Source organism: Streptomyces sp. CC224B, assembly GCF_030010595.1.
In the GTDB taxonomy this organism is placed as follows: Bacteria; Actinomycetota; Actinomycetes; order Streptomycetales; family Streptomycetaceae; genus Streptomyces; species Streptomyces longispororuber.
In genome coordinates this window covers 1-57,671 of the sequence record NZ_JASCXL010000008.1, presented here as the reverse complement: position 1 = coordinate 57,671, position 57,671 = coordinate 1, and the positions used below count along the sequence as shown (strand labels likewise).

Below are 57,671 nucleotides of genomic sequence, written 5' to 3'. Positions count from 1 at the left end.
CCACCCGCGACCAGGCCCTCGGCGGCGACCTCCTGGACGCCGGGGCCCCGGCGTCGCAGCCGCCGGCGGCGACCGGGGACCTGTCCACGCTGTGGCAGGCCCTCGTGGCGCCGTACTGGGAGCGGATCGTCACCTACCTGGAGGCCGAGTGCGAGGCACGCGGCCGGGTCGTCATGGCGGGCGGTGTCGAGCTGCTCCTCGCCACGCTGCACTCGAAGATGACGTGGAAGGCGCCGGTCCTGGAGATCCACGACGGGCCCGACGAGGACATCCACCTCAACGGCCGCGGCCTGGTGCTCACCCCCTCCCTCTTCCTCAACCACCGCGCCGGCCGGGTCACCCGGCGCCTCGCCGAGGACGGCCCGGTCGTCCTCGCCTTCGCCACACCCCCGGACGTGCACCAGGCGGCGGCCCTGTGGGGCGAGCCGGAGGCCGAGCAGAGCGCGGAGAGCGCGCAGTCCCTGGGCGCCCTGGTCGGGCAGACCCGCGCCGCCGCCCTGCAGGTGCTGCGGGCCAGTTGCACGACCAGCCAGCTCGCGGACCGGCTCGGCATCTCCGCGGCCGGGGCCAGCCAGCACACGGCGGTGCTCCGCCAGACCGGCCTGATCACCACCCGCCGCATCCGCAACACCGTCCTGCACACCCTCACTCCGCTCGGCGTCGCCCTGCTCAAGGGCATGGCCGGGCACCCCGCGCCCGCGCCCGCGCAGCACGGCGGGCGCCGCCGCGGTCAGACCACGCGCCGCCTGCGCGTCCTGGACGGCATACCCGCCCAGCCCGTCGCCTCGTAACACCCGCCGCGCGCACCGCGCACGCCAAGGCCCCGGCACACACACCGTGCCGGGGCCCTCGTCGTCGCCGGGCCCTACTCCCGGACGCCCACCGCCTCGACCGGGCGGTTCCGCAGCACGGTCACGGCGGAGACCAGCGTCGTGGCCAGGGTGAGGGCGAAGGCCGCGCCGACCACCGTGACGAAGATCCACGGGGAGCCCTCGGGGGTCGCGGTGCCGAGGACGCTCATGCTCAGCGGCACCAGCGTCAGGGCCGCCACCAGCGAGCCGAGGACGATGCCCGCCACGGACACCAGGGCCGCCTCCATCGCCATCATCTGCATCACCTGGCGGCGGGTCGCGCCGATGAGGCGTTGCAGCATGAACTCGCGGCGGCGCTCGGTGGTGGCGAGGGCCTGCGTGTTCACCAGGGCGATGATCGCGTAGCCGACGACGACACCGAGGACCAGGTACGCCATCCACGCCTGGGTGTCGTCCTGTTCGGCCTGGGCGGCGGCGAGGGTGTCCCGGCTGGTCACCCGCAGACCGGGCTGCCGCTCGGACAGGGCGGTGAGCGTGGCCGCCAACTGCGCCCGGTCGACGCCCGGTTCCGCCGTCACCATGATGCTCGGGACCAGGCCCGAGTCGGTGTGCCGGGCGAGCAGCGCGGCGGGCAGCAGCGCGGTCTCGTAGCCCCGCTCGCCCTTGACGGTGGCGACCAGCTCCAGGCTGACGCGGCTGCCGTCGCCGAGCCGCATCGGCACCTTGTCGCCGATCTTGTGGCCGTCGGTGTAGCGGGTGGGCAGCGCGACCGTCTCGCCGCTCAGCGCGTCCAGGCTGCCCTGGGTGGCGCGGAACGCCGTGGTCCGGCCGATGCCCTCGGGGGTGACGCCGGCGAGCGCCATCTCGGGCGGGTCGGCGGCGCCCTCACCGCCCTCGGCGCCCGGGTCCACGCCTCCCGCGGGCTCGACGTACCCCCTGCTGGAGACCTGCGCCGAGGCGGCGGCGACGCCCGGCTGTCGCTTGACCGTGTCCACCATGCCCAGCGGCAGGCCGCCCGCGTCGGAGGTGACGGCCAGGTCCGCGCGCAGGCTGTCGTCGAACGCCCGCTCCGCGCCCCGGGAGTTGGTGGTCTGCATGTAGATCAGGGCGATGGCGAGGCCCGTGGCCAGCATGACGGGCATGACCGCGCCCGCGAACCGGGCGGTGCGGGCCTTCGCGTTGAGCGTCGCGAGGCGTCCCGCGAGCCCGGAGAGCGCGCCCATCGGCCGGGACAGGCCCGCCGTGATGCCGCGTGCCAGGACCGGCCCGAGCAGGCCGAAGCCGGCCGTCCACACCATCGCCGCGGGGGTCGCCGCCCCGGCCGCCTTCGGGCCGTCCATGCCCGCCGTGACCACCGCGAGCGCGGTGCCGCCGCCCAGGCACACCAGCGCGAGCACCAGCCGCGGCCAACTGAACCAGCGCCGCTCGACGGCCGCCTCGGCCAGCGCCTCCGTGGGGCGGGTGCGCGCCGGGCCGCGGGCCGCGATGAGCGCCGCCCCGACCGCGGTGACCACGGCCGTGGCCGCGCCCGCGACGAGCGGCAGGCTGCCGGCGCTGAACTCCATGGTGTCCGGTACGACCCCGGCGGAGGCGAAACCGTCGAGCAGCCAGCGGCCGAACAGCGGCCCGCAGGCGCACGCCAGGGCCGTGGCGAGGAGGGTCAGCAGCACCGTCTCGCCCAGGATCAGGCGGCGCAACTGCCCGGGCGTGGTGCCGATGGCGCGCAGCAGCGCCATCTCGCGCTGCCGCTGCTGGATGGCGAGGCCCAGCGTGCTGGCCACCACGAAGACGGTGACCATGGCGGCGAGGCCGCCGAACGCCGCGGCGAGCGAGACCAGGTCGTCGCCGCCGGAGACGATCTCCGGGTCCTCGGCGCGGCCGCGCTCGGCGCCGGTCAGGACCGTCACGGACGGGGTGCCGACGGCCTTCTCGACGGCCGCGGCGACCTGACCGGGGTCGGTGCCGGGCCGCGGGAACACGCCGATCACATCCGCCTTGCCGGGGCGCCCGGTGAGCTCGGCCGCCTCGGTGTCGGTGAGGAACACACTGCCGGAGCCGCCGTCGGCGGCCGCGAGGCCCGTGACCCGGAACTCCTGCGTACCGCCGCGCACCAGGAGCCGGGTCCGGTCGCCGGGGGCGAGACCGGCCCGGCGGGCGAGCCGCTCGTCCAGGACGAGCTGGCCGGGCCCGGCGGGCGCGGCCCCCTTCGTGATCCTGTACGGCGTGAGCGCGGCGGACGACCAGCCGTGCCCGGTGACCCGGGCTCCGGCCCGCTTGCCGCCGTCGGTGGCGAGCGCGGCCGGGAAGGACACGTCGGTGACCGTGGAGCGCACGCCGGGCAGGGACTTCAGGCGGGTGGCCAGCGCGGCGTCGAGCGGGACCCGTTCGACGAACGGCTCCTCGCTCCGCGTGCCCAGGTAGCGCTGGTCGGCGCTGACCACGATCGGCGCGGCGGCGAGCCGCTGCGGCTGCGCCTCGCTCTTCAGGGCGCTCTGCAGCAGCCCGCCGCAGCCGACCACGATCGCGGCGCCGAAGAACAGCGCGACGAAGGAGGCGAGGAACCCCGCCTTGTGATGGCGCAGCGTGCGCAGCGCGATCCGGATCATCGCAGTCCCTCCCAGGCGAGGGTCCCGGTGGAGCCGGCCGCCGTGGCGGGGGCCACGCGCTGGGCGGTCCCGGGGGAGGGCGCGCCGCCGGTGCCCGCCGTGGCGGAGCCCTCGGCGCCCCACGCCCCGAGGTGCGTCATGCGCTCGGCGACCTGGTCGGGCGTGGGGGCCTCCAGGGAGCTGACGAGCCGGCCGTCGGCGAGGAACAGGACGCGGTCGGCGTGCGCGGCGGCCACGGGGTCGTGCGTGACCATCACGATGGTCTGCCCCGCCCACTGCACGGCCTCGCGCAGCAGGGTGAGCACCTCGCGGGCGGTGTGCGTGTCCAGGGCGCCGGTGGGCTCGTCGCCGAAGAGGACGGCGGGCTGGGTGATCAGCGCCCGGGCGATGGCCACGCGCTGCTGCTGGCCCCCGGAGAGCTCGCCGGGCCTGCGGTGCTGCTTGCCGCCGAGCCCCACCCGCCGCAGGACCTCCTCCACGGTGTCCTTGGCGGGCTTCTTGCCCGCGAGCCGCAGCGGCAGCGTCACGTTGTCGAGCACGCTGAGCGCGGGCAGCAGGTTGAAGGCCTGGAAGACGAAGCCGATGCGCTCGCGGCGCAGCTTGGTCAGCGCGCGCTCCTTGAGGGTGGACAGCTCCACGCCGTCGAGCCGTACGGACCCGGAGGTGGGCCGGTCGAGCCCGGCGGCGCAGTGCAGGAAGGTGCTCTTGCCCGAGCCGGAGGGGCCCATCACCGCGGTGAAGGTGCCGCGTTCCAGGCCGATGCTCACGCCGTCGAGCGCGGTCACCTGGTTCTTCGACCCGCCGTAGACCTTGCGCACGGCGTCGAGTCGTACGACGTGCCGGTTGTCGGGGCTTGTGGTCCCGCTCATGGGTTGCGTCCTTCGTAGGGAGGGGCCCGGTGGCCGGGCGGCGAGGTGCTGTCGGCCTCAGGTCCTGGACCAGGAGCGGAACTGCCTGAGGCCGTACAGCAGCGGTTCCTGTCGGTGGCGTTGGGTGATCCGGCGGGTCTCGCCGAAGACGGTGACGTGGTCGCCCATGCGCTGGGTCAGGACCACGTCGCAGTCGGCGACGGTGTGCGCGTCCCGGACCAGATGGGGGCCGGCGCTCTCGGGCGCCCGCTCCCAGGGGGTCCGGAGGAAGCGGTCGGGGTCGCCGGAGGCGAACAGCTCGGCCACGTCCTGGGCGCCCTCGTGCAGCAGGTTCACCGCGAAGGCGCCGGAGGCGAGGACGGCGTCGAGGGTGGGGCTCGCGGCCCGTAGGCACACGAGGAGGGTCGGCGGGTCGATGGAGACGCTGCACACGGCGGAGCAGGTCATGCCGCGCGGCTGCCCGTCGGCGTCCACGGCGGTGATCACGCAGACGCCGGTCGGGAACCGGCTCATCATGGTCCGGAACCCGTCGGGCGTGGCGTGGTCGGCCACTTGTGTGGCGGGGTCGCTCATGGGAGGAGGCCTTCCTGGCTGAAAGGGGCGTACCTGACTGGGCGGGGAGCTGGTGGCACCCGGCCGCCGGGGGAGCGCGGCCGGGCGCCGGTCGGGGGGCCCGCGGGACCGCCCCGGGCAGGGGGGCGGCCCGGCGCGGGCGGGGCGGCCCCTAGCCGAGCTGGGAGAAGTAGTCGTACGCCTTCGGCAGCACCGACGTGAGGTGCTTGGTCTTCTCCTTGATGGCCTCGAACTCGCGTTGCGCGGCGGTCGGTTCGGACAGCAGGACCGCGGGGGACGGCTTCATGTCGATGCCGCCCATGCCGAGCATGACGCACATGTACGAGTAGGGCGGCAGACCGTGGTAGTAGGGGAAGACCGTCTCGCTGTCCGGGAGCTGCACCTTCCACTTCTCGATGCGCTCGGCCAGGGAGTCGGGGATGGCCCGGGTCTTGGTGTCGCGCCAGTACTGCGTGTCGTTGCGCTTGGCGGCGACGTAGTGCAGGACGAGGAACTCCCGGACGCCGTCCATGACGTGGGCGACCGCGCTGTTGTAGAGGTCGCGCCGGACGGGGCTCCAGTCCTCGTCGGGGAAGTTCTTGGCGAGCTGCTCGATGGCGTGGTGGATGAAGAAGATGCCGGTGGACTCCAGCGGCTCGACGAAGCCGCTGGACAGGCCGATGGCGACGCAGTTCTTCACCCAGGAGTTCTCGCTGCGGCCGATGCGCATCTTGATGTGGTTGGCGGGCACGTCCGCGGCGGCGGGGCCGACGAACTCGCGCAGCGTCCGCTCGGCGTCCTCGGGGGAGAGGTAGTCCTTCGCGTACACATAGCCCGTGCCGACGCGGCCGAGGAGCGGGATCGTCCAGATCCAGCCGGCGTCCTGCGCGGTGGCCGTGGTGCACGGCAGGATGCCGCGCTTCTCCATGTCCATCGGCACCTGGAGGGCGACGGCGCTGTCGTTGGGCAGCGTGTCCTGGTACGAGACGAAGGGGGTCTCCAGGGCCTGGTTGAGCAGCAGGCCGCGGAAGCCGGTGCAGTCGATGTACAGATCGCCGGTGATGTCGCCGTGGTCGGCGGTGGTGACGCCGGAGATCCAGCCGCGCTCGTCCAGGTTGACCCGGCGCACGTCGTCGACGATGTGCTGGACGCCGCGCTCCACGGAGTACTTCGTCAGGTACTTGGCGAGGAGGGCGGCCTCGAACTGGTACGCGTACGGGAACTGGGTCTTGCCCTGGTGCTCGGACATCGTCAGGCCGTGCATCTCGTCGGCGCCCTCGTCGAAGGGCTGGTCGATGAGGGTGCCGTCCTGGTGGCGGGGGCTGAGCCCGGCGTCGATGACCGAGGCCATCACGAAGCAGTCCTTGTCGAACCGGTCCGTCGGGCCCTGGTGCAGCCACCAGTCCGTCAGCGGCAGGCCGTTGACCGACCGCATCTGCTCGAAGGGGTGGTAGAAGTAGTGGCCCTTCTCCCGCCAGTCCTCGAAGCGGACGGCGAGTTTGTACGTGGCGTTGCACGCCGGCATCCAGTCCTTCTCCTTGAGTCCGAGGAACTCGAAGAAGTGGCGGATATCGCTGAAGGTCGCCTCTCCCACGCCGACCGTGCCGACGTTTCCTGATTCAACGAGCGTTATGTCTATGCGGTCGCCGAACGCGGCCTTGAAGTACGAGGCCGTCATCCATCCTGCGGTACCGCCGCCAACAATCACAACTCGGTTGAGCATGGTGGGACTCTCCCGTCGGGTGGCTTCACGATGGAAAAGAGCCTAGGAGTCCGCCCGGCACGGAAACAGGTCCTTAAGCATCGGCCGAAACTTGCAGGTGAGAGCGGGGACAGGCGGCGGATCGCGGGAATGCAGAGGCTTCCGAAGGCCCCTTCGGGCGATGCCTGTCAGCGACCTGTCAGAGCAATGCCGACATCCTAGGGTCGGGCCGCTGTGTGCCGAGAGCGCGCCGAGCCTTTCCGGTGTGCCCGGCGGGTCCTTTCCGTCGCGCCGACGGACGTTTTCGGCCTCCCGTGACGGCTCCCCACAACTGCAGAGAGAGCGGCCCGCCGAGGCCTTTCCGCAACCGGTCCCCTAAGGGGAAACGACGGATCCCCTAAGGGAGAACCCTGATATGGGCGCCGTACGGAAACGGTGCGGAGGGGCGGATTCAGCCATAGCCGGAGGCACTGTTGACGCTTCTTCCCGGCACCTGTAATCCTCGACTTACACCTGAAGGACCGGGCTGACGGCCGTCGTGCCGACGGTCATCGTGAGCGTGAGGAGCTGGCCCCCGTGAAGAAGCAGCCAACCGTCCTGAGGGCGGCGCACTGGAGCGCGTTACACCCCGGCCGGGCGATCGCAGGATGGTTCGTGTTCGTCGCCCTGTGCCTGGCCGCCGGCCTCGCCCTCGGCAACCAGCGGGCGGGCGACGACGACTTCCAGGTCGGCGAGTCCGGCCGCGCCTTCGCCCTGGCCATCGAGGCGAAGGTGCAGGACCGCCCGGCCGAGCACGTGATGATCCACACCGAGTCCGGCCCCCTGGACCGCGAGGCCGCCGACGCCGCGGCACGGGACGTCACCGCCCGCATGGAGAAGCTGCCCGAGGTCACCGGCGTCGCCGACCCGGTCCTCTCCGACAACGGCAGGATGCTCCGCGTCGAGGTGTCCATGAAGGGCACCAAGCGCGAGGCCAAGGACTACGTCGAGCCGCTCCTGGAGCAGACCGCCGAGGTGCAGGAGGCCCACCCCGGCCTGGTCGTCGAGCAGAACGGCGACGCGTCCGTCACGTACGGCCTGGAGAAGCAGCGCGGCAAGGACCTCACCAAGTCCGAGCTCATCACCTTGCCGGTGACCCTGGTGACCCTGCTCGTCGTCTTCGGCTCCCTGGTGATGATCAGCGTGCCGCTGCTGCTCGCGGTCACGTCCATCCTGGGCGCCGTGGGCCTGTCGATGGTCGTCTCGCACGTCGTGCCCGACTCCGGCCTCGGGATGAACATGATCCTGCTCATCGGCATGGCCGTCGGCGTCGACTACACGCTCTTCTACCTCAAGCGCGAACGCGAGGAACGGGAACTCGCGGGCGGCCGCCTGTTACCGGAGGCCCTGGTGGGGATCGCCGCGGCCACCTCGGGACGCGCGGTCGTCGTCTCCGCCCTCGCCGTCATCGTCTCCACCGCCACCCTCTTCCTCGCCGACGACGTCATCTTCTCCACCCTGGCCACCGGCACCATCATCGTGGTGTTCGTCGCCATGATCAGCTCCGTCACGGTGCTGCCCGCGCTCCTCGTCACCATCGGCCGGCGCATGGACCGCAAGGCGCGGCGCGCCACCGAGCGCGGCAAGAAGCTCAGGCGCCGCACCCCGGAGAAGAACGGCCGCGTCTGGGCCGCCCTGCTCAAGCCCGCCCAGCGGCGCCCCGCCGCCACGCTGATCCTGTCGGTCCTGGTCATGCTCGGCCTCGCCGCCCCCGCGCTCGGCATGGACCTGCGCGTCCTGAACAAGGACACGCACTCCCGCCAGATCCCCGAGATGCGCGCCTACGACCGCCTCAACGACGCCTTCCCCCACCTGCGGGCCGAGCACTGGGTCGTCGTACGCGCCGAGGCCGGGCAGGAGCGGCAGGTCGCGGCGGCGCTCGACGCCCTCGCCGACAAGGCGGGCCGCGACCCGGCGTTCGCCAGGACCCCGCGGGAGCTGCGCACCTCCGCGGACGGCCGGACCAGCCTGCTCACCCTGCGCGTGCCGTACAAGCTCAGCTCGCCGCAGGCCAAGGCCTCCCTGGACCACCTGCGCGACGACTACCTGCCCGCCACCCTCGGCACGGTCGAGGGCGCCGAGTACGGCGTCGACGGGCCCATCGCCGTGGACCGCGACTACCTGGACAACCAGAACGAGAAGCTGCCGCTGATCCTCGCGGTCCTGCTCCTGGTGACGTTCGTGATGACCGTCCTGGTCTTCGGGTCCGTGGTGCTCGGCCTGATCGGCGTGCTGCTCAACCTGCTCTCCGTGGCCGCCGCCTTCGGTGTCCTCGTCGTCTTCTTCCAGTGGGGCCTCGCCTCCACCCTCTTCGGCTTCGAGCACGGGGCCACCAGCGAGATCGGCTCCCGCGTCCCGCTGTTCCTGTTCGTGATCCTCTTCGGCCTGTCGATGGACTACCAGGTCTTCGTCGTCAGCCGCATCCGGGAGGCCGCGCTCACCGGTATGCCCACGCGCGAGGCCGTGATGGACGGGCTCGCCAAGTCCGCGAAGGTCGTCACCAGCGCGGCCGTCGTCATGGTGACGGTGTTCTCCACCTTCGTCTTCCTGCACCTCGCGGAGATGAAGCAGATCGGCTTCAGCCTCGCCGTGGCCGTCCTGCTCGACGCGTTCGTCATCCGCATCCTCATCCTGCCCTCCGCCATGGTCCTGCTCGGCAGGGCCAGTTGGTGGCCGTCCACGAAGCTGCGCCGGGCGGCGGCCGAGCGGAAGGCGACCGCGCAGGCGCCGACGCCCACCGGCACCCCGGCGGCCCCCGCGACCCCGGCAGCCCCCGGCACCCCGGAGGTCACCGCGACCCCGGCGGCCCCCGTGGCCACGAGCCTCGCGGCGGACACCGCCCCCCATCCCACCGGCCACGCGGAGACCCCCGCCGCCACGGCCCGTACGCGGTAGCCGCGGCCGCCCCGAGCGCGGGCGCCGGACCGGACATCCCCCGCCGGTCCGGCGTCCGCACCACCGTGTCACGGGTCGGGCCATACCACCTCCGCGTCCCCGGGCCCGCCGGATGGTATTTCCCGGGGCCGGGCGCACCGGGGCACGATGAGAGTCACCAGTAGACGGACGACGACGGGGGTCCGGCACCGTGGAGATTCAAATCCTTGGCTCAGTTTTCCTGACGCACGAGAGCAAGCAGTACGCGATGGCGTCGAAGCGGGTGAGCGCCGTACTCACCGTGCTGGCCCTGACGCCGCGCGAGCCCATTGCGTCGGACCAGCTCGTCGACGAACTCTGGGGAGAGCGCCGGATGGCGAATGCGCGGAACGCGCTGCACGCCAATGTGGGCCGGCTGCGCAAATACCTGGAATCCATCACCGGAATCAAGGGCGGCGACCTCATCCGCACCGTCGGCAGCGGATATCTCCTCGACGTGCCGCCGGAGACGGTGGACGCCCACCGCTTCCTCAAGCTCGCGGACGCGGGCGCCGACCTGGTCCACCGCGACCCGGCCGCCGCCATCGAGCGCCTGGAGCAGGCGCTCGCCCTGTGGCGCGGCCCCGCCCTGATGGACGCCTGCGAGGGCCTGCGCTGCCGGATCAGCGCCGCCCAGCTCGAGGAGCGCAGGATCACCGCGTACGAGGACCTGACCGCGGCCAAGCTGGCCGTGGAGGCGCACCGGGTCTCGGTGACCGAGCTGCGCCAGCTCGCCACCGAGCACGCCGGGCGCGAGCGGCTCAGCGAACTCCTGATGCTGGCCCTCTACCGTGACGGGCGGCAGGCCGAGGCGCTCGAGGTCTTCCACGGCGCCCGCCGCCGCCTCGCCAGCGACCTCGGTCTGGAGCCCGGACGCGCCCTGCACCGCGTCTACCAGGCGATCCTCCAGCAGGACGAGGAGCTCGGGGAGCCCCGGCAGACACTTGCTTATCTCGCGCCGACATCCTGATGAATGACCCTCAAAGGCAATTCGGTGGACATCTCCCGATGGCCGCCACGTTCCTTACGCCGTACGCCTGTTAAGGGACAGTCCTGTGGACAGTACGGGCCTGCCTGGTTAAGGTTCTTGGGCGTCTCGCATGCGGTGGTTTCAGTTCACGTGTACGTCTTCAACAACTTCCGTGAGGCGTTCGGGGGATTTGCCTTCAGGGGGTTACGGGGACTTGGACATAGAGCTGCGCCACGCGCGGATCGTGGCCACGATCGACATGGCCGGAAGTATTTCCAAAGGGGCCGGTGAGCTCAATCTGCCGCAGCCCAGTCTCACCGCACAGTTACGCAGGATCGAAAGGGCCGTGGGCGGTGACCTGTTCGTCCGCTCCCGTGCCGGCGTCACCCGTACGGCACTTGGGGAACGGCTCATTCCGATGCTGGCCGACCTGGTCAAGCGCGCCGACGACGTGATGGCCGCCGCGGCCGCGCCCACCTCGGGTCCGCTCCGCTTCGGCAACATGGAGTGGACCCCTCCGACCCTGCGCGAAGCCCTGCAGTCCGCGCTGCCCGCCGTGGAGCTGCAGACCATCACGATGACCCCGGCGACCGCCGTCGAGGGCGTACGGAGCGGCACCCTCACCGCCGCCCTGGTGCCGAGCAGCACCGTCGCCGAGGCCGCCGAGGGGCCCGAGCCCGCCCTCGGCAAGATGCTGATCGTGCGCGAACCGGTGTGGCTGGCCCTGCCGTTGCAGCACCCGCTGGCCGGGCGGCACCGCCTGGACCCCGCCGACCTCGCCACGCTCGGCTGGGTCCGCTACTCCCAGGACCACTGGTTCCACGCCATCGAGAAGCGCCTGTTCAGCGCCTTCGACCAGCAGCAGGACGTGGAGGTCCTGCACCGCGTCGACGGCCACCGCGAGGCCATGAACTGGGTCCGCGACCTCGGCGTCGCCGCGCTCACCCCGCCCACCGGCGCCACCTCCGACGTGCGGCTGGTGCCGCTGGTGGGGCCCGAGCGGGTCGAGATGCTGCTGGTGTGGCGCAGCGGCGCCGTGCCGCGCGAGACGCTGCGCAAGCTCGTCGACACCGTACGGCAGTACTACGGCGAGTACGCCCGCACGGTGCCCGGCTACTGGCACTGGATCGTGGAACATCCGCGTGACTTCCTGGAGTTGAACGGCTTCACCCCGCCCGCCGTGCCGTCCGCCTGACGGCCGGCCCCACCGGCGGCACCCGCGGCAGTCCCTGGACCGGAGCACCCGTCCAGGGACTCCCGCCTGTCCGGGGCTCGTACGACGGCGCCCCGCACGCCCCGCGCGCGACCGGCAGGTCCCGTACGGCAGGCGGGCGATTCCCGTACGGCAGGCGGTCAAGTCCCGTACGGGAAGCGGCCCGTGCCGTGTGGCCTCGTACCGCCCGGACCGCCTCGCGGACACCCCCCGTCAGACGGAAATCAGCCACCTGTCAGCGGCCGCCCGCCAGCATCGACGGCATGACCACAGCCCATGAGACCGCGGCCGCCGACCGCGCGAAGATCAAGACCATCGTCTGCGACATCCTGGAGATCGAGCCGGACGACCTGACCGACACGGCCCTCTTCAAAGAGGACCACGACGCGGACTCGATGGCCGCCATCGAGATCCTCTCCCAGCTCGAGCGGGCCTTCCGCACCGACATCGACCAGGCCGACCTGCCCCGCATGGTCAACCTCGACGGCATCGTCGCGGTCGTCTCCGAGTCCCTGGCCGCCCGGGCCGCCCGCGCCAACTAGCCCCAATCCACGGGAGGTCACGGTGCGTGACAGCCAGCAGCGACCACGCCGCGTGGTGATCACCGGCCTCGGCACGGTCACCAGCATCGGGCTCGGGGTGCCCGCCTTTCTCGACGGACTCCGCTCGGGCCGCTCCGGCGTCAAGCCCCTCACCGGCTTCGACACCACGGGCTTCGCCCACGCCAACGGCTGCGAGGTCGACGACTTCGAGCCGTCGCGGTGGATCCGCCACGCCGACCCCGAAGGGCTCGGCCGCGCCACCCAGTTCGCCGTCGCGGCGGCCGTCATGGCCGTCGCCGACGCCGGGCTGAGCGAGACCGAGCTCCGGTCCCGCCGGGCCCTCGTCTCCGTCGGCACGACCGACGCCGAGACGCGCGACCTGGACGCGCTCACCGAGCAGCAGCTCGCCGAGGGGCCCGAACACCTCGACCCGGTGCTCGCCCGGCGGGCCCAGGCGGGCCGGCTCTCCACCGGTGTCGTCCGGGAGCTCGGCCTCACCGACGTCGAGGCGCTCACCATCCCCACCGCCTGCGCGGCCGGGAACTACGCCATCGGCAACGGCTTCGACGCCCTGCGCGACGGCGACGTCGACGTCGCCCTGTGCGGCGGCGCCGACGCGGTGTGCCGCAAGAACTTCGTCGGCTTCTACCGGCTCGGCACCGTCGCCCCCGAGGTGTGCCAGCCCTTCGACAAGGACCGCAAGGGCATCCTCACCGGCGAGGGCGCCGGCATCCTCCTCATGGAGAGCCTGGACTCCGCCCTGGCCCGCGGCGCCCGGATCTACGCCGAGGTCCTCGGCTACGGCCTCAACTGCGACGCCCACCACCCGGTCGCCCCCGACCGGGACTCCCTGGCCCGGTGCATGGAGGTCGCGCACCGCAACGCCGGGGTGAAACCGGAGGACGTCGACTTCATCTCCGCGCACGGCACCGGCACCCGCGCCAACGACGTCACCGAGACCGGCGCCATCCGGCAGGTCTTCGCCGACCCGCCGCCCACCGTCTCCATCAAGTCGATGATCGGCCACTCCATGGGGGCGGCCAGCGCGCTCGCCTCCGCCGCCTGCGCCCTCGCCCTCACCGAGGGCTTCATCCCGCCCACCGTCAACCACGGTGAGACCGACCCCGAGTGCGGCCTGGACTGCGTCCCCAACGAGGCGCGGCCCGCCCGGCTCGACGTGGTGCAGAACAACGCGCTCGCCTTCGCGGGCAACAACGCCGTGCTGATCCTCGGCCGCTACCAGGAGGCCGCGTGATGACCCGGCTCGCCCTCACCGCCTGGTCGGCGGTCACCCCCTACGGCGTCGGCAGCGAGCCGTTCCGCGCCGGCGTCACCGCGGGCCGCACCGCGCTCACCGCCCTCGACCGCGCCACCCACCCGGGCCCCTTCACGCACGGCGCCGTCATCCCCGACTTCAGCGCCGCCACGTACGTCGGCAAGAAGGGCACCCGCACCATGGACCGGGAGACGGCGATCGCCGTCACCGCCGTGGGCCGCCTGATCGCACAGTGCGGCACCGGCCTCACCGACCGGCCCGAGGACGTCGGCCTGGTCCTCGGCACCGGCTCCGGCAGCGTCCAGAGCATCATGGACTTCACCCGCGACTCCCTGACCGGCGAACGCCCCTACCACGTCGACCCCGCCCGTTTCCCCGGCACCGTCATGAACCGCGCCACCGGGCAGAGCGCCATCCGGCACGGCATCAAGGGCCCCAACACCACCGTCGCCGGGGGCGCCCTGACCGGCCTGCTCGCCCTCGCCTACGCCGGCCGCCTGTACCGCGGCGGGCACTGCGCGCGGGTCCTGTGCGGCGCCGCCGAGGAGTACTCCACCCAGCGCGCCTGGCTGGAGTGGCACGGCCGCGGCGAGGACGGGGGGACCACCCCCCTCGGCGAGGGCGGCGCCGTCTTCCTCGCCGAGCCCCCCGACGCCGCGCGCGCCGCGGGACGCGCCCCGCTCGCCCACGTCCTCGCCACCCGCTTCCGCGCCTGCGCCACCCCCGACGGGGTCCGGCAGGCGGTCGCCGACTGCGTCCGCGACGCCTTCAAGTCCGCCGACGTGACCCCGGCCGCCGTCCGCGTCGTCGCCCCCCTCGGCACCGGCGGCGCGCTCGCCGAACAGGAGCGGTTCGCCCTCGGCGACGTGCTCGGCACCGCCCAGCCCGAGTGGGTCCGCGTCAGCGCCCTGCTCGGCGACACCTCGGCCGCCGCCACCGGCCTGCAGCTCGCCGCCGTGCTCGCGGCGGCCGGACCCCAGGGCCTCGGCCCCGGCGAGGCGGCCCTGGTCACCGGCGTCGACCGGGACGGCACCGTCGGCTGCGCCCTGCTCGGCGGCTGACCGCCCGCACCGCACCGCCCCCGGGGCCGGTCCCACCGCCGACCGCGCCGGAGCACCCCCGCCGGACCGGCCCCACCGCCGACCGACCCAAGGAGACGCCCATGCCCGAAGCCGCCGGACCCACCGGACACCGCCGCCGCGTGGCCCTCGTGACCGGGGGCTCCCGGGGCATAGGCCGCCACGTCGTCCTGCGCCTGGCCCAGGACGGCTACGACGTCGCCTTCTGCTACCAGGCGAACAAGGAGGCCGCCGACGCCGTCGCCGAGGAGGCGGCGGCCACCGGGGCGCGCGTGCACACCGCGCGCGCCGACGTCTCCGACCACGACGCGGTACGCGACTTCGTCCGCGGCACCGAACGGGACCTCGGGCCGCTGGACACCGTCGTGTCCTGCGCGGGCATCGTCCGTGACAACCCGCTGGTCCTGATGCCGCCGGAGGAGTGGGAGGAGGTCGTCCGCGTCAACCTCGACGGCACCTACCACCTGTGCAAGGCCGCCGTGTTCGCCATGATGAAGCGCCGCGCCGGCTCGGTGGTCACCCTGTCGTCCGTCGCCGGCGTGTACGGCAACGCCACGCAGACCAACTACTCGGCCACCAAGGCCGGGATCATCGGCTTCACCAAGGCCCTCGCCAAGGAGTCGGGCCGCTACGGCATCCGCGCCAACGCCGTCGCGCCCGGCTTCATCGTCACCGACATGCTGTCCGGGCTCGCCGACGACTACGTACGCGACATGACCGCGCGCATCCCCCTCGGCCGCTTCGGCCGGCCCCAGGAGGTCGCCGACCTCGTGTCCTTCCTCGCCTCCGACCGGGCCTCGTACATCACCGGCCAGGTCTTCGGCGTGGACGGCGGACTCGTCGTCTGAGGACGGGGACACCGTGCCGTCCGCGTCAGCAACTCCTGCGCCGTCCGGGCTCGCAGCCCCTGCGCCGTCCGGGCTCGCAGCCCCTGCGCCGTCCGGGCCCGCAGCCCCCGCGCCGTCCGCGCCCGCAGCCCCTGCGCCGTCCGGGCCCGCGACCCCCGCGCCCGCGACCCCCGCGCTGTCCGCGCCCGCGACCCCTGCGCCGTCCCCGCCGACAACCCCTGCGCCGTCCCCGTCCGCAATCCCCGCGCCGTCCCCGTCCGCCGCCTCCGCGCCATCCGCGCCCGCAGCCCCCGTACGAACCCTGCCCCGCTGCTACTTCTCCTTCCGCAGCCCCTTCTCCTGGCTCGCCTGGCAGGAGACCGCGGCCCGCCACCCGGAGCTGGCCGCGCGCATGGAGTGGGTGCCGTTCTTCGACCCCGACCCGCTCACCGCCCGGCTCGTCGCCGACCGGGGCGGCTGGTTCCCCTTCCCGGACCGGCCCCCCGGCGACGACCGGGTCTGGGAGGTCCCGCACCTCGCCTACCTCGCCGCCGCCCGCCTCGGCCGCGGCCCCGACTTCCTCCAGGCCGCCTTCCGCGCCACCTTCACCCGCGGACTCGACCTGTGCGACCGCGCCGTCGTCGCCCGCGTCGGCCGCGAACTCGGCCTCGACCCCGCCCCGCTGGCGGACGCCGCCGACGCCCCGGCGCCGCGCGCCGACGGCATCCAAGCCCTCCTCGACGCCTGCGCCGACGGGGTGTTCAGCGTGCCCTTCTTCGTCCACGACCACCTGCGCTGCTTCGGCCTCGACCGGCTCGACGCCTTCGCCGCGCTCCTGCCCACGCCACCGCCGGCCCCCCTGTCAGACCGGCATCAGCCCGCTGTCAGCGGCCGTCTCCGACGATCGACGGCGTGACATCAGTGACCTTCGCAAGGGGATTGCTATGACCCAGAATTCGACGGACCACATACCGACGCCGCCCGCCGGCCTCCCGCTCACGGACGGGCAGAAGGACATCTGGTTCGACGAGCAGCTCTCCGGCGGCGGCGCCCTCTACAACACCGCCGCCTACTGGGACATACGCGGACCCCTGGACCACGGCCTGTTCCGCACGGCCCTGGAACGGCTCGTCACGGAAGCCGAGTGCCTGCGCACCCGCTTCACCGACGCCGGGCCCGACGGGGCGCCACGGCAGTACGTGGAGCCGCTGCCGCACCTGCCGCTGACCGTCACCGACGTCCGCACCGGAAAAGACCCCGGGGCCGCCGCCCGCGCCGCGATCCAGCGGGACCTGCGCACCGCCTTCGACATCGCCGCCGCCCCCCGCGTCCCGCTGTTCCGCGCGGCCCTGTACACGCTCGGCACCGACCGGGCCTTCTTCAGCCTCGTCAGCCACCACCTGGTCGCCGACGGCTACAGCGTCACCCTGCTGTGGCGGCGCCTCGCCGACATCCACGACGCGCTGCTCGCCGGCACCCCCCTCGACGACGGGGCCTTCCCCCCGCTGCGCGCCCTCCTCGACGCCGAGGCCGCCTACACCGGCTCACCGCGCGCCGCCCGCGACCGCGCCTACTGGGAGCGGCAGACCGCGGGCGCCCCCGAGCCGCTCACCCTCGCCGCGCACGACGCGCCGCCCGCGCAGACCTTCCTGCGCGAGACCGCCGTCCTGCCCGACGCCACCGCGGCACGGCTGCGCACGCTCGCCTGGGAGGCCCGCGTCACCTGGCAGACCGTGTTCACCGCCGCGCTCGGCGCCTACACCGGCCGGATGGCCGCCACCGACGACGTCCTGCTGTCCCTGCCGGTCACCGCCCGCGCGGGCGGCGCCACGCGCAACGTCCCCGGCGTCGCCGTCAGCATCCTGCCGCTGCGCCTGCCCGTGCGCCCCGACGCCACCCGCGCCGACCTCCTCGCCGACGCCTACCGGGCGCTGTCGCAGGGCCTCAGGCACCAGCGCCACCGCACCAGCAGCATCCGCCGCGCCATGGGCCTCACCAGCGACGACCGCAGGCCGTTCGGGCCGTACGTGAACTTCCTGCCGCTCGCCGACGACCTCACCATCGGCACCGCGTCCGCCACCCTCCACACCCCGTCCCCGGGCCTGGTCGACGACCTGGAGTTCACCGTCGTCGACAGGGGCGGCGCGGGCATCGCCGTCGACGTCAGCGGCAACGAGGCCCGCTACACGGCCGCCGAGGTCCGCGGCCACCTCGACCGCTTCACCGGCTTCCTCGACCGCTTCCTCACCACCGCCCCCGACACCCCCGCCGCCGCCCTGGACGTCGCCGCGCCCGGCGAGAGCGACGCCGACCTGACCGGCGCCGACCGCCCCACGCCCTACCGGGGCGTCGTCGAGCGCGTCCGCGACCGCGCCGCCGAGACCCCCGGCGCGGTGGCCGTCACCGACAGCGGCGGCAGCCTCGACTACGCCGGGCTCGTCGGCCGCGCCAGCGCCCTGTCCCGCCGCCTTGCGGGCGGCAGCGGCCCGGTGGCGATCCTCACCGAACCCGGCCGCGACTTCGTCACCGCCGAACTCGCCGCGCTCGGCGCCGGCCGCGCCTTCATCCCCCTCGACCCCGGCGCCCCGCTGCCCCGCCTGGCCGCCCTCCTCGCCGACAGCGGCGCGGGCTGCGTCCTCACCCAGCCGCGCCACCACGCCCTCGCCGAGCGCGCCGCCGCCCACGCCGCGGCGGACCCGGCCGCCGCGCCGCCGCCCGTGCACGTCCTCGACGGCGCGTGCGACGCCCCCGACGCCCTCGCCCCCGTCCTCGGCGGCCCCCTCGACCTGGCGTACGTCATCTACACCTCCGGCTCCACCGGCCGCCCCAAGGGCGCCATGGTGCAGCGCGGCGGCATGGTCAACCACCTGCTCGCCAAGGTCGAGGAGTTCGCCGTCACGCGCGCGGACACGCTCGTCCACAACGCGCCCGTCACCTTCGACGTCACCGTCTGGCAGACCCTCACCACGCGCCTGGTCGGCGGCCGGGTCCGGGCCGTCGACCGCCTCGACATCGCCGACCCCGACGTGCTGTTCCGCGTCATCGGCGAGGAGCGGCTCACCCTCCTCGAAGTCGTACCGTCCCTGATGCGCGCCGCACTCGACCTGTGGGACGCGGCCGGCACCGCGCCCGCACTGCCCGCCCTGCGCTGGATGATCTCCAACGGGGAGGCGCTCCCCGCCGACCTGTGCCGCCGCTGGTTCGCCCGCCACCCCGGCATCCCGCTGGCCAACCTCTACGGCCCCACCGAGTGCTCCGACGACGTCACGCACGCCTACGCCGCCACCCCCGAAGACCTCGACGCCCCCGTCGTCCCCATCGGCCGCCCGCTGCGCAACACCCGCCTGTACGTCCTCGGCGACGACCTCAGGCCGGTGCCGCGCGGCGTCCCCGGGGAGCTGTACATCGCCGGGCGGGGCGTGGGCCGCGGCTACCTGGGCGACGCCGGGCGCACCGCCACCACGTTCGTGCCCGACCCGGCCGCCGCCGACGGCTCGCGCATGTACCGCACCGGCGACCAGGTCGTGCTGCGCCCCGACGGGCAGCTCGCCTTCGTGGGCCGCCGCGACCACCAGGTCAAGATCCGCGGCCAGCGCATCGAGCTGGGCGAGGTCGAGACGGCGCTGCGGGCGGCCCCCGGCGTCACGGACGCGGTCGCCGCGGCCGCCACCGACCCCTCCGGCCAGCAGCGGCTCGTGGCGTACGTCGTCGCAGACCCGGCAGCCCCGGGGGGCCCGGCGAGCCCGGTAGACCCGGGGGCGGTCACAGGAGCCGCGGCGGCCGTCACGGCCGGGACCCCGGCCCTGGACACCACCGCCCTGCGCGCCCACCTGGCCGCGCGGCTGCCCGCCGCCCTCGTGCCGTCCGTGTTCCTGCCCCTGGAGAGGCTGCCCCTCACCGCCCACGGCAAGGTCGACCGCAAGGCGCTGCCCGCGCCCGCCTGGGACACCGGCACCGGCACGCCCGGCGCCCCGGGCCCGGTGGCGCGCACCGAGGAGGAGCGCGTCCTGTGCGGCGTCCTCGCCGAGGTCCTCGGCCTGCCCGGCGTGGCCCCCGACGACAACTTCTTCGCCCTCGGCGGCGACAGCATCAGCTCCCTCCAGGTCGTCGGCAAGGCCCGCCGCGCCGGGCTCGTCCTCACCGCCCGCGACGTCTTCAAGCACCGCACCCCCGCCGGGCTCGCCACCGTCGCCCGGCGCGCCGCGACCGCGCACACCCCGGCGGACGACGGCGTCGGCGAGGTCGAACTCACGCCCATCGCGGACCAGTTCCGCGAAGAGGTCTTCCACCTGCCCGCCGCCGCCCGCGAGTTCAGCCAGTACGCCACCGTGACCGTGCCCGCCGACGTGGACCCCGGCCTCCTGACCCGCGCCGTCCAGGCCGTGCTCGACCGGCACGACGCGCTGCGCCTGCGCCTCACCGAACCCGTCGCGGGCCTGTGGTCCCCGCGGACCCTGCCCCCGGGCGCCGTACACGCCGCCGACGTGGTCACCGAGGCCGCCGACGCCCCCCTGGACGAGCTGGTCGCCTCCGCCCGCGCCCGGCTGCGCCCCGAGGACGGCCTCATGGTCCAGGCGGTGCTCCACGGCGCCCCGGGCGTGCGCGAGCTGCTGCTCGTCCTGCACCACCTCGTCGTCGACGGCGTCTCCTGGCGCATCCTGCTGCCCGACCTCCAGGCCGCGTACGAGGCGCTCGCCGCGGGCCGCGAGCCGCGCCTCGACCCCGTCGCCACCTCCTACCGCACCTGGGCCACGATGCTGTCCGCCCAGGCCCGCACCGCCCACCGCGTCCGCGAACTCCCGCTGTGGCAGCGCCAGACCGCCTCCTGCGGCATGCCCGGCGCCGACACGGCCGCGCTCGGCGACCGCCCCGTCGACCCGGCCCGCGACACCTACGCCACCGCCCGCACCCTCCGCCTCGAACTCCCCGCCGACCGCACCCGGGCCCTGCTCACCCGCCTCCCCGACGCCTTCCGCGCCGAAGTCAACGACGTGCTCCTGACCGGCCTCGCGCTCGCCCTCGCCGACCGCGACCGGCACCACGGCGGCACCGCCCGCCGAGCCGTCGTCGAACTGGAGGGCCACGGCCGCGAACAGCTCACCGACCCGGCCGGGGGTGCCACCGAGGCCGCCGACCTGTCCCGCACCGTCGGCTGGTTCACCAGCGTCTACCCCGTCGGCCTCGACCTGAGCGCCCTCGACGGCACCGCCCGTGCCGACGTCCACGCCGCGGGACCCGCCTGCGCCGCCGTCCTCAAACACGTCAAGGAGACCCTGCGCGCCCTGCCCGACCACGGCCTCGGCCACGGCCTGCTGCGCCACCTCAACCCCCAGACCGCCACCGCCCTCGCCCGCACCCCCGTGCCCCGCCTCGGCTTCAACTACCTGGGCCGCTTCACCGTCGGCGACCACGGCGACTGGCACATGCGCGCGGGCACCTTCGGCCAGAGCGCCGCCCCCGACACCCCGCTGCGGCACGCCGTGGAACTCGCCTCCCTCACCGAGGACCGCCCCGAAGGACCCGTCCTCGTCGCCCAGTGGACCTGGGCCGGCGACCTGCTCACCGAGGACGACGTACGGAACCTCGCCGAGGGCTGGTTCCGCGCCCTCGACGCCCTCGCCGCGCACGCGGAACGGCCCGGCGCGGGCGGCCGCACCCCCTCGGAGTTCCCCCTCGTCACCATCGGTCAGGCCGAGATCGAAGCCTATGAGGCCGAGTTCGCCCGCGCGGACGGCGGCACCCTCGGCACCCTCGATGACGTTCTGCCGCTGTCACCGCTCCAGCGCGGCCTGCTGTTCCAGGCCGAGTTCGACCGCCACGGCATGGACGCCTACACCCTCCAGGTCGTCCTCGACGTGGACGGCCCCCTCGACCCGGCCGCGCTGCGCGCCGCCGCCACCGCGCTCGTCAACCGCCACCCGGCGCTGCGCGCCCGCTTCCGCGACCGCGACACGGGCGACCCCGTCCAGCTCGTCCCCGGCGCCGTCCAGGTGCCGTGGGAGGAGGTCGACCTCACCCACCTCGACCCCGGCCGCGTCGACGCCGAACTGGCCCGCCGCACCGACGAGGAGTGGCTGCGCCGCTTCGACGTCACCCGGGGGCCGCTGACCCGCTTCACCGTCCACCGCGCCCCCGGCGGCCGGCACCGCGTCGTCTGGACCACCCACCACCTCCTCGTCGACGGCTGGTCCCTGTCCGCCGTCCTCGCCGGTGAGCTGGTCACCCTCTGGGGCAACGGCGCCGACACCTCCGCCCTGCCCGCCGTCGCCCCCGTCCGCACCTACCTGGAGTGGGCCGCCGCCCAGGACGAGGACGCCGCCCGCGAGGCCTGGCAGAAGGACCTCGCGGGCCTCGACGAACCCACCCGCCTCGGCCCCGCCGACCGCCCCCGCGTGTCCGTGCTGCCCGAGACCCTCACCGCCGACCTGCCCGAGAAGCTCACCGCCGCCGTCTCCGCGTGGGCCCACCAGCGCGGCCTGACCCTGAACACCGTCATGCAGGGCTGCTGGGCCGTCGCCCTCGGCCGGCTCACCGGACGGCGCGACGTCACCTTCGGCGCGGTGGCGTCCGGGCGCCCCGCCGACCTGCCCGACGCCGAGCGCATCGTCGGCGCCTTCATGCACACCCTGCCGGTGCGCGTCACCCTCGACCCGTCCCTGCCCTTCGAGGCGATGCTCACCGACCTCCAGGACCGCCAGCTCACCCTCGCCCCGCACCAGCACCTCGGCCTCGCCGAGGTGCAGCAGGGCGCGGGCGTCGGCGAGCTCTTCGACACCGTGGTCAGCTTCCACAACTACCCCTCCGGCGCCCTCGACACCCTCGGCAACCACGTCCCCGGCCTGGCCACCCGCGCCTGGACCGCCCGCGTCGTCGCCGAGTACCCGCTGGCGCTCGGCGTGTTCCCCACCGACGGCCACCGGATGCGCCTGGAGGCCCAGTACCGGCCGGACATCTTCACCGCCGACGAGACCGCCGCCTTCGTCCGCCGCTTCACCCGCGTCCTCGAACAGCTCGCCGCCGCCCCCGGCACCACCCTCGGCCGCCTCGACGCCCTCGGCGAGGACGAGCTGCGCCAGGTCCTCGCCGACTGGTCCGGCAGCACCGGCACCCGGCCCGCGCGCCCCGGCCTGGCCGGCGACGTCTTCCAGGCACGGGCCGCCGAGACCCCCGCCAAGGCCGCCGTCGTCCTCGGCGACCAGGAAGTCACGTACGCCGACCTCAACGCCCGCGCCAACCGGCTGGCCCGGCTCCTCGCCGATCACGGCGTCGGCCCCGAGCAGGCCGTCGCCGTGATGCTGCCGCGCACCCCGGACATCGTCGTCGCCGCCCTCGCCGCCCTCAAGGCCGGTGCCTCCTACCTGCCGGTCGACACCGAGTACCCCGCCGACCGGGTCGCGTACATGCTCCAGGACGCGCGCCCCGCCGTCCTCGTCACCGACACCGCGACCGCCGCCCGCCCCCAGGGCCTGCCCGACCCCGGCGACGCCCACGTCCTCCTCCTCGACACCCCCGAGACCACCGGCCGCCTCACCGCGCTGCCCGCCACCGACCTCACCGACACCGACCGCACGGCCCCGCTGCTGCCCCGGCACCCGGCGTACGTCATCTACACCTCCGGCTCCACCGGCCGCCCCAAGGGCGTCGTCGTGGCCCACGACGGGCTCCTGGACATGGTCGGCAGCCTCAGCGACCGCTTCGAACTCGACGCCGACACCCGCGTCCTGCAGTTCGCGTCGTTCAGCTTCGACGCGTCCGTCTTCGGCATCATGCTGGCGCTGCTGCCCGGCGGCACCCTCGTCATCGCCGACGAGGAGTGCCGCACCCCCGGACGGCCCCTCGTCGACCTGATCAACAACCGGCGCGTCAACCTCGTCGCGCTGCCGCCCGTCGTCCTCGGCGCCCTGCCCGAGGACGCCACCCTCCCCGCCGACCTGCGCCTCGTCGGCACCGGCGAGGCCGTACCCGCCGAAGTCGTCGAGCGCTGGGCCGGATCCGTCAGGATGTACAACGGCTACGGCCCCACCGAGGCCGTCGTCGGCTGCACCGTCAGCGGCCCCCTCACCCCCTCCGGCCGCCCGCCCATCGGCCGCCCCACCAACGCCCACCGCGTGTACGTCCTGGACCGCGACCTGCGCCCCACACCCCCCGGCGTCCCCGGCGAGCTGTACGTCGGCGGCGGCCTCGCCCGCGGCTACCTCGCCCGGCCCGCCCTGACCGCCGAACGCTTCGTCGCCGACCCCTACGGGCCCGCGGGCGAGCGCATGTACCGCACCGGCGACCTGGTCCGCTGGCTGCCCAGCGGCGAACTCGACTACCTCGACCGCGTCGACGACCAGGTCCAGCTCCGCGGCATCCGCGTCGAACTCGGCGAGATCTCCTCCGCGCTGCTCGCCGCGCCCGGCGTCGACCAGGCCGTCACCGTCGTCCGCCAGGACGAGGCCGGGGAGCGCAGGCTGGTGTCGTACGTCGTGGCGACGCCCCCCACGAACACCGGCACCGGCACCGGTACGGACACTGGTACTGGCACGGGTACGGGTGCCGACAAGGGCACCGGCACCGTCCTCGACGCGGCGGCCACCGCCGTCCTGCGCGACCGGCTCGCCCGGACCCTGCCCGAGTACATGGTCCCCTCCGCCGTCGTCGCCCTCGACGCCCTGCCCACCACCCCCCAGGGCAAGCTCGACCGGGCCGCCCTGCCCGACCCCGAGTGGGGGACCGCCACCCGCGGCCGCGCCCCGCGCACCCTCACCGAGGACATCCTGTGCGGCCTCTTCGCCGACATCCTCGGCCGCGAACACGTCTCCGTCGACGACGACTTCTTCGAGATCGGCGGCCACTCCCTGCTCGCCACCCGCCTCGTCGGCCGGGCCCGCTCGGCCCTCGGCGTGGAACTGCCCATCCGCGCCCTGTTCGACGCCCGCACCGTCGCCGCCCTCGCCGGACACGTCGAAGCCGCCGCCCAGGCCCGCCCGCCGCTCACCCCCGCGCCCCAGGGCACCGCGCCCACCCTGTCGGCCGGCCAGCGCAGGCAGTGGTTCCTCAACCGCCGCCAGGGCCGCGACGACGGCTCGTACAACACGCTCCTCGCCTTCCGCGTCACCGGACGCCTCGACACCGCCGCCCTGCAGGCCGCCCTCACCGACGTCGCCGAGCGGCACGAGGTGCTGCGCACCCTCATCCCCGAGACCGACGGCGTCCCCACCCCCACCCTCCTGGACGCCGCGGCCGGCGGCCCGCACCTGAAGGCCGTCCCCGTCCCCGAGAACAACCTCGCCGCCGCCCTCGCCGCCGAGGGCGACCGGGGCTTCGACCTCACCACCGAACTCCCCGTGCGCGCCCGGCTCTTCCCCGCCGGGGCGGACACCTGCGTCCTGCTGCTCGTCCTGCACCACATCGTCTTCGACGGCTGGTCCATCGACCCCCTCCAGAACGACCTCGCCACCGCCTACCGCGCCCGCGCCGCCGGCCACGCCCCGCGCTGGACCCCGCTGCCGGTCTCCTACGCCGACTACGCCGCGTGGCAGCGCGACCTGCTCGGCGACGAGGCCGACGAGGACAGCCTCGCCGCCCGGCAGCTCGCCTTCTGGCGGGACGCCCTCGCGGGCCTGCCCGAGGAGCTCGACCTGCCCACGGACCACCCGCGCCCCGACGTCAGCGCCTCCCGCGGCGACGTCGTCCTCTTCGACATCGAACCCGCCCTCGCCGACCGGCTCACCGAACTCGCCCGCACCACCGGCACCACCGACTTCATCGTCCACCAGGCCGCCCTGTCCGCGCTGCTCACCCGGCTCGGCGCGGGCACCGACATCCCCCTCGGCATCTCCGTCGCCGGCCGCGCCGACGAGGCCCTCAACGACCTGGTCGGCATGTTCATCAACTCCCTGGTGCTGCGCGGCGACACCAGCGGCGACCCCACCTTCCGCGAACTCCTCGACCGGCTCCGCGAGACCGACCTCGCCGCCTACGCCCACCAGGACGTGGCCTTCGACCAGGTCGTCGACGCCCTCAAGCCGACCCGCAGCCTCAGCCGCAACCCGCTGTTCCAGATCGGCCTCGGCGTCCGCACCGAAGGCGTCACCGCACTGCGCCTGCCGGGCCTGACGGTCACCCCCGAGTACGTCGGCTCCGACCACGCCAAGCTCGACCTGCTCCTCGAAGTCGTCGCCTGGCCCGGACACGAGGGCCTGCGCGGACTGCTCACCTTCAGCACCGACCTGTACGAGCGGCACACCGCCGAGCGCATGGTCCGCCAGTTCCGGCAGATCCTGCGCGCCGTCGCCGCCGACCCCGACATCCGCCTCAGCGGCCTGGCCCTGCTCAGCGACGAGGAGCGCGCCCGGGCCCTGCGCGCCGCCGCGGGCCCCGAGCACCCGCTGCCCGCGGACACCCTCCCCGCCCTCCTCGCGGCCGCCCCCGGCACCGGCCTGCCCGACGGCCTCGACGCCCGCGCCAACCGGCTGGCGCGCCGCCTCGTCGCCGCGGGCGCCGGACCCGAGCAGGTCGTCGCCCTCGCCGTGCCCCGGCCCGCCGACCGGGCCGTCGCCACCCTCGCCGTGCTCAGGGCGGGCGCGGCCTGCCTGCCCGTCGCCGCCGACGAGCCCACGGCCCGCGTCAAAGCGCTGTTCGCCGCGGCGCGCCCACTGTGCGTGCTGACCACCGCCGGACTCGCCGGCAGGCTCCGCGCCACCGGCGTCGACACGCTGGTGTGGGACGCCCCGGACGTGGCCGCCCACCCGGCGGCCCCCCTCACGGACGCCGACCGGACCGCACCCCTGCGCGGCGCGCACGCCGCGTACCTGATCCGCACCGAGGACGCCACCGGCCGCCCCGGCGCCGTCGTCGTCCCCCACGCCTCGGCGGCCAACCACACCGCCCAGGCCCTCGCGGCGCAGGCCTTCGCGGCGGAGGGGGCCACGACCGCAGCGGACAGCGCCGGGGCCCTGTTCCTGCCCCCGGAGACCTACCGGCCGGACGCCACCGCCTGGAACACCCGCCACCACGTCCTCGACGACTGGCTGCACCCCGTGCCCCCGGGCGGCACCGGCGAGCTGTACGTCGCCGGGGCCGCGGTCGCCCGCGGCTTCGCGGCCCGGCCCGGCGCGAGCGCCGCCCACTTCGTCGCCGACCCCCACGGGCCCGCCGGGGCGCGGATGGTCCGCACCGGGCGGCGCGTCCGGCGCGACGCCGACGGCACCCTGCGGGACGCGGACGCGCCCCCCGCCGAGGCCGCACCGGCCCCGGCGCCCGAGACACCCGCCCCGGCCGCCCCCGCCACCTCCGCCGTCCACGACCCGGCCGAGCGGACCCTGTGCGGCATCGTCGCCCAGCTCCTCGGCGTGGACGGCTTCGACGCCGAGGACAACTTCTTCGAGGCGCCGTCCGGCATGGACAGCATGAAGTCGCTGCGGCTCGTCAGCCAGGCCCGCAAGGCCGGGCTCGACCTCAGCATCGCCGACGTCTTCGCCCACCAGACGGTGCGGGCCCTGGCGGCCACCCTCAAGCCCGAGCCCGAGCCCGAGCCGGAGCCCGAGCCGGAGCGCGCCCAGGCGGCCGCCCACGGCCGTACGCGCATCGTCGCCGAGGCCATCGACCACCTGGACACCCGGCGCGCGCCCGCCCCCACCAAGGCCACCGCCACCACCGCCGCATCCGACGCCTCCGACACCGACCCCTTCGCGACCGTCCTGCCGCTGCGCGCCACCGGCTCCAGGCCCCCCGTGTTCTGCCTGCACAGCGGCGTCGGCCTCGCCCTGTCGTACCTGCCCCTCACCCGGTACATCGGCCCCGACCACCCCGTCTACGGCATCCAGGCCCCCGCCGTCGTCGCCGGAGCGGAGCTGCCGATGAGCATCGAGGACATCGGCGCCGCCTACGTCCGGCTCATCAAGGGCGTCCGCCCCCACGGCCCCTACCACCTGTTCGGCTGGTCCTTCGGCGGACTCATCGCGTACGAGATCGCCGTACAACTCCGGGCGGCGGGCGACGAGGTGGGCCTCGTGGCCAACCTCGACGCGTACCCCCGCGTCGGCGTCGCCGACACCCGCGGCGGCGAACAGAACATGCTCGCCTGGTTCCTGGAAGGCATCGGACACGACCCCGCCGCCGTCGGCGACCGGGACCTCACCCCCGGCGACGTCATCGACGCCCTCCGGCGCGACGGCAACCCCCTCGCCCGGCTCGGCGAGGACCGCATGGGCCGCATGCTCCAGCTCATGGCCCGCCACCAGGCGATCATCCCCGACTACACCCCGGGCGGCTTCGACGGCCGGATGCAGCTCTTCCTCGCCGAACACTCACCCTGGGGCGACGTCACCGACAAGGAACGCCTCTGGGAGCCGTACCGCACCGGCGAGATCACGGTGCACCGCGTCGCCTGCGCCCACGACGACATGCTCGACCCGGGCCCGCTCGCCGAGATCGGCCCGCTCGTCGCGGCCGAACTCGACCGCCACGACGCCCGGTACGGCACCCGCGACGGGCGGCCCGCTTCATGACCGCCACCTACGCGGACCCCGGCCGCACCCACCGCGCCGACGGCCCCGGCGGACACGCCGGGGCCCCCGCCCCCGGCACCCCGGGAGCGGCCGGCACCGCCCGGGCGGTCCTCACCGAGGTCCTCGCCGTCGCCGGCCGCCGCCTGCGCCGCCTGCGCCGGGCACCCGGCCGCGCCATCGGCATCGTCCTCAACCCGCTGGTCTCCCTGGTGCTGCTCGGCTTCCTGTTCCGCGACGCCATCACCCTGCCCGCCGGAGGCGAGTACACCGAGTACGTGTTCGCGGGCGGCGCCGTCCAGGTCGGCCTCGCCTGCGTCGGACCGACCGCCGTGTCGATCGCCATGGACCTCCAGGGCGGCCTCGTCGACCGGTTCCGCTCCCTGCCCATCAGCAGATCCGCCGTACCGGTCGGCTACACCGTCGCCGACCTCCTCGTCGGCCTCGTCGCCCTCGCCGTCACCGCGGGCGCGGGCCTCGCCCTCGGCTGGCGCTCGCACACCGGCCTCTGGCCCACCCTCGCCGGATTCGGCCTCGTCGCCCTGTTCCTCTACGCGATGCTGTGGCTGGGCGTCCTGCTCGCCATGACCCTGCGCAGCGTGGAGACCATCAGCGTCGTCGCCCCGTTCATCGTCATCGTGCTGCCGTTCCTGTCCAGCGCGTTCCTCGCGCCGCAGTCCATGCCCGCCGCCGTCCGGCCCGTCGCCGAGTGGAACCCCGTCAGCGCCGTCATCGCCTCCTGCCGCGACCTGTGGGGCAACCCCGCCACCACCGGCGGCGGCTTCCCCGGGCAGCACCCCCTGGCCGTCGTCGCCGTGACCCTGGGCGTCCTCCTCGCCACCTGCACCGCGGTGAGCCTGCGCCGGTTCCGCACGGCGGGCTCCTGACACACCCCGGCGCCGTACGGCGGCCCCGCGGCCGGGCGGCTGCCGTACGGCGGCCCCCCGCCCGCACCGGGCCCCCGCTCGCACCGGCCCCCGGCCCGCACCGGCCCCGCACGGCGGCTCCCGAAAGGAAACCCACCCCATGACCACCGAAGCCCTCCTGGCGCCGCCCGACCCGCGCGCCGTCGACCTCACCGACCCCCGCACCTTCCACGACGTGGACCCCCACGCCCTGTGGCGCGCCTTCCGCGAGCAGAGCCCCGTCCACTGGCACCCGCCCACCGGCGGCACCCCCGGCTTCTGGGTCGTCTCCCGCTACGAGGACGCCGTCGCCGTCTACCGCGACAACAAGCGGTTCACCTCGGAGAAGGGCAACGTCCTCGCCACCCTCCTCCAGGGCGGCGACTCCGCCGCGGGCAAGATGCTCGCCGTCACCGACGGGCCCCGCCACCGCGCGATCCGCAACCTCATGCTCAAGTCGTTCGCGCCCCGCGTCCTGCAGCCCGTCGTCGACGGCGTCCACCGCCACACCCGCGACCTCGTCGCCCGCGCCCTGCGCGCGGGCGACGTCGACTTCGCCGCCGACGTCGCCGACCACGTCCCCATCCACACCATGGGCGACCTCATGGCCATCCCCGAGGCCGACCGCCCCCAGCTCGTCGAGTGGAACACCCGCACCCTGTCCCGCCACGACAGCGACGACAGCGAACTCGAATCCCTCATGGCCCGCAACGAGATCCTCATGTACCTCAGCGAACTCGCCGCGCAGCGCCGGAAGAACCCCGGCGACGACGTCATCAGCGTCCTGGCCACCGCCACCGTCGACGGCGCGCCCCTCACCGAGGACGAGATCGTCTTCAACTGCTACAGCCTCATCCTCGGCGGCGACGAGTCCACCCGCATGTCCCTCGTCGGCGGCCTCATCGCCCTCGCCGAGAACCCCGAGCAGTGGCGGCGCCTCAAGGCCGGCGAGGTCACCGTCGACAGCGCCACCGAGGAGATCCTGCGCTGGACCACCCCCGCCATGCACTTCGGCCGCCGCGCCCTGACCGACGTGCCCCTGCGCGGCCAGGTCATCAGAGCGGGCGACGTCGTCACCCTGTGGAACACCTCCGCCAACTTCGACGAAGCCGTCTTCACCGACCCGCACACCTTCGACGTGGGCCGCAGCCCCAACAAACACGTCGTCTTCGGCCACGGGCCGCACTTCTGCCTCGGCGCGTTCCTCGGCCGCGTCCATGTCGGCGCGATGGTCGAGGCCCTGCGCGACCAGGTCGCCGCCGTCGCGCTGCGCGGCCCCGCCCAGCGCCTCTACTCCAACTTCGTCCACGGCTACAGCGGCCTGCCCGTCGCCCTCACGGCCGAGCCGGCCCCCGAGGAGGCATCCCACCATGCGTGACGAACGCCGTACCACCGGCGGCACCACCCTCGCCGTCCTGCACACCGACGGCGCCCCCTCCGACGCCGTCCGAGCCCGCGCCGACGACCTCGTCGACGCCTGCGGCGCCGTCCTCGTCCGCGGCCTCGGCATCGACGGCGCCGACGCCTTCCACCGCGCCGTCGCCCGCTTCGGCGCCTCCCTCATCGACAGCTACCGCGGCGGCAACACCCCGCGCGCCACCGTCTCCGACGGCGTCTTCACCTCCACCGAGTACCCGGCCCGCTACGACATCTCCCTGCACAACGAGATGAGCTACGCCCACCGCTGGCCCACCCGCCTCTACTTCTGCTGCCTCGACGCCCCCGACACCGGCGGCGCCACCCCCGTGTGCGACGGCGAGGCCCTGCTGACCGCCCTGTCACCGCGCGTCCGCGACCGCTTCGCCTCCGGCGTCGTCTACCACCAGCACCTGCACGGCGGCTTCGGCCTCGGCAAGTCCTGGCAGGCCACCTTCGAGACCGACGACAGGACAGTGGTCGAGGAGTTCCTCACCGCCTCCGAAGCCGACTACGAGTGGACCGGCGACGGCGGCCTGCGCGTCCGCCAGCACCGCCCCGGACTGCGCAAGAACCCGCGCACCGGCCGCGACACCTGGTTCAACCAGGCCGACCAGTGGCACCCCTCCAACCTGCCCGCCGACGACGCCGAGACCCTGCTCTCCCTCGTCGACAGCCACGCCGACCTGCCCCACTGGGTGACGTACGCCGACGGGGAACCCCTCACCGACGAGGACCTGGCCGAGGTACGCGCCGCCCACCGCGCCCACCGCCACGCCGAGCCCTGGCAGGAGGGTGACCTCCTCATCGTCGACAACATGTCCGTCCTGCACGGCAGACAGGCCTTCACGGGTACCCGGAAGGTCGTCGTGTCGATGACGTGAAACGGCTCGATGGCGTGCATCGGCTTGATGACATGCACCGGCCCGGTGACATGCATCGGCTCGATGACGTGAAACGGCCACGGAATCCGTCGCCCGGTCCGTCGTGAGGCGCCGCGAGACCCCTCGCGGCCCCTCACGACGGACCGCGGCGCGGCCGGCCGCGGGGCATCGCGGCACGGACCGAACCGGCGGACGAAGCCGCCGCGCCCCGCCCTCACCTGGGTCTTTCACCCGGAACTGAAGGTTGTGGCCCGGCCCTTCGCCCGCCTCTAGCGTGGAAGCACAGGGGAAGGACGTGTGGGGATGAACACGCTCGACGACATCATCGGAGCGGTCCGCGAGGACCTGACGGCACGCCGCCGGCTCATACCGGAGGCCGAGCTGTCCGACCAAGTGGCGGAGGTCGGCCCCGGCCTCGACTGCGCCGCGCTGCTCTCCGGCACCGACGGCCTCAAAGTCATCGCCGAGGTCAAGCGCAGCAGCCCGGCCAAGGGAAACCTCGCCGACATCCTCGACCCCGGCGGCCTCGCCGCCGAGTACGAGGCCGGAGGCGCCGCCGCCATCAGCGTCCTCACCGAGCGGCACCGCTTCGGCGGCTGCCTCGCCGACCTCGACGCCGTGGGCGCCCGCGTGCGCGTGCCGCTGCTCCGCAAGGACTTCATCGTCGACCCGTACCAACTCTGGGAGTCCCGCGCACACGGCGCCGACCTGGTCCTGCTCATCGTCGCCGCCCTTGAACAACCGTTGCTCGCCGAACTCCTCGCCATCGCCGCTGAGATAGGCCTGACCCCCCTGGTGGAGGTGCACGACGAGACGGAGGTCAAGCGCGCCCTCGACGCCGGCGCCTGGGTCATCGGAGTCAACGCCCGCGACCTGCGCACCCTGGAGATGGACCGCGGCACGTTCGCCCGCATCGCCCCGGAGATCCCCGACGGCGTCGTCCGCATAGCCGAGTCCGGAGTCCGCGGCCCCCAGGACGCGGCGGACTACGCCGCGCAGGGCGCCGACGCCATCCTCGTCGGCGAGTCCGTGGTGACGGGCGGCGACAGCAAGAAGGCGGTGGCGGCACTGGTGGAGGCGGGACGGCAGCGGGGGAGGGCACTGAGGTAGCCGAGGGCGGCGGGCTGGGCGCTCGGTGGGGCTGGGTGCTTGGTGGAGCTAAGTGCCTGCCGGGGCTGGGTGCTTGGCGGGGTGAGGGCTCGGCGCGGTGGGTGGGGCGGGGCGGGGTGGTGTGAGGCGGGATGGGCAGGTCTGGCAGGCCTGGCAGGCCCGGCTCGGCCAGGGCGGGGGTCTGTGAGGGCTCGGCCTGGGACTGAACATCGGGGGGTGGGGAGGGAGGGGGAGGGGGGAGGCCCCCCAAGCCCTCGCCCCCCGAAGCCCCCTCAACTCCCGAGCGCCCGCTTGGTCGTCACCGCCGCCCACCGCTCGAGCACCGCTGCCGCCGCGCCCGAGTCGATCGCCTCCGCCGCCCGCTCCATCCCGGCCGCGATCCGGTCGGTGAGCGGGGCGTCGGCCGGGGCGAGGGCCGCGAGGCCCGCGGCGGCGGAGAGCAGGACCGCGTCCCGGACCGGGCCGCGCGCTCCGGAGAGCAGTTCCCGGGCCACAGCCGCGTTACGGGCCCGGTCGCCGCCGCGCAGCGCGTCGGCGGCGACGTACCCGATGCCGACGTCCCGTGGGTCGAAGGACTCCCTGCGCACCTCGGAGCCGGTGACCGTCCAGACCGTGGAGGTAGTGGTGACCGTCAGCTCGTCCATCCCGTCGTCGCCCCGGAAGACCAGCGCCGAGACGCCGCGCCGCGCGAACACCCCTGCCAGCAGCGGGGCGAGCCGTGGATCCGCGACCCCCACCGCGGCCGCCGCGGGCCGGGCCGGATTCGTCAGCGGCCCCAGGGCGTTGAACACCGTACGGATCCCGAGCTCCCGCCGCGGCCCGGCTGCGTGCCGCATCGCCGGGTGGAACAGCGGCGCGAAGCAGAACGTGATCCCCACGTCCCCGGCGACGTCCGCGACCTCCGCCGCGGGCAGGTCGAGCGCGACCCCCAACTCCTCCAGGACGTCCGCCGAACCGCACGCCGACGACGCCGACCGGTTGCCGTGCTTGACGACCCGCGCGCCCGCGCCGGCCGCGACCACCGCCGACATCGTCGAGACGTTGACGCTGTGCGACCCGTCGCCGCCGGTGCCGACGATGTCCAGGGCCGGACCCGGCACCTCCAGCGGTACGGCGTGCGCGTACATGGCCTCCACCAGGCCGGTGATCTCCTCCACGGTCTCGCCCTTGGCCCGCAGCGCCACCATCAGCCCCGCGAGCCGGGCGGGCCCGGCGCTCCCCGACATCGCCTGATCCATCGCCCAGGCGGTCTGCCGCGCGGACAGATCCCGGCGGCTCAGCAGCGCGTTCAGCAATTCCGGCCAGGTGAGACCCTCATCGGTGGTCACGGCATTCTCCTCGAAGCGGCTCGACGGCGCGGACGACGTACAGGAAACGGCGCCCAAGAAACGACGCCCAACAGACGACGCACAAGAAACGAGTGAACGCCCCCCATTCTGGAAAACCCGGGACGCCACTTCCAGACCACTTCCCTGGAACTCGTACGGTCCAATTCCCCCGGCCCCCCCCCCCGCCCCGTCCCCGGCCCCGGACGAACGAGAGAGAGAAAGAAGAAGAGAAGCACCAGGAAAACACGAGAGAAGGAGGGGCCGGTGGCCCTGCACATAGCGGTGGACGTCGTCAGGGAATCCGAACAGTCCCTGACCTCTCAGATCCAGCGGTTCATCAGGAAGGAGATCCTGGAGGGCATCCTCCACCCCGGCACGCGGCTGCCGTCCAGCAGGCGCCTCGCCGACGACCTCGGTGTGTCCCGCAGCGTCGTCGTGGAGGCGTTCGGGCAGCTCGTCGCCGAGGGCTACCTGGAAGCCGTGCGCGGCGCCGGTACCCGCGTCGTGGAGCACCTGGACGCCGCCCCGCGCCCGGTCGTGCCCGCGCTCCTGGAGGCGGGCCCGGAGCCGCCGGTGCCGGACGTCCGCTGGGACCTGAGACCCGGCGGCCGCAACTTCTCGGCGTTTCCCCGCCGCGAGTGGCTCACCTGCTACCAGCGCGTCCTGCACAAGGCCGACGCCACTGACCACGGCTACCCGCCGCTCGCGGGCGAACCCGGCCTGCGCACGGAGCTGGCGCACTGCCTGGGCCGGCTGCGCGGCGTGCGGACGAGCCCGCACCAGGTCATGGTGGCCGCCGGGTTCGCGCAGACGCTCAGCCTGCTGTGCGCGGTCCTCGCCGAGGACGGCCACGCCGCCCTCGCCATCGAGGACCCCGGCCACCCCGGGCAGCGCCGGTTCGTACGCGACAGCGGACTGCGGCCGGTGCCGGTGCCGGTCGACGCCGAGGGCATCGACGTGGACGCGCTCACCGCCTCGGGGGCGCGCGCCGTCCTCGTCACGCCCGCGCACCAGTTCCCGACCGGCGCCCGGTTGTCCGCGCGGCGGCGCGAGGCGCTCGTCCGCTGGGCGCGGGCGGTCGACGGCTGGGTGATCGAGGACGACTACGACGGCGGCGTCTGGTACGACCGCGACGGCGTCCGCCCCCTGGCCCTGCAGCGCGAGGCGCCCGAGCACGTGGTGTACGCGGGCACCGCCAGCAAGTCCCTCGCACCCGGCCTCCGCCTCGGCTGGGCGGCCGCGCCCCGGCCGCTGCTCGACCGGCTGCTCCGCGTACGGGCCCGGCACGACCTGGGCACCGACACCCTCACCCAGCTCGCCTTCGCGGAACTGCTGCGCGGCGGCCTGTTCGACCGCCACCTGCGCCGGCTCAACGCCCGCTGCCGCAGCCGCCGGACGACCCTGGAGGAGGCGGTCGCCCGCCACCTGCCCGGGGCCGCGGTGGCCGGCCCGGCGGCGGGCCTGCACGCCTACGTACGGCTGCCGCACCACGTCGACGAAGCGGCCCTGGTGGCCGGGGCGCGCGCCAGGTCCGTCCTCGTGCGGGGCGGCGCGGCGTTCCACGCCCGGCCGCAGCGGGCCGCGCCCGCCCTGGTCGTGGGCCACGCCCACCTGCCGGCCTCGGGCGTGACGGAGGCGGTCAGGGAACTGGCCGCGGTGCTCGCCCGGCCGTAGCCGCCGCCCACCGGGCGCCGCCCGCGAGGAAGTTGTCCATCATCGCGAGGCCGCCGTTCGTCATCACGCTCTCCGGGTGGAACTGCACGCCCTCCACCGGCAGCGTCCGGTGGCGCAGCCCCATCACATAGCCGTGGTCGAGGGCGGTGGCCGTGGTCACCAGCTCCCGCGGCAGCGGCTCCGCCACCACCAGGGAGTGGTAGCGGGTGGCTTCGAGGGTGTGGCCGAGGCCCTGGAAGATGCCGGCGCCGTCGTGCCGCACGGTGCTGGTGCGGCCGTGCATCACCTGGTCGGCGACCTCGACCCGGCCGCCGTGCGCGAGGGCGATCGCCTGGTGCCCCAGGCACACCCCGAGCAGCGGCACCCGGCCCGCGAACTCCCGCACCAGCTCCACGTGCCCGGACTCGGCCGGATGCCCGGGCCCGGGGCCGAGCACCACCGCGTCCGGGGCGAGCGCGGCCAGCTCGGCGGGGGAGCGCGTCAGGGAGCGGACGACCTGGGTCCGCGCACCGAGGGCCCGCAGGTACTGGTCGATGATGTGGACGAAACTGTCGTAGGCGTCGATCAGCAGCACCTGCATGGGCCGCACGCCCTCCTCCGGGTCCGGCGTGGGCACGTGCGCGGGGACACCCTTCGCGGAGAAATCGTTCACGGCAGCAACTCCTCGCCGGTGAGCGCCCAGTAGGCGGCGCCCATCTTCGCGAGCGTCTCACGCCACTCGGCCTCCGGGTCGGACTGGGCGACGATGCCCGCGGAGCTCTGCGTGGCGTACGTGTCGCCGTCGTGCTCGACGGTACGGATGCACAGCGCGAGCTCGCTCCAGCCGCGGGCGTCGACGAGGCCGACGGCACCCGCGTAGGCGCCGCGCGGCTCCTCCTCCAGGCCCTCGACGATCTCCATGGCACGGACCTTGGGCGCCCCGGTCATCGTCCCCGCGGGGAAGGTGGCCCGCACCGCCCGCCAGGGGTCCACGCCCGGTTCAAGGTCCCCGGAGACGGTGGACACCAGGTGGAAGACGTGGCTGTAGCGCTCCACCGCCATGAGCCGGTCCACCGGCAGGGTGCCGGGCGTGGTGACCCGGCCGATGTCGTTGCGGCACAGGTCGACGAGCATCACGTGCTCGGCCTGCTCCTTGACGCTCTCGCGCATCTCCTTGACGCGCCGGGCGTTCTCCTCCTCGTCCGGGCCGCGCCGCGCGGTGCCCGCGATGGGGCGCATCACGATCCGGCCGCCCTCGACGCGGAAGAACAGCTCGGGGCTCGCCCCGATCAGCGTGCGGCCCGCACGCGGCATCAGATACATGTACGGCGACGGGTTGCGGGAGCGAAGCCGCCGGTAGACGTCGAGGGGCGTCAGCTCGGTGCGGACGTCGACGCGGTGGCCGATCTGGATCTGGTAGATGTCCCCGACGCGGATGTGGGCGAGGCAGCGTCCGGCCCGGTCGAGGAACATCCGCCGGGACACGCTGTCCCGCACGGACGCGGGCGCGGGCGCGGCGGGCACCCTCCGCGGGGGCGCGGCCGCCGCCGCCCGGGCGAGCGCCACGAGCCCGGCACCACCCGGCCCCTCACCCACCGGCCCCTCACCCGCCGGCCCCTCGCCCGACGAACCCCCGCCCACCGGCCCCTCGCCCGCCGAACCCCCTCCTGCCAGACCCTCACCGACCGGCTCCCCGTCCGCGTCGGCGAACGCCCGGCTGTCGGCCCGCAGATGCGTCACCGAGCCGTCGGCGAGGTCGTACCACACGGTGTGCCGGAACAGGGTGAGCGTGATGTCGGGCCCGCGCGGCGGCTTGGTGCGGGCGGGCAGCGCCTCCATGTGCCAGGCCGCCCCGTACGCGAAGGAGGTCAGGAACCCGAACGCGTACGTGTCCGGGGAGCGCCCCGTCTCCACCGCGAACAGCCGCTGCGCGCCGGCGAGCAGGTCCCACACCTGGCCGGGCCCCGTCAGCCGCAGCCGGTGCACGCCCGGGTCGGGCGCCTCGGGGTGGTCGCCCCTGAGGCCCGCCGTGAGCGCGACCGCGGCCAGCGCCCGGGCCAGGGCGGGCGTGCCGTCGAGGTCCACGTGGTCCGCGTACACGCGGATCTCGGCGAGGCGCCCGAAGCCGACGGCGGCCCAGCGCCGGTCCTGGTCGGCGCCGTCGACGCTCTCGAAGAGGAACGTGTCCCGGCCGTGGTCCCCGCGCAGCAGCGCGTACAGGTCGAGGGGGTCGTGCGGCGGCAGGCCGGTGTCCGAGACCCGTACGTCGATCGTAGCCATGTCCGGCATGATGAAACTCCCTGGCACTCCCGGTGAGGGGACTCTGTGGTTTCTTCGGGTTCTTCGCGTTCTTCGGGTTCTTCGGGTTCTTCCGGCAGCAGTGAATCAGCGGACTTCCGGCGCGGCCAGACCAATCGGCGGGCGCGGATGCGGACCAATTCGGAAACGCTTGACCCGGACACGGTGGCGCGTATTGAGTGGTCCGCGTTTCCGTTCCTCCAGTTCCGCGTCCGCACGGGGAAGGCAGCCATGAAAGCAGCCAGGAAAGACAGCGACAGAGAACCCGAGGGAAACACCGGGAAAGCCGCCGGGAGTGGTACGGGGGCCGATACCGGACCTGACACCGGACCTGACACCGGACCTGATGCCGGGCCTGATGCCGGGGGAAACGGCGGAACTGCCTCCGACGCCGCCTCCTCCTGGCGCGCGTTCCCCGCCCGGCAGCAGCCCGACTGGCCCGACGCGGCCGCCCTGGGCGCCGTCGCCCGGGGTCTCGCGGGGGCCCCGCCGCTGGTGGCGGCCGCCGAGTGCGACCTGCTGCGGCGCCGCATGGCGGCCGTGGCCCGGGGCGAGGCGATCCTGCTCCAGGGCGGCGACTGCGCCGAGACGTTCGCGGGGACCGGCACCGACTCCATCCGCGGCAAGCTGCGCACCCTGCTCCAGATGGCCGTCGTCCTCACCCACGCCACCGCCCTGCCGGTCGTCAAGGTCGGCCGCATGGCGGGCCAGTACGCCAAGCCGCGGTCGAGCCCCGTCGAGGAGCGCGACGGCGTCACGCTGCCGTCGTACCGCGGGGACGCCGTCAACGGCCTGGAGTTCACGGCCGGGGCGCGCCGCCCGGACGCGGAGCGGCTGCGGGCGATGTACGACGCCTCGGCCCGTTCGCTGAACCTGGTGCGCGCCCTGACCACCGGCGGCTTCGCCGACCTGCGCCAGGTGCACGCCTGGAACCAGGGGTTCGTCGCCGCGTCCGGGGCCGGCGAGCGCTACGAGCAGCTCGCCGACGAGATCGGCCGCAGCCTCGCCTTCATGCGGGCCTGCGGCGTCGACACCCGGGAGGTCGCCACCGCGGAGTTCTTCGTGGGGCACGAGGGGCTGCTGCTGGACTACGAGGCCGCGCTGACCCGCACCGAGCCCGGCACCGGCCGCGCGTACGCCACCAGCGGGCACCTGCTGTGGATCGGGGAGCGCACCCGTGACCTGGACGGCGCGCACGTGGAGTACTTCTCCCGCATCGCCAACCCGATCGCGGTGAAGCTCGGTCCGACGACGACGCCCGACACGGTCCTCGCCCTCGTCGACCGGCTCGACCCGGACCGCGAGCCCGGCCGGTTGACGTTCGTGGTGCGCGCGGGCGCCGACCGCGTGAGGGACGTGCTGCCGACGCTGGTGGAGAAGGTCAACGCGGAGGGCGCGCAGGTGTGCTGGGTGAGCGACCCCATGCACGGCAACACGACGACGGCGCCGAGCGGGCACAAGACCCGCCGCTTCGACACGGTCCTGGACGAGGTCCGCGGCTTCGTGGAGGTCCACCGGGAGCTGGGCACGCACCCCGGTGGCATCCACGTCGAGCTGACCGGTGACGACGTCACCGAGTGCGTGGGTGGCGGCAACGCCGTGCTCGAGGAGGACCTTCCCGAGCGCTACGAGACCGCGTGCGACCCGCGGCTCAACCACACCCAGTCCCTGGACCTGGCCTTTCTCCTGGCCGAGCAGTACCGCGACCGCTCCGTGGCCCGGGGCTAGCCCCGGGGGCCGCTGCGGCCCGGCCGGGCCCCGGCCCGGCCCGTTGCGTCGGCTTCCGGTCCGCTGCCGTCGGCTCCCGGTCCGTTGCCGTCGGCATCCCGCCCGGTCGTGACGTGCCGTCGGCCGACTGCCGCGCCGTCGTGGCCGCTCGCGCAGTTCCCCGCGCCCCTTCGGGGCGCCACCGGACGCGCCCACGCGCCCCCTTCGGGGCGCCACCGGACGCGCCCACGCGCCCCCTTCGGGGCACCGCCGGACGCGCCCCCGCGGCCCCTCCGGGGCACTACCGGACGCGCCCCCGGGGGGCGCTGCCTAGCCCCGGCCCTGGCCCCCCGCCGCGCCCTCGATCAGTTCGAACGGCGGCTCCTCGCTCAGGTAGAAGTGGCCGCCGGGGCGGGTGTGGAACGCGAAGCCGGAGCGGGTGGTCTCCCGCCAGGCCGCGGCCTGGTCGGTGGTGACGCGGGGGTCGTCGACGCCGAGGAGCGCGGTGACGGGGCAGGCGAGCGGGGCGGCGTCCGCCGGGCCCGCGTACCCGGCGACCATGCGGAAGTCCGCGCCCACGTACGGCATCACCAGCTCCAGGAACACCGGGTTCTCCAGGAGCTCCGCCTCCGTGCCGCCGAGGCGCCGCAGCGTCCGCAGGACCTCGGCGTCGTCGAGCCGCGCGGCCCGCTCCGGCGAGCCGTCCGCCAGGTGCGGGGCGCGGGCGGCGGAGGCGAAGAGGTGCTCCGGGGCCGCCCCCTCGGCGCCCCAGCGCCGCGCGACCTCGTACGCCACGGACGCGCCCATGCTGTGCCCGAAGAACACCGTGGGCCGCCCGTCCGGCAGCGGCCGCAGCTCACGCGCGATGTCCTGCGCCATGCGCACCAGGTCCGTGGCGGGCGGCTCGGCGATCCGGTCGGCGCGCCCCGGGTAGCACACCACGTGCACCTCGAAGTCCTTGAGCGCCTTGCCCCAGGAGCGGAAGAAGTACGGCGAGCCGCCCGCGTGCGGGAAGCACACGAGCCGCCGCGCCGCGAAGGGCCGGGCTTCCACGACCGTCGTCCACACCATGCTGTCCCCCCACTCACCGGCGTCCGGACGCACCCATGATTCCACGCCGTCCCCGAACCCGTCCGGGCCGCCGGCGGCTCCCCGGGCCCGGTGCGGACCTGTCAGTCGACTGTCAGGGCCCGCCCGGATGCTGAGCCAAGGAGAGGCGCGCCCTTTGCCGCCCCCGACCAGCACGACCCAATCCCCAGGGAGCTCCCATGCCGGTGACCCCCCCGACGTACCACTCGATCACCGAGGCGCAGATGATGCCGCGCCTCGTGCGGCTCGGGCCGAACCTGTACGGCGCGGTCTTCACCCTGATGAAGCTGTTGCCCGCCCACTTCATCCTGCAACGCGCGCGCGAACGGGGCGAGTTGCACCACAACACGGTGCTCGTGGAGACCACGTCGGGCACCTTCGGCCTCGCCCTCGCCATGCAGGCCGCGCTGACCGAGCGCGAGCTGATCCTGGTCAGCGACCCGGCCATCGACGCGAACCTGCACCGCAGGCTCAGCGACCTCGGCGCCCGCGTCGAGATCTGCCAGGAGCCCGCGCCCGTCGGCGGCTACCAGGAGGCGCGGCTGCGCCGCCTCGCGGAGATCCGCGCGCAGCTGCCGTCGACGTTCTGCCCCGAGCAGTACACCAACCCGGACAACCCGCGCAGCTACGAGCGGGTCTCCGAGCAGCTCGTCCGCACCCTGGGCCAGGTGGACTGCCTGGTGGGCCCGGTCGGCTCCGGCGGCTCGATGAGCGGCACCACGCGCGGTCTTCGCGCGTACACGCCGGACACGCTGGCCATCGGCGTCGACAGCCACAGCAGCGTCCTGTTCGGGCCGAGCGACGGCCCGCGCGAGCTGCGCGGCCTCGGCAACAGCCTGTGGCCGGGCAACCTCGACCACAGCCTGTTCGACGAGGTCCACTGGTGCACCGCCGAGGAGGCGTACGCCTCCACGCGCGCCCTGCACGCCGGGCACGCCCTGTTCCAGGGCCCGACGAGCGGCGCCGCCTACCTGGTCGCGCGGTGGTGGGCCCGCAACCACCCGGACCGGCTGTGCGTGGTGATGATGCCGGACGAGGGCTACCGCTACCAGGCCACCGTGTACGACGACACGTGGCTCGCCGAGCGCGGCCACGTCCTGGACACCCGGCAGGACGCCGAGCCCGTCACCGTCACCGCGCCCAAGGAGGCCAGCGGCCGCTGGACCCGCTTCGCCTGGGGCCGCCGCGCCTACGAGGACGTGCCCGGCGTGGTGCCGCGCTCCCCGGCGGGCCCGGTACCGGGGAGCGAGGTGCTGCGGTGACCGGCGGCACCGGGCGGCTCACCGCCGTGCTCGGCCCCCGCACCCGCCGCGTCGTCTACGGCGGGCAGGGGCTCGACGAGGTCCGCGGCGAGCTGGAGCTGACCAGCACCGTCGACCTCGCCCACGTGGTGATGCTCACCGAGACCGGCCTGCTGCCGGGGCCCGCGGCGGCCGCGCTCCTGGAGCGCGTCGGGCACCTGCGGGCGACCGGCTTCGCGGCCCTCGCCGGACTGCCCGCGCCGCGCGGCCTGTACCTGATGTACGAGGGCCATCTGACGGCCGAGCTGGGGCCCGACGTCGGCGGCAAGCTGCACACCGGGCGGTCCCGCAACGACCTGAAGGCCACCGTCACGGCGATGCGCCTGCGCGGTGAACTCCTCGGCCTGCTCGGCGAGGTGCTCCGGCTCCAGGCGGCGCTGCTGTCCCGGGCCCGCGCCCACGGCGGCGTCGTGATGCCCGTGTACACGCACTTCCAGCCCGCGATGCCCGTCACCTACGGCTACTACCTGGCGGGGCTCGCGGCGGCCCTGGACCGGGACGTGGCGGGCCTGCGGCAGGCCGTGGACGCGCTGGACCGGTGCCCGCTGGGCGCGGGCGCCGTCGCGGGCACCGACCTGCCGATCGACTCCGCCCGCACCGCCGCGCTGCTCGGCTTCGCCGCGCCGCCGCTGCACGCCACGGACGCGGTCGCCGCGCGCGACACCGCGCTGCGCGCCCTCGCCTCGGCCGCGTCGGCCGCGGTGACCCTCAGCAGACTCGCCACCGACCTCCAGCTCTGGTCCACGCAGGAGTTCGGCTTCGTGGAGTTCCCCGAGCGGCTCGTCGGCGGCAGCTCCGCCATGCCCCAGAAGCGCAACGCCTTCCTCCTGGAGCACGTGAAGGGGAAGGCCGCGGCGGCCATCGGCGCCTGGACGGCCTCGGCGTCCGCGATGAAGGCCACGCCGTTCACCAACTCCATCGAGGTCGGCACCGAGGCCGTCGCCGTGGTGTGGCCCGCGCTCGCCGCGGTGCGCGACTCGGTGCTGCTCTCCCAGGTCCTGGTGAGCGGGGCCCGGCCGGTGCCCGCGCGCATGGAGCAGCGCGCCAAGGAGGGCTTCGTGACCGCCACCGCGATCGCGAACCGCCTGGTCGCGCGGGGGGTGCCGTTCCGCGCCGCCCACCACGCCGTGGGCGCGGCCGTCCGCGAGGCGATCGCGTCCGGCGCCCCCGAGCTGACCGAGGTCACCGCGCCGGACGGCTTCCCCGTCGGCGCCGGCGGCCGGCTCCCGCCGCTGCCCGACGTCGTCGCCGCCCACGACCGGGGCGGCGGTCCCGGCGCCGGGGCCGCCGTGGTGACCGCCCTGCGCGCCCGCCTCGCCGCCCACCACGACTGGATCACCGCGCACCGGGCCCGGCTGCGGGACGCGGACCGGCTGCGCGAACGGGCGGCGGCGGACGTCGTCGCCCGCCACGGAGGGACACCATGACCACCACCCCGCCCCACCCCGCACCGCCACCGTGGTGCGCCTTCGTGGAGAGCAACACCACCGGCACCGGCCGCGAGTTCTGCGCCGCCGCGCGCGCCCGCGGCCTGCGCCCGGTGCTCCTGACCCGGGACCCGCGCCGCTACCCGTACGTCGCCGAGGACGCGGTCGCCGTCCGCGTCCTGGACACCGGCGACCTGGGGGCGGTCGTGGCCGCCTGCGAGGCGCTCGCGGACGACGGGGGCCTGGCCGCCGTCGCCTCCAGCTCCGAGTACTACGTGGCGACCGCCGCGCGCGCCGCCGCCAAGCTCGGCCTGCCCGCCGCCGACGGCGACGCGATCGCGCGCTGCCGCGCCAAGGACGAGCAGCGGGCGGCGCTCGCCGCGGGCGGCGTGCCCGTGCCCGCGTTCTCGGCCGTGGAGAGCGTGCCGGACGCCGTGCGCGCGGCCACCGGCATCGGTTTCCCCGTCGTCCTCAAGCCGGTCGCGGGCTCAGGGTCGGTCGGGGTGCGGCTGTGCCGGGACGCCGCCGAGACCGAGGCCTGGGCGCGCCACCTGCTCGGCCGGGGCACGGACGAACGCGGCACCCCGGTGCCCGGGCGGCTGCTCGTCGAAGCGGCCGTGCGGGGGCCGGAGTTCTCGGTGGAGACCCTCGACGACCGCGTGGTCGCCGTCGTCGCCAAGCACGTCGGGCCCGAGCCGTACTTCGTGGAGACCGGGCACGACGTGCCCGCGCCCGTGCCCGCCGCGACGGCGGACCGGCTCGCCGGCACCGCCCTGCGCGCGCTCGCGGCGCTCGGCCTCGGCTGGGGCGCCGCCCACACCGAGCTGCGCCTGGCGGCCGACGGGCCGGTCGTCATCGAGGTCAACCCGCGGCTCGCGGGCGGCATGATCCCCGTCGCCGTCCGGGCCGCCACCGGCGTCGACCTGGTGGACGCGGTGGTCGCCCGCGCCACCGGCCGGGCCCCGGCACCCGCCGCCCCCGGTGCCGGGCACGCCGCCGTGCGCTTCCTCACGGCCGACGGCGAGGGCCTGGTCACCGCCGTCGACGGCCTGCCCGAGGCCCGCTCGGCCCCCGGCGTCGAGGCCGTCACCGTGAGCACGGCCGTCGGCAGGCACCTGCGCCGCACCCACTCGTTCCTCGACCGCCTGGCCTGCGTGGTGGCCACGGGCCCCGGCACCGCCGAGGCGGCCCGGCGCGCACGGGACGCGGTGGACCTGATCACCGTCACGCGCGAGGAGGGGGCGTCGCACCGATGACGTACGACGACACCGCCGGGGAGCCCGCCACCCGGATCCCCCGCTGGACCGCCCCCGCCGGCGGCGGCCCCGGCACCGGCACGCACACGGCCCTGCTGCCCGCCGGCGTGGCCGGCGCCCTGGAGCGCACCGCGCGCGACCTGGGCGCCACCCTGCCCGCGCTGCTGATCGCCGCCCACGCCCGCGTCCTCGCGACCCTCACCAACGAACGCGACCTGCTCGTCGGGTACGCCTCCGGCGCGCCGGACGGGCCGGACGCGCCGGACGGGCTTCAGGGCCCGCTGCGGCTCGCGGTCCCCGACGCGACGTGGGCGGATCTTGTGGCGGGCGCGGCCGGGGCGCGGACCTACCGGGGCGCGCTGCGGCCGGAGGTGGCGCTGGACCTGTCCGGCCTCACCGGGGGGACCGGCCCGGCGGAAACCGGCCTGCCCGGCGGTGTCGTCCTGCGCGTCGCCTTCGCCCGCGAGGGCGACGGCGGCCTCGCGCTGCGCGTCACGCACGACTCCGCCGCGCTCGACGCCTCCTGCGCCGAGCGCGTCGCGGGCTACCACCGGGCCGCGCTGCGCCTGGTCGCCGCCGACCCCGCCGCCCGGCACGACCGGCAGAGTCTGCTGTCCGCGCGCGAGGTCGAGACGCAGCTGTACGACCTCGCGGGGCCGCGCACCGAGCTGCCGCGGCGGGCCTTCACCGAGCTGTTCCGGGACCGGGCGCGCGCCGCGCCGGACACGGTCGCCGCCGCGCACGGCGACCGCCGCTGGACGTACCGGGAGCTCGACGAGCGCTCCGACGCTGTCGCCCGCGCGCTGCTCGCCGCCGGGCTCGGCCGCGAGGACGTCGTGGCCGTGGTCCTCGAACGCGGCCTGGAGTGGATCGCCGCGGCGCTCGGCGTGTTCAAGGCGGGCGGTGTCCACCTGCCTGTCGCCCCCGACTTCCCCGCCCCGCACGTGGCCGCCCAACTCTCCCTCGCCTCCTGCGCGTTCGTCCTCACCGAGCCGGGCACGGAGGGCCTCGCCCGGGACGCGGCGGCCGCGTCCACGGCGGACCCCGTGCCCCTGTCCGTGCCCGGCGTCCTCGCCGCGGGTGGGCCCCCGGGCGCCCCCGACGTCACCGTCACCCCGGACCAGGCGGCGTACCTGTACTTCACCTCGGGCTCCACCGGCACCCCCAAGGGCGCGGTGTGCGAGCACGCCGGGCTGCTCAACCACCTGCTCATGAAGGCCGACGACATGGGGCTCACCGCCGGGGCGGGCGAGGTCGTCGCGCAGACCGCGGCGCAGAGCTTCGACATCTCCCTGTGGCAGTTCGCGGCCCCGCTCGTCACCGGGGCCGCCGTACGGGTCGTCGACACCGCGGCGCAGCTCGGCGTCGACGCCTTCTGGGACGAGCTCGACGCGGGCCGCGTCACCGTGGCGCAGGTCGTCCCCTCGTACCTGGAGACGCTCCTCACGCACCTGGAGCGGTACCCGCGCCCGGCCCCCGCCGCGCTGCGCGTGCTGTCCGTGACCGGGGAGGCCCTGGGGCTCGACCTGGTGCGGCGGTGGTTCGCGCGGTACCCGGGCATCCGGCTCGTCAACGCGTACGGCGCCACCGAGGTGTGCGACGACACCGTGCACGAGGTCCTCGACGGGGTGCCCGAGCGCGGCTTCGTCCCCCTCGGCCGCTCCCGCCACAACGTCAACACCTATGTCCTGGACGCCAACCTGGCCCTGGTGCCGCTCGGCTCCACCGGGGAGATCGCGTTCTCCGGCGTGTGCGTGGGCCGCGGCTACGTCGGTGACGACGAGCGCACCCGGCAGGCCTTCGTGCCCGACCCGTTCCGCGCGGGCGCCCGGCTGTACCGCACGGGCGACTTCGGCCGCTGGCTGCCCGAGGGCCGCCTGGAGTACCTGGGCCGCCACGACGAGCAGGTCAAGATCCGCGGCTACCGCATCGAGCTCGGCGAGATCGAGAACCGCCTCCTCACCATGCCCGGCGTCCGCGAGGCGGCGGTCGTGATCGACAGCGGCGCGGGCGTGCTGCGCGGCCTCACGGCGTTCTACAGCGGCACGGACGGCACGGACGGCACGGACGGCACGGGCGGCACGAGCGCGGGAAGCGGGGGGAGCGCCCCCGGCGCGCTGTCCCCGGGCCGTGCCCGTGACTTCCTCGCCGCGCTCCTGCCCGACTACATGGTCCCCGCCTACTTCCACCGCCTGGACCGGCTGCCCCGCACCGACCACGGCAAGGCCGACAAGAAGGCCCTGGTGCGGCTCGCCCGTACGCTCGGGCACGGCGGCGCCCCGTACACCGCGCCGAGCACCCCGGCCGAGCAGCGGCTCGCCATGCTGTGGGCGGAGGTCCTGGGTGTCCCCCTGGAGCGCATCGGGCGCGGCGACAGCTTCTTCGCGCTCGGCGGCACCTCGCTCGCCGCGGTCCGGCTGCTGGTCCACCTCGACCGGGCCCTGACCCTCGGCGATCTGGCCGCCCGGCCGGTCCTCGCGGACCTCGCGGCGGTCCTCGACGGCGCCGCGACCGGGGCGCCCGGCCTGCTCCAGCCGCTGTCCGCGGTCCGCAGCCCCCGGCACACGCTGGTCTGCTTCCCGTACGAGGGCGGCAACGCGGTGAACTTCCGCTCCCTGGCCCGCGAGCTCGCGGACGACGGCGTCGCCGTGCTCGGCGTGGAGCCCCCGGGACACGACCTGGCGTCCACCGGCGCGCCGGTGGAGGTGGCCGAGCTCGCCCGGCGCGTGGCCGGCGAGCTGGCCGCCCACGGCACCGGGCCGCTGCTGCTGTGGGGGCACGGCGCCGGGGCGGCGCCCGCCCTGGAGACGGCGCGGCTGCTGCGGGCGGCGGGCCGCCGCGTCGAGCGCGTGTTCGTCGGCGGGCAGGCCCTCGCGGACGCCGCCGTGCTGCGCGCCCGGGCCGCCGAGGCCGCCGCCGCGTCCGACCGGGACCTGCTCGACCGGCTGCGCGCCGGTACCGCGTACGTCGAGCTGGACGCCCTCAAGCCGGAGCGCGCCCGGGTCGTCGCCCGCGCCTGCCGCCACGACGTCCGCACCGCCCACACCCACCTGGCGCGGCTGCGCGCGGACCCCGGCGCCCACCGTGTCGCCACGCCCCTGACGGTGGTGGTCGCGCGGGACGTCCCGGACGGGGCGGCGGGCGCGGCGGAGTGGAAGGCGGTGGCCGACGACGTGACGGTGCACGAGGTGCCGGGCGGCGGGCCGTACTTCGTCGGTACGCGCCCCGGGGACGCGGCGGGCGCGGTCCGGGCCGCCCTGGGCGCCCGGCCCGGACCACCGGAACAGGCCGGTCGCCCCGGCGCGGCCGCCCACCACAGCCGACCCGGACGAGGGAGCACCCCGTGACCACGACCCCGCACCTGCTCGGCCCGGCGGGCCGGGTGGCGGCCATCGGCGTCAGCGCGGCCTTCGGCACCTTCGGGGAGCTGCTCCAGGGCGTGCTGCCCGAGAGGGACGGCGACTTCCTGGTGACGCTGCCGGTCGCCCGCTGGGCCATGGCCCGCTTCGAGCCGGACCCGGCCGCGCCCGGCCTCGCGGTGCGCCCGCACCACAAGAAGAAGGCGCTGCGGCTCACCGGCATGATCATGGCGGACGCCCGGCACCCCGCGGGCGGCCTGCTGACCATCGACAGCACGCTGCCCGAGGGCAAGGGCCTGGCCAGTTCCTCGGCCGACCTGGTCGCCACGGCCCGGGCGGTCGCCAACGCCCTGGGCGAGCCGATGCCGCCGCGCCGCATCGAGCGGTACCTGGCGAGGATCGAGCCGACCGACGGGGTGCTCTACCCGGCCGTCGTCGCCTTCCACCACCGCAGCGTGCGGCTCCGGGCGGAGCTGGGGTCGCTGCCGTCGATGGCGGTGGTCGGCGTCGACGAGGGCGGGGCCGTGGACACGGTGCACTTCAACACCCTCCCGAAGCCGTTCACCGCCGCCGACAGGCGCCAGTACGCGCGGCTGCTCGACCGGGTGACCCGCGCCGTCGCCCGGCGGGACCTGGCGGAGGTCGGCCGGGTCGCCACCGCGAGCGCCCGGATGAACCAGGTGCTCCGCCACAAGTGGTCCCTGGAGCCGATGATCGACATCTGTGAGCGGATCGGCGGCCTCGGCGTCGTGGTGGGCCACAGCGGCACGGCCCTCGGGATCCTCCTGGACACGCGGGCCCCGGACTGCCACGCCAAGCTGGCGGCGGCGGCCCGGCGCTGCCAGGAGCTGATGGGCGACGTCACGGTGTACCGGACGCTGAGCTTCCACTAGCCCGGCGCCGTCCGGCGGACACGACGAAGAGGGCGCTTCCGGAAACCGGAAGCGCCCTCTTCACTGTCAGTCTCAGGCGGTGAACCTGATCACTCTGTGCGCCGCCAGGGACTCGAACCCCGGACCCGCTGATTAAGAGTCAGCTGCTCTAACCAACTGAGCTAGCGGCGCCTGCTGACGAAGAAAATATTACCTGGTGCGCAGGGGTGCTCGTGACCACCCGCGCGCCCCCTCCGCCCCGCCCGCCCCACACCCCGCGCCCCGCACGCCCGGCACGCCCCGCGCCCGCCGCACGCCCCCCGGGCGCACCCGCGCCCCGCGCCCGCCGCCCCCGCTCAGATCGCCAGCGACAGCAGCACCGGCGCCGCCCTGCGGTTCAGGCGCTCCGCGGCCTCCCGCAGCCGGTGCGCGTGCCGGACCGGCAGCGACAGGGCGAGCGCGCCGACCGCCGAGCCCGCGGTCACGGGGACGGCGGCGCAGACCGTGCCGACCGCGTACTCCTGGAGGTCGAGGACCGGGACCGTGGGGGCCTGGGCGGCGAGCTTGGTCAGCAGGACCCGCTCGTTGGTGATGGTGCGCGAGGTGAGCCGGGCCATCTTGTGGCGCGCGAGGTGGTCGCGGCGCGCGGCCACGTCGAGCTGGGCGAGCAGGCTCTTGCCGACCGCGCAGGCGTGGCCGGCGACGCGGAAGTCCACCCACTCGTTGACCTTCGGGGCGCCCGGGCCGTCGGCGCACCCCACGACCCGGATCTCGCCGTCCACGTACCGGCTCACGTACACCGCCGCGCCGATCGAGTCGCGCAGGCCGCCCAGGGTGTGCTGGAGCTTCTCGCGCAGGGCCCGGTCGCGGTCGTGGGCGGAGCCGAGCCGGGCCAGGGACGCGCCGGTGACGTACGCCCCGTCGGAGAGCTGCTCCACGTACCCCTCACGGAGCAGCATGCGCAGGAGCGGGGCGAGCCGGGCGGGCGGCAGCGCCGTGTGGCGGGCGAGGTCGTCCTCGCCGACGCCGCCGGAGCGGCGCGCCACGAGCTCGAGCACCCGCAGCGCGTGCTGCACCGACCGGTGCGCCGTCGTCGGCTCCTGCTGCAGTGCCACGGCTCTCCCCCTCGCCCTGACGGGCTTCGCGGGCCCCCGGGCCCGGTGATCCTTGCGACGGTACGGTTCTGGACAGCGGGACTCTGTCCACCATAACCGCCAAAAGCGCCACCGGCAGGGGGCGTTGGCCGTTTCCGCCCGGCGCCCGCGCGGTTCACAGGACCGCGGAGAGGAACTCCCGGGTCCGCTCGTGCTCGGGGTCGGAGAAGATCTTCTCCGGCGGCCCCGACTCGATCACCCGGCCCGCGTCGAACATCAGGACCTGGTCGGAGATGTCCCGGGCGAAGTTCATCTCGTGGGTCACGCACAGCATGGTGATGTCCGTGGTGTGGGCGATGTCCCGCAGGACGTCGAGGACCCCGGCGACCAGTTCCGGGTCGAGCGCCGATGTCACCTCGTCCAGGAGCAGCACCTGGGGGCGCATCGCGAGGGCGCGGGCGATGGCGACCCGCTGCTGCTGGCCGCCGGAGAGCTGCGTTGGGTAGGCGTCGACCTTGTCGCCGAGACCGACCAGGTCGAGGAGGTCGCGGGCGCGCTGCTCGGCCTCGTCCTTGGGCAGGCCGAGGACGGTGACGGGCGCCTCGGTGATGTTCCGCAGGACCTTCATGTTGGGGAAGAGGTTGAACTGCTGGAAGACCATCCCGATGTTCTTGCGGACCTCGCGGACGTGCTTCTCGCCCGCCGGGACGAGCCTGCCGTTCTTCTCCTCGTGCGTCAGGTACGCGTCGCCGACCTTGATGGTGCCCTCGTCCGGCTTGATGAGGGTCATCAGGAGCCGCAGGATCGTCGTCTTGCCGGAGCCGGAGGGGCCGATCAGCGTCACGTGCTTGCCGGAGGCCACGGAGAAGTCCAGCTCGTCCAGGACCGTGTGCGCGCCGAAGCGCTTGACGACCCGGTCGAACCGGATCAGCTCGCTGCCGTCGACGGCCGGGTTCGGCCGCCCTTTCGAAAGGGGGGTGTCAGCGGACAAGGCGGCGCTCCAGGACTCGCAGGAGGAGGGAGGACGGGTAGGCGATGAGGATGAAGGCGACGCCGACGACGGTCAGCGCCTCGGTGTACTGGAAGGTCTGCGCCGCTTCGAGCCGCGAGCGCTGGAGCAGTTCGAGGACGCCGATGCCGGCGAGCAGCGGGGTGTCCTTGAGCATGGCGATGACGTAGTTGCCGAGCGCGGGGATCACGCGGCGGACGGCCTGCGGCAGGATCACCGCCGTCCAGGTGCGCCGGTAGGACAGGCTGAGCGCCTTGGCCGCCTCCCACTGCCCGACGGGCACGGCGTCGATGCCCGCGCGGTAGACCTGCGCGGTGTACGTCGAGTAGTGCAGGCCGATCGCGAGCGTGCCGGTGGTCTCGGCGGAGAACTGGATGTTCCACTCCGGCAGCACGAAGAACAGGAAGAAGAGCTGCACGAGCAGCGGCGTGTTGCGGACGAACTCGGTGAACAGGCCCACCGGCCAGCGGACGAGCCGGGTGGGCGCCCGGAAGGCCAGCGCCCACACCAGCCCCAGGGAGAAGGAGATCAGCGAGCCGAGCGCGAGCACCTGGAGGGTGACGAGCACCCCGTCCCAGAAGTGCGGCATGAAGTCGGCGACCGCCCCCCAGTCCCAGGTGTCCGTACCGGCTGTCCCCGTACCGGCTGTCGCCGTACTGACTGTCTCCGCGGCGGCGGACTCGACGCCGGCTGTGGCGGTAGCACCTCTCATCGCGACGCACCCCCGCCCGTGACGCCCGTACTGCTCAGCTCGGGTGACGTCGCGTCGGACCGGCGGAAGCGCAGCCGGCCCCCGGTGGCCGAGGGCTCGGGGAACTGCCCGATGCCCGCCTTGGCCCGGCGTTCGAGGAGCTTCATGCCGCGCGTGAGCAGGAACGCGAGCACGAAGTAGATGACCAGCGTGATCGAGTAGACCTGGGCGCTCTCGGTGGTGGCGAGCCGCACCAGGTACGCGGCGAAGGACACGTCGCCGATGCCCAGCAGCGACACCAGCGCGGTGCCCTTGAGCAGCTCGACGAGCAGGTTGCAGAACGACGGGATCATCTCCGGGACCGCCTGCGGCAGCAGGATGAGCCGCATCCGCTGCCAGGGTGTGAAGCTCAGCGCGACCCCCGCCTCGCGCTGCGCCGGGGCCACCGCGTTCAGGGCGCCGCGCACGATCTCGGCGCCGTACGCCCCGTAGGACAGGCCGAGGGCGAGCACCGCCGCCCACATCGGCACCAGCGCCCAGCCCGCGAGCTGCGGCAGCACGAAGAAGATCCAGAACATCAGGACCAGGGCGGACGTGCCCCGGAACACCTCGGTGTAGAAGGCGGCGAAGAACCGCACCACGCGGGAGCGGTGGGTGCGCGCCATGCCGACGCCGAAGGCGACGGCGGTGGCCAGCGCCGCGCTGTAGAGGGTGAGCTGAACGGTGATCCAGATGCCGGGCAGCACCCAGTGTTCCCACAGGCCCGCTGTCATCGGCACAGCTCCTCGGCGGTCAGGGTGGTCATCTCGGCCTTGGTGAAGCCGAACCGCCGCAGCACGCGGAAGAGTTCGCCGCTCCGCTTCATCTTGTGGATCTCCACGTTGAAGGCGTCCCGCAGCTTCGTGTCGGCGGGCCGGAAGGTGAAGCCGCCGCCGTCGACGTGCTTCCTGCCGTCGACGACGGGCGCGAACGGCTCGGTGGCCTCGGCCTTGCTGCTCTTCTTCACCACGCCGCGCGTGGTCAGGGCGGTGCCGCCGAAGACGTCGATGCGCCCGGCCTCCACCGCGTTCAGGCCCGCGACGGGGTCCTGGAGGATGACGATGTCGCTCTCCTCGTACCCGGCGTCGACGGCGTACTGGATCTCCGCGTAGCCCGTGCCCGTACCGAACTTCGCCTTCTTGCGCACCACGTCCCGGTACGTGCGCAGCCCCATCGGGTTGCCCTTGCGGACGATGAAGGAGTCGAGCATCTGGTACTCGGGATCGGAGAAGATCACCTGCTGGCAGCGCTCTTTGTTGATGTACATCCCGGCGGCCACGACGTCGAACTGCTGCGTCTTCAGGCCGGGGATGAGCGAGCTGAAGTCGGTGGCGACCGGCTGCACGCGGTCGACTCCCAGCCGCTCGAAGATGATCCGGGCGAGCTCCACCGCCTCCCCGGTGAAGTCGCCGTCGTCGTCGATGTAGCCGTACGGTGCCTCGCCCGCGATGCCGAGCCGCACCGTGCCCTGGGACTTCAGGCGGGCCAGCGTGTCCCCGGTGGGGACGCGGCTGCATCCCGCCGCTCCCAGGGTGCCCGCGGCGCCGAGCACGGCGGCGGACATGAGAACGGCGCGCCGGGGCAGACGCCGTATGGAGCCCTCGTCGCCGTCCTCCGCTCTGCCGCTCCGTGTCTTGTTCGGGTTCCTCAGTCGTGGAGCCATGGGCGCGCGGCTACCCGACGCGACGCCGGTTATGCCGACGAATTCCGGCCCCGTACGCGATCGTTGCGCTCTTGACGCGGGCCGCGCCCCGGGGCGCACCATGAGCGGCATGGCAGACCGCTACGTCGAAGTCGCCCTGGCCGGGCGCGGTGTCCGGGCCACCGCGCTGCTCCTCGCCGACAAGGCCCCGGTGACCTGCGCGGCGGTGTGGGACGCGCTGCCGCTCGGCGGGGACGTCTACCACGCCAAGTACGCCCGCAACGAGGTCTACGCCCTCTTCCCGCCGTTCGCCCCCGAGGAGCCCCCGCTGGAGAACCCCACCGTCACGCCCGTGCCGGGCGACCTGTGCTACTTCACCTTCGCCGGCACCGAACTGGGCACGTCGGCATACGGCTACGGCACGCCCCGGCAGGGCACCGTCGTCGACCTCGCGCTGTTCTACGAGCGCAACAACCTGCTGCTCAACGGCGACGTCGGCTGGGTCCCCGGCATCGTCTGGGGCCAGGTCGTCGAGGGCCTGGACCGGCTCGCGGAGGCCTGCAACGACCTGTGGCGCACCGGGGCCGAGGGCGAGACCCTCCACTTCCGCCGCGCCTAGGACGCGTCACCACGCGGGCCGGGGCGCCCCCGCCGCCCCGGCCTCGTACAGCGCGTGGGCCGTGCGCAGCACGACGGCGTCGGCGAACCGGGCCCCCACGATCTGCATCCCGACGGGCAGCCCGTCGCCGTCCACCCCGCACGGCACGGTCGCCGCGGGCTGCTGCGTGAGGTTGAAGGGGTAGGTGAACGGCGTCCACCCCGTCCACCGCCGCAGCCCGCTGCCCGGCGGCACCTCGTGCCCCGCCGCGAACGCCGTGAGCGGCAGCGTCGGCGTCACCAGCACGTCGTACGCCTGGTGGAAGCGGCCCATGCGCCGCCCCAGCTCCACCCGGACGTCGACGGCCGCGAGGTAGTCGAGCGCGCTGTACCGCGCCCCCTGGGCGCAGATCTCCCGCAGCCCCGGGTCGAGGAGCTCCCGGCGCGCGGGCGAAAGCCGCTGCACGACCCGCGCGGCCCCGCTGAACCACAGCGTGTGGAAGGCCTCCACGGGGTCGGCGAAGTCCGGGTCGGCCTCCTCGACGTACGCGCCCAGCGACGCCAGGGCCTCCACCCCCGCGCGCACCGCAGCCGCCACGCCGGGCCGCACCGCGACCTGCCCGCCCAGCGACGGCGAGTACGCCACCCGCAGTCCCCGCACCCCGCCCCCCAGCGCCTCGCGGAAGCTGCCCTCGCGCGGGGCCAGGCACGACCAGTCCCGGGCGTCGGGCGCCCCGATCACGTCCATGAGCAGCGCCGCGTCCGCCGCGTCCCGCGTCATCGGCCCGACGTGCGACAGCGTCCCGAACGCCGACGCCGGGTACAGCGACACCGTGCCGTACGTCGGCTTGAGCGCGAAGATCCCGCACAGCGCCCCGGGTATCCGCACCGAGCCGCCGCCGTCCGTGCCCAGGGACAGCGGCCCCGCGCCGAGCGCCACCGCCGCGGCGCTGCCGCCGCTGGAGCCGCCCGCGGTGCGCGCGGTGTCGTACGGGTTGCGGGTCACGCCGTGGCGCGGGCTGTCCGTGACGCCCTTCCAGCCGAACTCGGGCGTGGTCGTCTTGCCGACGAACACCGCGCCGTGTTCGCGCAGCCGTGCCACGGCCGGCGCGTCCTCGTCCCAGGCGCCCGCCTCGGCCACGCACCGGGAGCCGCGCAGCGTGGGCGCGCCGCGCTGCAGCAGCATGTCCTTGACGGTGACCGGCACCCCGTCCACCAGGCCGAGCGGCGTGCCCGCGCGCCAGCGCGCCGCGCTCTCCCCGGCCCGCGCGAGCGCGTCCTCCGCGTCGGTGCGGACGAACGCGTTCACCCGCGGCTGCACCTCCTCGGCCCGGCGCAGCACGGCACGGACCACCTCGACGGGGCTGAACGCGCCCGCGCGGTAGCCGTCGACGAGCTGCGTGGCGGTGAGAGCGGTCAGGTCGGCGTGCTCGGTCATGCGCGCTCCAGGGGAAGGCGGGGGGTGGACGACGGAAACGGCGGGGGGAGGGGGTGCACGACGGGACCGGGGGGGGCAAGGGGGGGTGGACGAGGGGCCGGGGGGGGGCAGGGGGGGGGCGGACGGAAGATCCCTGCCCAGCCGGGGGCGCGCTCAGTGCCCGGGGACGTACCCGCGTTCCTTGTCGACCACGTTCACCAGCGGCCGCCCCGCCTCCCACTGCCCGTACAACGTCACGAACTGGGCGCCCAGTTCGTCCCGCCAGCCCACCGTGTCCCCGCTCATGTGCGGCGACACCAGCAGCCCGGGGGCCGTCCACAGCGGGCTGTCCGGCGCCAGCGGCTCGTGCGCGAAGACGTCCAGGGCCGCGCCCGCGATCCACCGCTTCGACAGCGCCGCCACCAGGTCCGCCTCCACCACCAGGGCGCCCCGGCCCACGTTGATGAACCGCGCCGACGGCTGCATCACGCCGAAGCGCCGCTCGTCGAACATGCCGCGCGTGTCGTCGGTGAGGGGCGCCGCGCACACCACCCAGTCGGCGCGCGCGAGCAGCCGGTCGAGGTCGGCCGGGCCGTACACGCCGGTGCGCGGCCGGCGCCCGACCAGGGCCGTGGTGACGCCCAGCGCCTTGAGGGTGCGCACGGTCGCGCGGCCGATCGGGCCCGAACCCACCACACAGGCCCGCGTCCCCGCGACCCGCCGGCTCTCGCGGTGCAGCCACCGCCGCTCGCCCTGGAGGGCGAGGGTGCGCGGCAGGTCCTTGGCCATGGCGAGGACGAGCGCCGCGACGTACTCGGCGACCGGCTGGTCGAAGACGCCCCGGGCGTTGGTCACCACCGTGTCGCAGGCGACGAGTTCGGGGCAGAGCAGCCGGTCGACGCCCGCGCTCGCGGTGTGCACCCAGCGCGGCCGGGGCCCGTCCCCTGGCCAGGCGCGGCGGACCGCGTCGGACAGGAAGTCCCACACCAACAGCACGTCGGCCTCGGGCAGTTGCGCGGCGAGGGTGCCGGCGTCGGCGTGCAGGACCCGGGCCCGGCCGGTCAGCGCGCCCAGGCGCGGCGGTGGCGCGGGCGGCGGGGCGTCGAGCACGAGCACCGTGGGGCGTGCGCCGCCGGCGCCCGCGGACCGGGTGCGCTCGGTCCCGGCGCGCTTCGAGCCGGTGCTTTCGGACACGGCGGAGAGACCGTTTCGCAAGGAGAGCCCGCTTCCCTGGAAGGACGTGGTGGCCGCACGTGCCCCCGGAGGCCCGGGGATACGTGGGTGTACGGGTGACTGCGTGGTGATGTGGACGGCTGGGGAGAGGTGGGACGGACACCCCGACGGCGGCCGGAGCGGGTGCGGCGCACTCCGGCCGACTGTCTGAGATGAGCGGATTGACCACGCTGGCACCCGAACCTACCGTCGTCAACAGAGCGCTCGACCCGAGCACTTCACCGCGGCGACCGCGGCCGCGCGTACGGTCCGCCCATCCGGTCACCCCGCTCACGCGACCGTGCGCACGCGGCACACGTCCCTCGTTCCGACGTGACGTCCCGGCGCGCCGCCGGCACCGCACCACTCCGGCCCCCGGGCCGGCCCCGTCACCGCACGCACGCACGAACGTAGGGCCCGCTCATGGACGTCACATCGTTCTCGATGCTCGGCGGACCGCACCCGCAGCGCGGTGTCGGTGTCGTCGCCCCCTTCGACTTCGCCCTGGACCGGGAGCTGTGGCGCTGGGTCCCGGACGACGTCTCGCTGCACCTGACACGCACGCCGTACGTGCCCGTCGAGGTCAGCCTCGACCTGGCCCGGCTGGTCAGCGAGCACGAGACGCTCGGCGCCGCGGTCCGCGCGCTCTCCGCCGCCGAGCCCGAGGTCCTCGCGTACGCCTGCACCTCGGGCAGCTTCGTCGGCGGGATCGCGGGGGAGCGGGCGATGTGCGAGGCCATGGCGCGGGAGCGCGCGGTACCCGCGGTGACCACCTCCGGCGCGCTCCTGGAGGCGCTCGCCGAACTGGGCGCGCGCCGCATCGCGCTCGTCACGCCCTACACCTGGTCGGTCACCCTGGCCCTGGAGGAGTACCTGGGCGAGGCGGGCGTGTCGGTCGCGGGCCGCGCCTACCTCGGGCTGACCCGGCACATCTGGAAGGTGCCCTACCGGGACGTCGCCGACATGGCCCGGCGCGCCGTGCTCCAGCCGGTCGACGCGCTCTTCATCAGTTGCACCAACCTCCCGACGTACGACGTCATCCCGCAACTGGAGGCGGAGCTGCGGGTCCCGGTCCTGTCGGCGAACCAGGTGACGATGTGGTCGGCCCTGCGACGGCTGGGTACGCGTGCGGTAGGGCCTTACCAGGCGCTGATCGACGCGGGCGCCCGGCCGGGCGCGGCGGCGCTCGACCCGCTGGACCCGGCGCTCGGCGCGCTGGAGCCGGAGGCGAGCGGTCTCGCCGGGCCGGAGGCGGGCGGCCGCGCGGGTCCGGCGGCGGACGTGCCGCCGCCCGCGGCACCCGCGCCGCCGGCGTCGCCCAAGGCCCTGCCCGACCCGCCCGCGGGGGGGCGCCCCCCCGGGCCCCCCCCCCCCCGCCGCGCCCTGGGGGCGCGCGCGCCCCCCCCCGCCCCCGCCCCCCCCGCCCCCGCGGGCGGGGCCCTCGCCGGTGTCGTCCCCGGCGACGTCGTCGACC

Annotated in this window: 38 protein-coding genes and 1 tRNA gene (1 of these 39 running past the window's edge); 23 read left to right on the top strand and 16 right to left on the bottom strand. The window is 74.9% G+C overall.

The features are described from left to right. Positions 1-791: the 3' portion of a winged helix-turn-helix domain-containing protein gene (locus tag QK440_RS05215; protein WP_282791765.1), read on the top strand. 238 nt of this gene lie to the left of the window's left edge; only the last 791 of its 1,029 coding nucleotides appear in the window; its start codon lies off the left edge, out of view; its stop codon occupies positions 789-791. 74 nt (positions 792-865) lie between these two features. On the opposite strand, the gene QK440_RS05210 is transcribed toward QK440_RS05215, so the two are convergent. From QK440_RS05210 to QK440_RS05195, 4 genes are all read right to left on the bottom strand, one after another. Then, entirely contained in the window at positions 866-3,418 is a 2,553-nt protein-coding gene (locus QK440_RS05210; RefSeq protein WP_282791764.1) for an ABC transporter permease, read from the bottom strand. Next, the gene (locus QK440_RS05205) at positions 3,415-4,287 is read right to left on the bottom strand and encodes an ABC transporter ATP-binding protein (protein WP_282791763.1); all 873 of its coding nucleotides are present in this window, start codon (positions 4,285-4,287) and stop codon (positions 3,415-3,417) included. Before QK440_RS05205 ends, QK440_RS05210 begins: the two co-directional genes overlap by 4 nt. 57 nt (positions 4,288-4,344) lie before the next feature. Further along, a complete protein-coding gene (locus tag QK440_RS05200) occupies positions 4,345-4,860 on the bottom strand; it encodes a flavin reductase family protein (RefSeq protein WP_282791762.1) in 516 nt (171 codons plus the stop codon). A gap of 151 nt (positions 4,861-5,011) precedes the next feature. Further along, on the bottom strand, positions 5,012-6,562 hold the full coding sequence (locus QK440_RS05195) for a tryptophan halogenase family protein (protein WP_282791761.1): 1,551 nt from the start codon (positions 6,560-6,562) through the stop codon (positions 5,012-5,014). Positions 6,563-7,117: 555 nt separating this feature from the next. On the opposite strand from QK440_RS05195, the gene QK440_RS05190 reads away from it, so the two are divergent. From QK440_RS05190 to trpC, 13 genes are all read left to right on the top strand, one after another. Further along, positions 7,118-9,475, top strand: a complete 2,358-nt coding sequence (locus tag QK440_RS05190) for an MMPL family transporter (protein ID WP_282791760.1) — start codon at positions 7,118-7,120, stop codon at positions 9,473-9,475. Positions 9,476-9,665: 190 nt separating this feature from the next. Next, entirely contained in the window at positions 9,666-10,463 is a 798-nt protein-coding gene (locus tag QK440_RS05185; protein WP_282791759.1) for a BTAD domain-containing putative transcriptional regulator, read from the top strand. A gap of 214 nt (positions 10,464-10,677) precedes the next feature. Continuing rightward, positions 10,678-11,658: a LysR family transcriptional regulator gene (locus QK440_RS05180; RefSeq protein ID WP_282791758.1), complete on the top strand. Its 981-nt coding sequence runs from the start codon at positions 10,678-10,680 to the stop codon at positions 11,656-11,658. A gap of 281 nt (positions 11,659-11,939) precedes the next feature. Continuing rightward, positions 11,940-12,218: an acyl carrier protein gene (locus tag QK440_RS05175; RefSeq protein ID WP_282791757.1), complete on the top strand. Its 279-nt coding sequence runs from the start codon at positions 11,940-11,942 to the stop codon at positions 12,216-12,218. A 22-nt stretch (positions 12,219-12,240) separates the two neighbouring features. After that, positions 12,241-13,473 (top strand): beta-ketoacyl-[acyl-carrier-protein] synthase family protein, encoded by a 1,233-nt coding sequence (locus QK440_RS05170; protein WP_282791756.1) that lies wholly within the window; start codon positions 12,241-12,243, stop codon positions 13,471-13,473. Beyond that, complete coding sequence (locus QK440_RS05165) at positions 13,473-14,555, top strand: beta-ketoacyl synthase N-terminal-like domain-containing protein (protein ID WP_282791755.1); 1,083 nt, start codon at positions 13,473-13,475, stop codon at positions 14,553-14,555. The genes QK440_RS05170 and QK440_RS05165 overlap by 1 nt, the downstream gene beginning before the upstream one ends. A 101-nt stretch (positions 14,556-14,656) precedes the next feature. Further along, positions 14,657-15,421: a 3-oxoacyl-[acyl-carrier-protein] reductase gene (gene fabG / locus QK440_RS05160; RefSeq protein ID WP_282791754.1), complete on the top strand. Its 765-nt coding sequence runs from the start codon at positions 14,657-14,659 to the stop codon at positions 15,419-15,421. Positions 15,422-15,812: 391 nt separating this feature from the next. Beyond that, positions 15,813-16,316 carry a DsbA family protein gene (locus QK440_RS05155; RefSeq protein WP_282791753.1) on the top strand — a complete coding sequence of 168 codons (504 nt, stop codon included), beginning with the start codon at positions 15,813-15,815 and terminating at the stop codon, positions 16,314-16,316. A 28-nt stretch (positions 16,317-16,344) separates the two neighbouring features. Then, positions 16,345-27,894, top strand: a complete 11,550-nt coding sequence (locus QK440_RS05150) for a non-ribosomal peptide synthetase (protein ID WP_282791752.1) — start codon at positions 16,345-16,347, stop codon at positions 27,892-27,894. After that, a complete protein-coding gene (locus QK440_RS05145; protein ID WP_282791751.1) occupies positions 27,891-28,778 on the top strand; it encodes an ABC transporter permease in 888 nt (295 codons plus the stop codon). Before QK440_RS05150 ends, QK440_RS05145 begins: the two co-directional genes overlap by 4 nt. Positions 28,779-28,917: 139 nt before the next feature. Next, on the top strand, positions 28,918-30,174 hold the full coding sequence (locus tag QK440_RS05140) for a cytochrome P450 (RefSeq protein WP_282791750.1): 1,257 nt from the start codon (positions 28,918-28,920) through the stop codon (positions 30,172-30,174). Beyond that, the gene (locus QK440_RS05135; RefSeq protein ID WP_282791749.1) at positions 30,167-31,096 is read left to right on the top strand and encodes a TauD/TfdA family dioxygenase; all 930 of its coding nucleotides are present in this window, start codon (positions 30,167-30,169) and stop codon (positions 31,094-31,096) included. The genes QK440_RS05140 and QK440_RS05135 overlap by 8 nt, the downstream gene beginning before the upstream one ends. 303 nt (positions 31,097-31,399) lie before the next feature. Next, positions 31,400-32,206 carry an indole-3-glycerol phosphate synthase TrpC gene (trpC, locus tag QK440_RS05130; protein ID WP_282791748.1) on the top strand — a complete coding sequence of 269 codons (807 nt, stop codon included), beginning with the start codon at positions 31,400-31,402 and terminating at the stop codon, positions 32,204-32,206. A gap of 272 nt (positions 32,207-32,478) precedes the next feature. Here trpC and trpD read toward each other — a convergent pair whose 3' ends face one another. Continuing rightward, positions 32,479-33,534, bottom strand: coding sequence for an anthranilate phosphoribosyltransferase (gene trpD, locus QK440_RS05125; RefSeq protein WP_282791747.1), 1,056 nt, complete (start codon positions 33,532-33,534; stop codon positions 32,479-32,481). Positions 33,535-33,798: 264 nt separating this feature from the next. On the opposite strand from trpD, the gene QK440_RS05120 reads away from it, so the two are divergent. Continuing rightward, the gene (locus QK440_RS05120) at positions 33,799-35,208 is read left to right on the top strand and encodes a PLP-dependent aminotransferase family protein (protein ID WP_282791746.1); all 1,410 of its coding nucleotides are present in this window, start codon (positions 33,799-33,801) and stop codon (positions 35,206-35,208) included. Here QK440_RS05120 and QK440_RS05115 read toward each other — a convergent pair. Continuing rightward, positions 35,174-35,788, bottom strand: coding sequence for an aminodeoxychorismate/anthranilate synthase component II (locus QK440_RS05115; RefSeq protein ID WP_282791821.1), 615 nt, complete (start codon positions 35,786-35,788; stop codon positions 35,174-35,176). The two genes, QK440_RS05120 and QK440_RS05115, sit on opposite strands and share 35 nt — an antisense overlap. A 68-nt stretch (positions 35,789-35,856) precedes the next feature. After that, positions 35,857-37,467: an anthranilate synthase component I family protein gene (locus tag QK440_RS05110; RefSeq protein WP_282791745.1), complete on the bottom strand. Its 1,611-nt coding sequence runs from the start codon at positions 37,465-37,467 to the stop codon at positions 35,857-35,859. A gap of 249 nt (positions 37,468-37,716) precedes the next feature. On the opposite strand from QK440_RS05110, the gene QK440_RS05105 reads away from it, so the two are divergent. After that, complete coding sequence (locus QK440_RS05105; RefSeq protein ID WP_282791744.1) at positions 37,717-39,213, top strand: 3-deoxy-7-phosphoheptulonate synthase class II; 1,497 nt, start codon at positions 37,717-37,719, stop codon at positions 39,211-39,213. Positions 39,214-39,522: 309 nt separating this feature from the next. Here QK440_RS05105 and QK440_RS05100 read toward each other — a convergent pair whose 3' ends face one another. Beyond that, positions 39,523-40,263, bottom strand: coding sequence for an alpha/beta fold hydrolase (locus QK440_RS05100; RefSeq protein ID WP_282791743.1), 741 nt, complete (start codon positions 40,261-40,263; stop codon positions 39,523-39,525). Positions 40,264-40,460: 197 nt separating this feature from the next. Here QK440_RS05100 and QK440_RS05095 point away from each other — a divergent pair, with 197 nt between their 5' ends. The 5 genes from QK440_RS05095 to QK440_RS05075 are packed head-to-tail and all read left to right on the top strand — an operon-like array spanning position 40,461 to position 48,517. Beyond that, on the top strand, positions 40,461-41,543 hold the full coding sequence (locus QK440_RS05095) for a pyridoxal-phosphate dependent enzyme (RefSeq protein WP_282791742.1): 1,083 nt from the start codon (positions 40,461-40,463) through the stop codon (positions 41,541-41,543). Then, positions 41,540-43,009: an argininosuccinate lyase gene (gene argH / locus QK440_RS05090; RefSeq protein ID WP_282791741.1), complete on the top strand. Its 1,470-nt coding sequence runs from the start codon at positions 41,540-41,542 to the stop codon at positions 43,007-43,009. Before QK440_RS05095 ends, argH begins: the two co-directional genes overlap by 4 nt. Continuing rightward, positions 43,006-44,265 carry an ATP-grasp domain-containing protein gene (locus QK440_RS05085; RefSeq protein WP_282791740.1) on the top strand — a complete coding sequence of 420 codons (1,260 nt, stop codon included), beginning with the start codon at positions 43,006-43,008 and terminating at the stop codon, positions 44,263-44,265. Before argH ends, QK440_RS05085 begins: the two co-directional genes overlap by 4 nt. After that, the gene (locus tag QK440_RS05080) at positions 44,262-47,612 is read left to right on the top strand and encodes an amino acid adenylation domain-containing protein (RefSeq protein WP_282791739.1); all 3,351 of its coding nucleotides are present in this window, start codon (positions 44,262-44,264) and stop codon (positions 47,610-47,612) included. The genes QK440_RS05085 and QK440_RS05080 overlap by 4 nt, the downstream gene beginning before the upstream one ends. Continuing rightward, positions 47,609-48,517 (top strand): kinase, encoded by a 909-nt coding sequence (locus tag QK440_RS05075; RefSeq protein ID WP_282791738.1) that lies wholly within the window; start codon positions 47,609-47,611, stop codon positions 48,515-48,517. The genes QK440_RS05080 and QK440_RS05075 overlap by 4 nt, the downstream gene beginning before the upstream one ends. Positions 48,518-48,614: 97 nt before the next feature. Here the strand turns inward: QK440_RS05075 and QK440_RS05070 are convergent. The 6 genes from QK440_RS05070 to ehuB all read right to left on the bottom strand — a co-directional run bounded on the left by QK440_RS05070 (position 48,615) and on the right by ehuB (position 52,893). Continuing rightward, a tRNA-Lys gene (locus QK440_RS05070) sits at positions 48,615-48,688 on the bottom strand. Positions 48,689-48,852: 164 nt separating this feature from the next. Then, the gene (locus tag QK440_RS05065; RefSeq protein WP_282791737.1) at positions 48,853-49,611 is read right to left on the bottom strand and encodes an IclR family transcriptional regulator C-terminal domain-containing protein; all 759 of its coding nucleotides are present in this window, start codon (positions 49,609-49,611) and stop codon (positions 48,853-48,855) included. A gap of 154 nt (positions 49,612-49,765) precedes the next feature. Then, positions 49,766-50,581 carry an ectoine/hydroxyectoine ABC transporter ATP-binding protein EhuA gene (gene ehuA, locus QK440_RS05060; protein WP_282791736.1) on the bottom strand — a complete coding sequence of 272 codons (816 nt, stop codon included), beginning with the start codon at positions 50,579-50,581 and terminating at the stop codon, positions 49,766-49,768. Beyond that, on the bottom strand, positions 50,571-51,188 hold the full coding sequence (gene ehuD, locus QK440_RS05055; RefSeq protein WP_282791820.1) for an ectoine/hydroxyectoine ABC transporter permease subunit EhuD: 618 nt from the start codon (positions 51,186-51,188) through the stop codon (positions 50,571-50,573). Before ehuD ends, ehuA begins: the two co-directional genes overlap by 11 nt. Before the next feature lie 119 nt (positions 51,189-51,307). Then, positions 51,308-52,063 (bottom strand): ectoine/hydroxyectoine ABC transporter permease subunit EhuC, encoded by a 756-nt coding sequence (gene ehuC, locus QK440_RS05050; protein ID WP_282791735.1) that lies wholly within the window; start codon positions 52,061-52,063, stop codon positions 51,308-51,310. Then, positions 52,060-52,893 carry an ectoine/hydroxyectoine ABC transporter substrate-binding protein EhuB gene (gene ehuB / locus QK440_RS05045; protein ID WP_282791819.1) on the bottom strand — a complete coding sequence of 278 codons (834 nt, stop codon included), beginning with the start codon at positions 52,891-52,893 and terminating at the stop codon, positions 52,060-52,062. The genes ehuC and ehuB overlap by 4 nt, the downstream gene beginning before the upstream one ends. A gap of 208 nt (positions 52,894-53,101) precedes the next feature. Here ehuB and QK440_RS05040 point away from each other — a divergent pair, with 208 nt between their 5' ends. Then, a complete protein-coding gene (locus tag QK440_RS05040) occupies positions 53,102-53,590 on the top strand; it encodes a DUF3830 family protein (protein WP_282791734.1) in 489 nt (162 codons plus the stop codon). Positions 53,591-53,596: 6 nt separating this feature from the next. Here the strand turns inward: QK440_RS05040 and QK440_RS05035 are convergent, their stop codons facing one another. Next, positions 53,597-55,006 (bottom strand): amidase, encoded by a 1,410-nt coding sequence (locus QK440_RS05035; RefSeq protein ID WP_282791733.1) that lies wholly within the window; start codon positions 55,004-55,006, stop codon positions 53,597-53,599. 153 nt (positions 55,007-55,159) lie between these two features. Next, positions 55,160-56,095 carry a D-2-hydroxyacid dehydrogenase gene (locus QK440_RS05030; RefSeq protein WP_282791818.1) on the bottom strand — a complete coding sequence of 312 codons (936 nt, stop codon included), beginning with the start codon at positions 56,093-56,095 and terminating at the stop codon, positions 55,160-55,162. 525 nt (positions 56,096-56,620) lie between these two features. Between QK440_RS05030 and QK440_RS05025 the strand changes: the two genes are divergently transcribed. Then, positions 56,621-57,671: aspartate/glutamate racemase family protein (locus tag QK440_RS05025; protein ID WP_282791732.1), on the top strand; the 1,051-nt coding region annotated here is incomplete at its 3' end.

What these genes read in the sequence shown, in the direction of transcription:
- QK440_RS05205 (WP_282791763.1), bottom strand. Translation starts at nt 4,287, where the DNA reads ATGAGCGGGACCACAAGCCCCGACAACCGGCACGTCGTACGACTCGAC.
- QK440_RS05115 (WP_282791821.1), bottom strand. Translation starts at nt 35,788, where the DNA reads ATGCAGGTGCTGCTGATCGACGCCTACGACAGTTTCGTCCACATCATC.
- fabG (WP_282791754.1), top strand. Translation starts at nt 14,657, where the DNA reads ATGCCCGAAGCCGCCGGACCCACCGGACACCGCCGCCGCGTGGCCCTC.
- QK440_RS05140 (WP_282791750.1), top strand. Translation starts at nt 28,918, where the DNA reads ATGACCACCGAAGCCCTCCTGGCGCCGCCCGACCCGCGCGCCGTCGAC.
- QK440_RS05165 (WP_282791755.1), top strand. Translation starts at nt 13,473, where the DNA reads ATGACCCGGCTCGCCCTCACCGCCTGGTCGGCGGTCACCCCCTACGGC.
- QK440_RS05035 (WP_282791733.1), bottom strand. Translation starts at nt 55,006, where the DNA reads ATGACCGAGCACGCCGACCTGACCGCTCTCACCGCCACGCAGCTCGTC.
- QK440_RS05040 (WP_282791734.1), top strand. Translation starts at nt 53,102, where the DNA reads ATGGCAGACCGCTACGTCGAAGTCGCCCTGGCCGGGCGCGGTGTCCGG.
- QK440_RS05095 (WP_282791742.1), top strand. Translation starts at nt 40,461, where the DNA reads ATGCCGGTGACCCCCCCGACGTACCACTCGATCACCGAGGCGCAGATG.
- QK440_RS05100 (WP_282791743.1), bottom strand. Translation starts at nt 40,263, where the DNA reads ATGGTGTGGACGACGGTCGTGGAAGCCCGGCCCTTCGCGGCGCGGCGG.
- ehuD (WP_282791820.1), bottom strand. Translation starts at nt 51,188, where the DNA reads ATGCCGCACTTCTGGGACGGGGTGCTCGTCACCCTCCAGGTGCTCGCG.
- QK440_RS05155 (WP_282791753.1), top strand. Translation starts at nt 15,813, where the DNA reads ATGGAGTGGGTGCCGTTCTTCGACCCCGACCCGCTCACCGCCCGGCTC.
- QK440_RS05085 (WP_282791740.1), top strand. Translation starts at nt 43,006, where the DNA reads ATGACCACCACCCCGCCCCACCCCGCACCGCCACCGTGGTGCGCCTTC.
- QK440_RS05135 (WP_282791749.1), top strand. Translation starts at nt 30,167, where the DNA reads ATGCGTGACGAACGCCGTACCACCGGCGGCACCACCCTCGCCGTCCTG.
- QK440_RS05175 (WP_282791757.1), top strand. Translation starts at nt 11,940, where the DNA reads ATGACCACAGCCCATGAGACCGCGGCCGCCGACCGCGCGAAGATCAAG.
- ehuC (WP_282791735.1), bottom strand. Translation starts at nt 52,063, where the DNA reads ATGACAGCGGGCCTGTGGGAACACTGGGTGCTGCCCGGCATCTGGATC.
- QK440_RS05195 (WP_282791761.1), bottom strand. Translation starts at nt 6,562, where the DNA reads ATGCTCAACCGAGTTGTGATTGTTGGCGGCGGTACCGCAGGATGGATG.
- QK440_RS05110 (WP_282791745.1), bottom strand. Translation starts at nt 37,467, where the DNA reads ATGGCTACGATCGACGTACGGGTCTCGGACACCGGCCTGCCGCCGCAC.
- QK440_RS05150 (WP_282791752.1), top strand. Translation starts at nt 16,345, where the DNA reads ATGACCCAGAATTCGACGGACCACATACCGACGCCGCCCGCCGGCCTC.
- QK440_RS05145 (WP_282791751.1), top strand. Translation starts at nt 27,891, where the DNA reads ATGACCGCCACCTACGCGGACCCCGGCCGCACCCACCGCGCCGACGGC.
- trpC (WP_282791748.1), top strand. Translation starts at nt 31,400, where the DNA reads ATGAACACGCTCGACGACATCATCGGAGCGGTCCGCGAGGACCTGACG.
- ehuB (WP_282791819.1), bottom strand. Translation starts at nt 52,893, where the DNA reads ATGTCCGCCGCCGTGCTCGGCGCCGCGGGCACCCTGGGAGCGGCGGGA.
- QK440_RS05200 (WP_282791762.1), bottom strand. Translation starts at nt 4,860, where the DNA reads ATGAGCGACCCCGCCACACAAGTGGCCGACCACGCCACGCCCGACGGG.
- QK440_RS05105 (WP_282791744.1), top strand. Translation starts at nt 37,717, where the DNA reads ATGAAAGCAGCCAGGAAAGACAGCGACAGAGAACCCGAGGGAAACACC.
- QK440_RS05210 (WP_282791764.1), bottom strand. Translation starts at nt 3,418, where the DNA reads ATGATCCGGATCGCGCTGCGCACGCTGCGCCATCACAAGGCGGGGTTC.
- QK440_RS05080 (WP_282791739.1), top strand. Translation starts at nt 44,262, where the DNA reads ATGACGTACGACGACACCGCCGGGGAGCCCGCCACCCGGATCCCCCGC.